At 71.2% G+C, this 44,434-nt stretch carries 37 protein-coding genes, 1 tRNA gene and 2 pseudogenes; 9 read left to right on the forward strand and 31 right to left on the reverse strand.

Annotation, left to right across the window (positions count from 1 at the left end):
- Positions 1–142: 142 nt before the first annotated feature.
- Positions 143–535 (forward strand): hypothetical protein, encoded by a 393-nt coding sequence (locus J4H91_RS13100; RefSeq protein ID WP_208046709.1) that lies wholly within the window; start codon positions 143–145, stop codon positions 533–535.
- A gap of 37 nt (positions 536–572) precedes the next feature.
- Here the strand turns inward: J4H91_RS13100 and J4H91_RS13105 are convergent, their stop codons facing one another.
- From J4H91_RS13105 to J4H91_RS13130, 6 genes are all read right to left on the reverse strand, one after another.
- Positions 573–986 carry a TetR family transcriptional regulator gene (locus J4H91_RS13105; protein ID WP_208046710.1) on the reverse strand — a complete coding sequence of 138 codons (414 nt, stop codon included), beginning with the start codon at positions 984–986 and terminating at the stop codon, positions 573–575.
- A gap of 4 nt (positions 987–990) precedes the next feature.
- The gene (locus J4H91_RS13110; RefSeq protein WP_208046711.1) at positions 991–1,434 is read right to left on the reverse strand and encodes a GNAT family N-acetyltransferase; all 444 of its coding nucleotides are present in this window, start codon (positions 1,432–1,434) and stop codon (positions 991–993) included.
- 11 nt (positions 1,435–1,445) lie between these two features.
- Positions 1,446–1,868 (reverse strand): cytochrome c oxidase subunit 4, encoded by a 423-nt coding sequence (locus J4H91_RS13115; protein ID WP_208046712.1) that lies wholly within the window; start codon positions 1,866–1,868, stop codon positions 1,446–1,448.
- Positions 1,869–1,888: 20 nt separating this feature from the next.
- Entirely contained in the window at positions 1,889–3,538 is a 1,650-nt protein-coding gene (ctaD, locus tag J4H91_RS13120; protein ID WP_208046713.1) for an aa3-type cytochrome oxidase subunit I, read from the reverse strand.
- Positions 3,538–4,410, reverse strand: a complete 873-nt coding sequence (ctaC, locus tag J4H91_RS13125; RefSeq protein ID WP_208046714.1) for an aa3-type cytochrome oxidase subunit II — start codon at positions 4,408–4,410, stop codon at positions 3,538–3,540. The genes ctaD and ctaC overlap by 1 nt, the downstream gene beginning before the upstream one ends.
- 153 nt (positions 4,411–4,563) lie before the next feature.
- Positions 4,564–4,947, reverse strand: a complete 384-nt coding sequence (locus tag J4H91_RS13130; protein ID WP_208046715.1) for a HesB/IscA family protein — start codon at positions 4,945–4,947, stop codon at positions 4,564–4,566.
- Between the two features lie 193 nt (positions 4,948–5,140).
- Between J4H91_RS13130 and J4H91_RS13135 the strand changes: the two genes are divergently transcribed.
- Positions 5,141–5,707: a DUF3043 domain-containing protein gene (locus tag J4H91_RS13135; protein ID WP_208046716.1), complete on the forward strand. Its 567-nt coding sequence runs from the start codon at positions 5,141–5,143 to the stop codon at positions 5,705–5,707.
- On the opposite strand, the gene J4H91_RS13140 is transcribed toward J4H91_RS13135, so the two are convergent.
- The 8 genes from J4H91_RS13140 to J4H91_RS13175 form a co-directional block, all read right to left on the reverse strand.
- Positions 5,704–6,747: a quinone-dependent dihydroorotate dehydrogenase gene (locus J4H91_RS13140; protein WP_208046717.1), complete on the reverse strand. Its 1,044-nt coding sequence runs from the start codon at positions 6,745–6,747 to the stop codon at positions 5,704–5,706. The genes J4H91_RS13135 and J4H91_RS13140 overlap by 4 nt on opposite strands.
- A 4-nt stretch (positions 6,748–6,751) precedes the next feature.
- On the reverse strand, positions 6,752–7,234 hold the full coding sequence (gene nrdR / locus J4H91_RS13145) for a transcriptional regulator NrdR (RefSeq protein WP_208046718.1): 483 nt from the start codon (positions 7,232–7,234) through the stop codon (positions 6,752–6,754).
- On the reverse strand, positions 7,234–8,565 hold the full coding sequence (gene hisD, locus J4H91_RS13150; protein ID WP_208046743.1) for a histidinol dehydrogenase: 1,332 nt from the start codon (positions 8,563–8,565) through the stop codon (positions 7,234–7,236). Before hisD ends, nrdR begins: the two co-directional genes overlap by 1 nt.
- Before the next feature lie 104 nt (positions 8,566–8,669).
- Positions 8,670–10,250 carry a DUF7059 domain-containing protein gene (locus J4H91_RS13155; RefSeq protein ID WP_208046719.1) on the reverse strand — a complete coding sequence of 527 codons (1,581 nt, stop codon included), beginning with the start codon at positions 10,248–10,250 and terminating at the stop codon, positions 8,670–8,672.
- A 75-nt stretch (positions 10,251–10,325) separates the two neighbouring features.
- Entirely contained in the window at positions 10,326–10,970 is a 645-nt protein-coding gene (locus J4H91_RS13160) for an NAD(P)-dependent oxidoreductase (protein ID WP_208046720.1), read from the reverse strand.
- A gap of 98 nt (positions 10,971–11,068) precedes the next feature.
- Positions 11,069–12,526 (reverse strand): glutamate synthase subunit beta, encoded by a 1,458-nt coding sequence (locus J4H91_RS13165; protein WP_208046721.1) that lies wholly within the window; start codon positions 12,524–12,526, stop codon positions 11,069–11,071.
- On the reverse strand, positions 12,519–17,159 hold the full coding sequence (gene gltB / locus J4H91_RS13170; RefSeq protein WP_208046722.1) for a glutamate synthase large subunit: 4,641 nt from the start codon (positions 17,157–17,159) through the stop codon (positions 12,519–12,521). The genes J4H91_RS13165 and gltB overlap by 8 nt, the downstream gene beginning before the upstream one ends.
- A 264-nt stretch (positions 17,160–17,423) precedes the next feature.
- Positions 17,424–18,188 (reverse strand): SDR family oxidoreductase, encoded by a 765-nt coding sequence (locus J4H91_RS13175; RefSeq protein ID WP_208046723.1) that lies wholly within the window; start codon positions 18,186–18,188, stop codon positions 17,424–17,426.
- 185 nt (positions 18,189–18,373) lie between these two features.
- On the opposite strand from J4H91_RS13175, the gene J4H91_RS13180 reads away from it, so the two are divergent.
- On the forward strand, positions 18,374–18,736 hold the full coding sequence (locus J4H91_RS13180) for an RNA polymerase-binding protein RbpA (RefSeq protein WP_208046724.1): 363 nt from the start codon (positions 18,374–18,376) through the stop codon (positions 18,734–18,736).
- A gap of 81 nt (positions 18,737–18,817) precedes the next feature.
- On the opposite strand, the gene J4H91_RS13185 is transcribed toward J4H91_RS13180, so the two are convergent.
- From J4H91_RS13185 to J4H91_RS15680, 9 genes and pseudogenes are all read right to left on the reverse strand, one after another.
- The gene (locus J4H91_RS13185; protein WP_208046725.1) at positions 18,818–20,335 is read right to left on the reverse strand and encodes an HNH endonuclease signature motif containing protein; all 1,518 of its coding nucleotides are present in this window, start codon (positions 20,333–20,335) and stop codon (positions 18,818–18,820) included.
- A 118-nt stretch (positions 20,336–20,453) separates the two neighbouring features.
- On the reverse strand, positions 20,454–22,118 hold the full coding sequence (lnt, locus tag J4H91_RS13190; RefSeq protein WP_208046726.1) for an apolipoprotein N-acyltransferase: 1,665 nt from the start codon (positions 22,116–22,118) through the stop codon (positions 20,454–20,456).
- A complete protein-coding gene (locus J4H91_RS13195) occupies positions 22,115–24,538 on the reverse strand; it encodes a DEAD/DEAH box helicase (RefSeq protein ID WP_208046727.1) in 2,424 nt (807 codons plus the stop codon). Before J4H91_RS13195 ends, lnt begins: the two co-directional genes overlap by 4 nt.
- Positions 24,535–25,350, reverse strand: a complete 816-nt coding sequence (gene tatC / locus J4H91_RS13200) for a twin-arginine translocase subunit TatC (protein ID WP_243752973.1) — start codon at positions 25,348–25,350, stop codon at positions 24,535–24,537. Before tatC ends, J4H91_RS13195 begins: the two co-directional genes overlap by 4 nt.
- Positions 25,351–25,382: 32 nt before the next feature.
- Positions 25,383–26,375 (reverse strand): WYL domain-containing protein, encoded by a 993-nt coding sequence (locus tag J4H91_RS13205; protein WP_208046728.1) that lies wholly within the window; start codon positions 26,373–26,375, stop codon positions 25,383–25,385.
- Positions 26,368–27,375 carry a helix-turn-helix transcriptional regulator gene (locus J4H91_RS13210; protein ID WP_341783550.1) on the reverse strand — a complete coding sequence of 336 codons (1,008 nt, stop codon included), beginning with the start codon at positions 27,373–27,375 and terminating at the stop codon, positions 26,368–26,370. Before J4H91_RS13210 ends, J4H91_RS13205 begins: the two co-directional genes overlap by 8 nt.
- 35 nt (positions 27,376–27,410) lie before the next feature.
- Positions 27,411–28,337: a peptidylprolyl isomerase gene (locus tag J4H91_RS13215; RefSeq protein WP_208046730.1), complete on the reverse strand. Its 927-nt coding sequence runs from the start codon at positions 28,335–28,337 to the stop codon at positions 27,411–27,413.
- 125 nt (positions 28,338–28,462) lie between these two features.
- Positions 28,463–29,605, reverse strand: a complete 1,143-nt coding sequence (locus J4H91_RS15675) for a tRNA (adenine-N1)-methyltransferase (protein WP_341783551.1) — start codon at positions 29,603–29,605, stop codon at positions 28,463–28,465.
- 87 nt (positions 29,606–29,692) lie between these two features.
- Positions 29,693–30,262, reverse strand: a pseudogene (locus J4H91_RS15680) (HAD family hydrolase); the annotation flags it as partial.
- A gap of 108 nt (positions 30,263–30,370) precedes the next feature.
- On the opposite strand from J4H91_RS15680, the gene J4H91_RS13225 reads away from it, so the two are divergent.
- The gene (locus J4H91_RS13225; protein ID WP_208046732.1) at positions 30,371–31,294 is read left to right on the forward strand and encodes a PAC2 family protein; all 924 of its coding nucleotides are present in this window, start codon (positions 30,371–30,373) and stop codon (positions 31,292–31,294) included.
- Positions 31,295–31,319: 25 nt separating this feature from the next.
- Here the strand turns inward: J4H91_RS13225 and mshC are convergent, their stop codons facing one another.
- From mshC to J4H91_RS13240, 3 genes are all read right to left on the reverse strand, one after another.
- Positions 31,320–32,588: a cysteine--1-D-myo-inosityl 2-amino-2-deoxy-alpha-D-glucopyranoside ligase gene (gene mshC, locus J4H91_RS13230; protein ID WP_208046733.1), complete on the reverse strand. Its 1,269-nt coding sequence runs from the start codon at positions 32,586–32,588 to the stop codon at positions 31,320–31,322.
- Positions 32,585–33,469, reverse strand: a complete 885-nt coding sequence (locus J4H91_RS13235; protein ID WP_208046734.1) for an undecaprenyl-diphosphate phosphatase — start codon at positions 33,467–33,469, stop codon at positions 32,585–32,587. The genes mshC and J4H91_RS13235 overlap by 4 nt, the downstream gene beginning before the upstream one ends.
- Before the next feature lie 96 nt (positions 33,470–33,565).
- Positions 33,566–34,879, reverse strand: a complete 1,314-nt coding sequence (locus J4H91_RS13240; protein WP_208046735.1) for a M20/M25/M40 family metallo-hydrolase — start codon at positions 34,877–34,879, stop codon at positions 33,566–33,568.
- 102 nt (positions 34,880–34,981) lie between these two features.
- Between J4H91_RS13240 and J4H91_RS13245 the strand changes: the two genes are divergently transcribed.
- Together J4H91_RS13245 and J4H91_RS13250 are read left to right on the forward strand one after the other, a co-directional pair.
- Entirely contained in the window at positions 34,982–35,956 is a 975-nt protein-coding gene (locus J4H91_RS13245; protein WP_208046736.1) for an EamA family transporter, read from the forward strand.
- On the forward strand, positions 35,953–36,732 hold the full coding sequence (locus tag J4H91_RS13250) for an SDR family NAD(P)-dependent oxidoreductase (RefSeq protein WP_208046737.1): 780 nt from the start codon (positions 35,953–35,955) through the stop codon (positions 36,730–36,732). Before J4H91_RS13245 ends, J4H91_RS13250 begins: the two co-directional genes overlap by 4 nt.
- 13 nt (positions 36,733–36,745) lie before the next feature.
- Here J4H91_RS13250 and J4H91_RS13255 read toward each other — a convergent pair whose 3' ends face one another.
- From J4H91_RS13255 to J4H91_RS13275, 5 genes are all read right to left on the reverse strand, one after another.
- Positions 36,746–37,108, reverse strand: a complete 363-nt coding sequence (locus tag J4H91_RS13255; RefSeq protein WP_208046738.1) for a GntR family transcriptional regulator — start codon at positions 37,106–37,108, stop codon at positions 36,746–36,748.
- A gap of 49 nt (positions 37,109–37,157) precedes the next feature.
- Entirely contained in the window at positions 37,158–40,529 is a 3,372-nt protein-coding gene (locus J4H91_RS13260; RefSeq protein ID WP_208046739.1) for an SbcC/MukB-like Walker B domain-containing protein, read from the reverse strand.
- Complete coding sequence (locus J4H91_RS13265) at positions 40,526–41,377, reverse strand: DUF4194 domain-containing protein (RefSeq protein WP_208046740.1); 852 nt, start codon at positions 41,375–41,377, stop codon at positions 40,526–40,528. Before J4H91_RS13265 ends, J4H91_RS13260 begins: the two co-directional genes overlap by 4 nt.
- Complete coding sequence (locus J4H91_RS13270) at positions 41,370–42,851, reverse strand: DUF3375 family protein (RefSeq protein WP_208046741.1); 1,482 nt, start codon at positions 42,849–42,851, stop codon at positions 41,370–41,372. The genes J4H91_RS13265 and J4H91_RS13270 overlap by 8 nt, the downstream gene beginning before the upstream one ends.
- Positions 42,852–42,923: 72 nt before the next feature.
- Positions 42,924–43,160, reverse strand: a complete 237-nt coding sequence (locus J4H91_RS13275; protein WP_208046745.1) for a hypothetical protein — start codon at positions 43,158–43,160, stop codon at positions 42,924–42,926.
- Positions 43,161–43,186: 26 nt separating this feature from the next.
- Between J4H91_RS13275 and J4H91_RS13280 the strand changes: the two genes are divergently transcribed.
- From J4H91_RS13280 to J4H91_RS15685, 3 genes and pseudogenes are all read left to right on the forward strand, one after another.
- A complete protein-coding gene (locus J4H91_RS13280) occupies positions 43,187–43,723 on the forward strand; it encodes a CGNR zinc finger domain-containing protein (protein WP_208046742.1) in 537 nt (178 codons plus the stop codon).
- A 199-nt stretch (positions 43,724–43,922) separates the two neighbouring features.
- A tRNA-Ala gene (locus J4H91_RS13285) sits at positions 43,923–43,995 on the forward strand.
- A 328-nt stretch (positions 43,996–44,323) separates the two neighbouring features.
- Positions 44,324–44,434: pseudogene (locus J4H91_RS15685) on the forward strand (leucine zipper domain-containing protein); the annotation flags it as partial.

The raw sequence follows: 44,434 nt of genomic DNA on the forward strand, positions 1-44,434 counted from the left end.
GGAGACGGAGCGCGAGCTGCTTCTGCTCACGACTGAGATGACCATGCTTGCCCTGCAACCGATGCCTCCTGAGATCAACGTCTGCTTCATCTCACAGCACCCATTGCGTTGACCGGTTGAATCCGCCTACCTCCCCGTCGCGATGGGCTATGCCAGACTCGTCGCGACGGCGGTCTGGGTGATCTACGGCGGCCCGCTCGCCTATCTGCTCGGCAGGCTGCTGCGGCGCCGGCCGAACCGGTGGTTGCACCGCTGCGTGTTCGCGACGCTCGGAGCCGCCGTCGGCGCGAGCAGTTCGGCGCTCTTCCTCGCTCCGCTCTTGGCAGAGGGAGCGCCGTGGCCGCTCGAGCTCATCGTGCCGGCGACCGTCTGCGCTGCGATCTGCGTCTGGGGCGGCTGGGAGTTCACCAGCTCGCGGGCCCACCGACGCGATCTCGATCCCGCCGTCCAGCGCTTCGGCGACGATGAGGCCGCGGAGGACGCGGCTGTGGACAGGATCAGCCGGGTCGAAGAGCCCCCGCCTCCGGAGAGCTGAGATCTCGGGGCTGCGCCTCAGTCCGAGACGAGGGATCCTAGCCGGCGGCTGATCCCTCGCTCAGCGAGCGCGCAGCCTCGAGCAACAGCGCTCCGAGACGACGTTCCCCCAGAGCCTCCCGCAAGGCCGCGAGATCGCCGCTCAAGGCCTCGCGGAGCTCAGGGTCGCCCGAGGCCGCATAGGCCTGAAGCATCAAGCGACAGCTCCGCTCTGGGAGACCCTCGTCGGGTGCCGCCGCGATCGCCGCTCGCGCGGCCGCGAAGCACGCGAGGAAGAGCTCCTGCTTCGTCCGGAAGCTCGCGTAGACGTGAGGCTGAGGAACGTCCGCGCGACGCGCCACAGCGGCTGTGGACGCGCCGTGATAGCCGAAGAGGCCGAACTCGATGAGTCCGGCCTCGATCAGGCGTTCGCGATTCTCACCGGGTCTTCTGCGCGCACGACGCTCGGACACCGGTTCAACCCAGTTCGAGAATCTTGCGATAGTGCTCGCCGACGGCCTCGAAGCCGCGGTGGTTGTAGAAGGAGCCGATGCGCGCGGTCGACGCGGACAGCTGGCGCACTCCGCGCCCCATGCAGTAGTGCTCGTTGGCCTGCATGAGACGGTCACCGACGCCGTGGCCGCGCGATCCCTCGTCGACGACGATCTCCTGCAGGTGAGCCGTCAGCCCCGGGGCGTGCAGCAGACGGGAGACGGTCATGAGAGAGTAGCCCACGACCTGCTCGTCGAGAACCGCGACGAAGAGCACGTTGGTCTCTTGGTCGCGGTGACGCAGCACGTTGTCGTAGGCGACGAGGAACTCGTCGCGGCCGATCGGCTCGCGCCCGGTGGAGAACTGGCGGGCCAGAGCGAAGACGGCATTCCCGTCCTCGCTCCGGCCGCGGCGGATGATGATGCTCAAGTGCTGATCCCTCAGCGGGCGAAGTGCCCGCGGTAGTACTCGTACACCCAGCCGACGATGCTGACCAGCACGACCGGCAGGGCCAGGAAGCTGAGCCAGAAGTCGAAGCCTACGCACAGACCGAGCACCACGAGCGAGCTGCCGAAGGCGAGCACCAGCGGCCACCAGCTCCACGGGCTGAACTCGCCCAGCTCGGGGTCTCCGTCGTCGATGTCGGCGTCCTCGAGGTCCTCGACGAGCACGCCGCCCTGCTTCCTCTGGACGAGTCCGAGGTAGAAGGCGATGAAGCCGGTCAGGCCGCCGGAGAGGAGGATTGCGACGCTGCCGACCCACTCGGGTCGCCCGTGCAGCATCACGTTCCACCCGGTGTAGACCGTGGCCAGGATGACCATGTAGGCCGTCAGGATCCAGAAGATGACGATGTTGGATTTCATGACTCAGTTCTCCTCGGACGTCACTTCTGCTCGGCGAGCTCGGCCTGGGAGGCCTCTGCACGAACGGGCTGCACGATACCACTGACCTCGGGGTGGTGGAGGTCGAACGCCGGAGACTCCGAACGGATGCGCGGAATCGAGGTGAAGTTGTGGCGCGGCGGGGGGCAGGAGGTCGCCCACTCGAGCGAGCGGCCGAAGCCCCAAGGATCGTCCACGGTGACCTTCGGGGCCCGGCGGGCCGTGATGTAGACGTTCAGGAGGAACGGAATCATCGATGCGCCGAGGATCATCGCACCCACCGTCGAGATCTGGTTGCCCCAGGTCACGCCGTCGGCGGGAAGGTAGGTGTAGTAGCGGCGCGGCATGGCCATGACGCCGAGCCAGTGCTGCACCAGGAAGGTCGTGTGGAAGCCGATGAACAGCAGCCAGAAGTGCACCTTGCCGAGGCGCTCGTTCAGCATCTTGCCGGTCCACTTGGGCCACCAGAAGTAGAAGCCCGCGAACATCGCGAAGACGACCGTTCCGAAGACCACGTAGTGGAAGTGCGCCACGACGAAGTAGGTGTCGGAGAGGTGGAAGTCGAGCGCCGGCGACGCGAGGATGACGCCGGTGAGGCCGCCGAACACGAAGGTCACCAGGAAGCCGAGCGACCAGAGCATGGGCGTCTCGAAGGTGATCGAACCGCGCCACATCGTGCCGATCCAGTTGAAGATCTTCACGCCGGTCGGCACCGCGATGAGCATGGTCATCAGCGCGAAGAACGGCAGCAGCACGGAACCGGTCACGTACATGTGGTGAGCCCAGACGGTCATCGAGAGCGCCGCGATGGCGATGGTCGCGTAAATCAGCGTCTTGTAGCCGAAGATCGGCTTGCGGCTGAACACGGGGAACACCTCGGAGACGATGCCGAAGAACGGCAGCGCGATGATGTACACCTCGGGGTGGCCGAAGAACCAGAAGAGGTGCTGCCAGAGGATGGCGCCGCCCTCACCGCTGTAGATCTGCGCGCCGAAGATGCGGTCGGCTGCGAGGCCGAACATGGCGGCGGCGAGCACGGGGAAGACGAGGAGCACGAGGATCGAGGTGATCAGCGTGTTCCAGGTGAACACCGACATGCGCCACATGGTCATGCCGGGCGCGCGCATCGTGATGATGGTGGTGATGAAGTTCACGCCGCCCATGATCGTGCCGAAGCCGCTGACGCCGAGGCCGAGCACCCAGAGGTTGCCGCCGACGCCCGGCGAGTAAGTCATGTCGGACAGCGGAGCGTAGGCGAACCAGCCGAACGATGCCGCACCCTGCGGCGTGAGGAAGCCGCCGACCGCCATGAGGGATCCGAAGGTGTAGAGCCAGAACGCGAAGGCGTTGAGTCGCGGGAAGGCGACGTCGGGAGCACCGATCTGCAGCGGCATGATCACGTTCGCGAAGCCCGCGAAGAGCGGGGTGGCGAACATCAGCAGCATGATCGTGCCGTGCATGGTGAACAGCTGGTTGTACTGCTCCTTGGTCGGGATGACCTCGAGGCCCGGCGCGAACAGCTGGGCGCGGATCAGGAGCGCCATGAGGCCGCCGATCAGGAACCACACGAAGGAGCTGATCAGGTACATGTACCCGATCACCTTGTGGTCCGTGGAGGTCACCCACGAGACGATGACATTGCCCTTCTTCATCAGTTCTTCTCGCTATTCGTCTGGTTTTCGTTTTCAGCGCGCGACTCGTCGCCGTGGAAGCGGTCCTGGTTCGGGTTGATATCCTCACCGACCTGACCGGAGTTGCCGGCCTCGCGGAGCGACTCGACGTAGTCGTCGTATTCGTCCTGTTCGACGACCTTGACCTCGAAGAGCATCATCGAGTGGTATTCACCGCAGAGCTCGGCGCACTTGCCGATGAAGGTGCCCGTCTTGGTCGGCGTGAAGCTCATGTAGTTGGTCTGCCCGGGAATCATGTCCTTCTTGTAGAGGAAGTCCACGACCCAGAAGGAGTGGATGACGTCGCGGGTCTCCAGGCGGATCTCCGTGGTCTTGTCCACCGGCAGGTACAGCACCGGCATCGTCGACTCCTGCGCGGAGCCGTCCGAGTTCGTCTGCACCTGGACGCCCTGGAAGAAGACGTCGTCGTTCACGTAGTTGAAGTCCCACGACCAGCGCTTGCCGTAGACCTCGACGATGTTCTCGGGGTTGTCGTAGCGCGCCTCGATCTTCGACTGCTCCTGGGCGGTGAAGGCGAAGAAGCCGATGACCAGGATGACCGGGACGATCGTGAAGAAGGTCTCGATCGGCATGTTGTAGCGGAGCTGGACCGGCAGCCCGGTCTGCCCCTTGCGGCGACGGTAGACGATCGTGGCCCAGATGACGAGGCCCCAGGTGATGACGCCGACGACGAGCAGCACGACCCACGAGGTCACCCACAGGCCGGTGATGCCGGAGGTGTGGTTGGTGGCCCCCTCGGAGCCCGCGGGCAGGAAGCCGCGCTGCTGTTCGGGCGTGCAGCCTGCGAACGCCAGGGCGGCCGCGAGTGCCACCGGGGCCGCGACCCATTTCATTCGACGATTGGAACGCACCGCATACCTTTCGAAACATTGTCGAACCTGCGAGGACGCAGGCGAAGCTGATGACTCACTGATTAGCTTAGCGCGAAGCTGAGCGTTTCCCGAACACGCCACGGGTGTCGCGGCGGCCGGAAAAAGATCTGATGATTAGCTGAAACTGTCGCCGCAAGCGCAGCTGCCCTGAGCATTGGGGTTGTCGATCGTGAACCCCTGCTTCTGAATGGTGTCCTCGAAGTCGATCGAGGCGCCGTCGAGGTACGGGATGCTCATCGCATCGACCACGACCTCGACCCCGTCGAAGTCGACGATCGCGTCGTTCTCGAGCTCGCGCTCGTCGAAGAACAGCTGGTAGATCAGCCCCGAGCACCCGCCCGGCTGCACCGCGATGCGGAGGCGAAGATCGTCGCGCCCCTCCTGGGCGAGCAGACTGCGCACCTTCTCGCGGGCCCCCTCGCTGAGCGTCACGCCGTGCGCGCGCTCCTCCGTGGCGATGCCCCCGGCGGTCTCGGAAGAGATCGTCTCCGTGCTCATGTGACCCACTCCTTCGGTCGCGTGTCGTATATCCCTTCGAGTCTACCGCCGACGGCGTCCGCGGGTACGCCGACGCGACGCACTCGCTCGGGGTAGGCTGGGTCGGTACGCACGCGGCCGACCCCCGGCCCTGCACATCGGAACATCTGAATTCGCACACACACGCGCGCGAGCGCATCTCGGAGGGACAGGCGTGGCACAGAAGGGCGCTGACAAGTCGGGCGGCACCGGCGACGAGTCGACCCCGGTCGGCAAGGGCCGACCCACCCCCAGCCGCAAGCAGGCTGAGGCGGCGAACGCGAGGCCGATCGTCGGCTCGCGCGACAAGGCGATGCTCAAGGAGCAGCGGCGCCAGCAGGCCGAGGCGCGCGAGCGCGCGCGGCTCGGCATGATGGCGGGCGAGGAGCGCTACCTGACCCCGCGCGACCGCGGCCCCCAGCGCCGCTACGTGCGCGACTACGTCGACGCCCGCTGGAGCGTCGGCGAGCTGCTGATCCCGGCGATGCTCGTGGTGCTCGTGATGACCTTCATCCCCGGCATCATGCAGGTGGTCAGCCTCATCGCGATCTGGGCCTTCGTCGGTCTCGCCATCATCGACGCGGTGCTGCTCGGCCTGCGGCTGCAGAAGAAGCTGGTCGCCAAGTTCGGCAAGGGCAACGTGCAGCCGGGATTCAAGTGGTACGCGGCGATGCGCGCCCTGCAGTTCCGCCCGCTCCGCGCTCCGAAGCCGCAGGTCAAGCGGGGGCAGTTCCCGAGCTAGCCCGCCTGCCGCCATCCGGCGCGGTGCAGACCGCGGTTGACGGCCCTCGCCCACAACGGTCCCTCGTAGATGAAGGCGGTGAAGCCCTGCACGAGCGTCGCGCCGGCGCGCAGACGGTCGAGCACGTCGTCGGCGGTGGCCACGCCGCCGACCGAGATCACGCAGAAGCCGGCTCCGGGCGCGGTCGCGCGGATGCGTCGCAGCACCTCGAGTGACCGCTCGCGCAGCGGCTCCCCCGAGAGACCGCCCGCCCCCATGGCCTCGACCTCAGCATCGGAGGCGGTGAGCCCGTCGCGGGAGATCGTCGTGTTGGTGGCGATGATGCCGTCGAGCCCGAGCCGCACGGCGAGCGCGACGATGCCGTCGATCTGCTCGTCTCCCATGTCGGGTGCGATCTTCACGAGCAGCGGAGTGGCGCCCGCCGCCTCCTTGACCGCGGCGAGCAGCGGCTCGAGGTTCTCGAGTTCCTGCAGACCGCGCAGGCCGGGCGTGTTGGGCGAGCTGACGTTGACGGCGAGGTAGTCGGCGACGGGGGCGAGGCGCTGCGCGCTCCAGACGTAGTCGTCGGTCGCGTTCTCGACCTCGGTGACGCGGCTCTTGCCGATGTTCACGCCGATCACGGGGCGGTGCCTGCGCAGGCGCGCGCGCTCGATGCGCGGAACCGCCGCTACCGATCCGCCGTTGTTGAAGCCCATGCGGTTGATGAGGCCGCGGTCTCCCACGAGCCGGAACATGCGCGGTTTCGGGTTGCCCGGCTGCGCGTGCCTCGTGAGAGTGCCGACCTCGACATGGCCGAAGCCGAGGTCGCCGAGGCCGATGATGCCCTCGGCGTTCTTGTCGAAGCCGGCCGCGAGGCCGAAGGGGCTCGGGAAGTCGACGCCGAGGGCGCGCACCTTCAGCGAGGGATCGGGCGCGCACACGCGTCGCGCGATCGCCCCCGCGAGGGGCACGGCCTGGATCACGCGGAAGGCGAGGTGGTGGGCCCGCTCGGGATCCATGCGGCGCAGTGCCGCGGAGAAGAGCAGGGGGTAGAGCCGCATGGGGTCAGGCCTCCGTGGGGGTCGTGGCGGATCCCTCGCCCGCCGGATGGGCACGCAGCTCGGCGATCGCCGAGTCGAAGTCGTCGAGCGATTCGAACGCCTGGTACACGCTCGCGAAGCGCAGGTAGGCGACCTCGTCGAGCTCGCGCAGGTGCGGCAGGACGGCGAGGCCGATCTCGTTGGCGTCGAACTGGGCGATGCCGCTCGAGCGCACGGACTCCTCGACCTGCTGGGCGAGCACGGCGAGATCGGCGTCGGTGACGGGACGGCCTTGGCACGCCTTGCGCACGCCGCTCATCACCTTCTCGCGGCTGAACGGCTCGACGACGCCCGAGCGCTTGATGACGGTGAGGCTCGCGGTCTCGGTCGTGGTGAAGCGACGCCCGCACTCGGGGCACTGACGGCGCCTGCGGATCGAGAGGCCGTCGTCGGCGGTGCGGGAGTCGATGACGCGGGAATCCGGGTGGCGGCAGAACGGGCAGTGCATCAGGCGTCCTCCCCCGTGCCTGCGTCCGAGCCATCGAAGCGCGCGCTCACCGCCTCGCCGTGCGCGGGCAGCCCCTCGGCTGCGGCGAGGGCGAGCAGCGGGGCCTCGACCTCGGCGAGGGCCGGGCGGTCGTAGGAGATGATCTGCTGCGGGCGCAGGAAGGTGTGTGCACCGAGCCCGGCGGAGAAGCGCGCGGTTCCGCCCGTCGGCAGCACGTGGTTCGAACCCGCGAGGTAGTCGCCGAGGCTCACCGGGGTGTAGCCGCCGACGAAGATCGCGCCGGCGTCGGTGATCCCGCCCAGCACTCGCTCGTCGTCGCGCGTCTGGATCTCGAGGTGCTCGGGCCCGTAGGCGTTGCTCACCCGGGCCGCAGTCGCGAGGTCGTCGACGAGGATCACGGCCGACTGCGGACCGCCCAGCGCCGTGGCCACGCGTTCGGCGTGGCGGGTGCGCGAGGCCCGCAGCTCGACCTCCGCGAGCACGCGCTCCGCGAACTCGGCCGAATCGGTGACGAGCACGGATGCCGCGGCCTCGTCGTGCTCGGCCTGGCTGATGAGGTCGGCCGCGACGAAGCCCGGCTCCGCCGACGCGTCGGCGATGACCAGGATCTCCGTCGTGCCCGCCTCCGAGTCGATGCCGACGAGCCCGCCGACCACGCGCTTGGCGGCGGCGACGAAGACGTTGCCGGGACCCGTCACCACGTCGACGGGGTCGAGGCCGATCTCGGTCACCCCGTGGGCGAAGGCGGCGATCGCACCGGCTCCGCCGATCGCGTAGACCTCCTCGACACCGCAGAGCGCGGCGGCCCAGAGCACGGCGGGGTGCGGCAGGCCGGCGTTGTCGCGCTGCGCGGGCGAGGCGAGCGCGAGGCTCGGCACGCCGGCGACCTGGGCGGAGACGGCGTTCATGATGACCGAGGACGGGTACGCGGCCTTGCCCCCGGGCGCGTAGAGGCCCACCCGCGACACCGGCTGCCAGCGCTGAGTGATCGTGGCGCCGCCGGCGAAGCGGGTCACGCGCTCGGCCGGTACTTGCGCGGCCGACCCGAGACGCAGGCGCGCGATCAGCTCCTCGAGCGCGCCGCGCACCTCGGGCGGGCAGTCGACGAGCGACGCGGCGATCGCCTCGGCTGGCACGCGAAGGGCGTGGCCCTCGACGCCGTCGAAGTCGCGCGCCTGCTCCCGGAGCGCGGCCTCGCCCCGCTCCGCGACGTCGGCGACGAGCGGCCGCACGCGCTCGACGGCGACCTCCGCGCCGAGCGCGGCGCGCGGCACGAGTTTCAGCAGGTCGGCCCGGGTGAGCTCGCGCCCCCGCAGATCAATGGTTCGCATCACCCGACCAGTCTACCGAGGCGCGGCTGCGCTCCCGGTGCGGCGGCCGCTGCGGCAGCGGCTGCGGGGAGGGATCCCGACCCGGCGCAGGGACCCCTCGCCGCTCAGCGCCGGAGCATCCCGAGCCAGGCGAGCTCGCGGACTCCCGCGACCAGCGCTTCGGAGGCCGCGTCTGCGTCGACCTCGAGGATGGTCGCGAGCGCGTCGGCGATCTGCCCGAGCGCGAGCTCGCCGTCGCAGGCGCCGATCGCGGCGGCGAGCAGCGTGTCGGCCGCGACGCGGCGGGCGATCGGCCGGTCGGTGACGAGCGCGATCCCCGTCGGGTCCTCCTCCCCCGGCCGGTGCGTCCGCTCCTCGACCACCGCGGCGTCGCGCACCCACCGCTCGGCGAGCACCTCGGCGTCGCTCATGCGCTCCGCGGCGATGCCGCAGGCGAAGGCGCGGTCAATGAGGGATCCGACGAGGGCCCCGTCGACGAAGGCGCCCATCGCCTGCTCGGCGTGCACCAGCGTCTCCGCCGCGCCGTCGGGCTCCCGCCGCACCCGCACCGATCCGAGCCCGATCGCGACGACCCGGCGCTCGGCGAAGTCGCGCAGCCAGGCCTCCAGCATCGCCTCGAATGCGGGATCGCCCGGGCGTGCTCCTCCGTCGCGCGCCCAGGTCTCCGCGTACTGCTCGGGGCTCACGCGATCGCGCTCGATCACCCAGCCGGAGAGCGGGCCGGCCTCGCCCGCCTCGGCTGCTTCCGCCACCCAGCCGCGCACGCGCTCGAGCCCGTTGCCGCCCCACGGCGTCTCCCAGTTCGCGAGGCACAGCAGGGTGCCACCCGGTACGAGGTGCGCCGACGCCTCGCGGATCACGCGGGCGGCGAGCTCGTCGCCTGCGAGGCCGCCGTCGCGGTACTCGTAGACGGGCGCTCCCTCCTCGCGCGGCGTGATCACGAACGGCGGGTTCGAGAGGATCAGCTCGAAGCGCTCCCCCGCGACGGGAGCGAAGAGGTCGCCCCGCCTGAACTCGATCCCCTCGACACCGTTGAGCCGGGCGTTGGCCCGCGCGAGCGCGAGGGCGCGCTCGGAGATGTCGGTCGCGACGACGGGGCCGCGCAGCGCGAGGTGCATCGCGACGATGCCGCAGCCCGTACCGAGGTCGAGGCAGCGCGCGGTCTCTCCGGGCGGGGCCTGTGCGATCCCGGGCGGCGCCTGTGCGATGAGGGATCGCGTCGCGCCGCCGACGCCCATCACGTGGTCGGGCCGGGCGGGACCGCGGCGCAACTGGTCGTCGAGGTCCGAGATCACGCGCCACTCCACCTCGCGCCCGGCGCACGCGTCGGCGATCCGCACCGGGTTCAGCGAGAGCGCGGCGCGCAGGCCGCCTTCCGGGCCCGTTGCGGGATCCTGCGCAGCGTCCTCGGAGACGAGGCCGAGCTCGATCGCTCCCGCCGCGCCGAGCGCGGGCAGGGCCTCCCCGAGCGTCGCGGCGTCCACCCGCTCGCCGATCAGGAACACGCGCACGAGCGTCGCGAGGGGCGAGGGATCGCGCTCCGCGAGCACGCGCCGTGCCGGGGCGAACACCCCGCGCGCACGGGCCGTGTCCGCGGCCTGCCCGAGCAGGGCCTCCACCGCGTCCGTCCGGTATTCGGCTGCGTCGAGGTCGGCGCGGAGCAGGTCGATCAGTCGTTCTTCCACGGCACCCAGGCTACCGGCGCGGCGAGGGATCCCGCTCACCGGAGATCCCTCGCCCGCGTCCGCTGCCCGGCTCGCTCAGTAGGCGACGGTGAAGCGCTCGCGACGGTGCGCAGGCTCCTCGATCTCGTCCACCACGGCGACGCCGAAGTCGGCTCCCGAGATCGCCGATTCGCCCGACTCGTCGACGAGCAGCACGTCGCCGCCCACCCGGTACTCCCCGCGGTACTCCCCCGCGACCCAGGGACCGAACGAGCCCGCCGGGCTGACGAAGAACCAGTCGAGAGCCTCGGGAGCCGCCCGCAGGTCGTCGAGCACCTCGCCCATCTCGCGCGCCTCGGCCTTGAACTCCTCGGGGAAGTCGGGGCCGTTCATGACGAGGTCGCCGCCCGGCTCCTGCAGCAGCGATCCCGCGCCGCCGATCACGCCGAGTCGCACGCCGGCCTCGGCCGCGTCCGCGGCGAGCGCGGCGATCGCCGGGCGCACCCGGCCCGCCATGTCACCGCGCGGCGATACGGCCGCGATCACGACGTCTGCTCCGTCGAGCGCCCGTGCCCGGTCGGCCGCGTCGAGCAGGGATCCCCTGAGGTATCGCACGCCGGCGACCTGCTCGGCGGTCTCTCCCCGGCTGAGGCTCGTGACCTCGAGGCCGCGCACGGCGGCCGCCTCCACGATGTGCGCTCCAGCGTAGCCGCTTCCGCCGATCACCGTCACCGCAGTCATATCCGTCTCCGTTCTCGTAGCGGACGCCCATCGGTCGGCGCCCCGCTCCTTCGAGAACGATATCCCGGCGCCGCCCATTCCCGTGCCGGTCGCCCGCCCTACGCGAAGGCGCGGTCGAACGCGGTGACCGGGCTCGGCAGCACGCTCTCCCCCGTGAGGTAGCGGTCGACGGAGGCCGCGACGGCGCGCCCCTCGGCGATGGCCCACACGATGAGCGACTGGCCGCGACCGGCGTCGCCCGCGACGAAGACGCCGGGCAGCTCGGTCGAGTAGTCCTTCTCCCTCGTGAAGGAGCCCCGGGTATCGCGCGGCAGGCGCTGAGCGGGGTCTTCGATCTCCTCGGGGCCGGTGAAACCCATGGCGATGAGCACGAGGTCGGCGTCGATGAGGTGCTCGGTGCCCGGGATCGGCACGCGGCCCTCCTCGGTGAAGCCGGTCTCGGCGACGCGCAGGCCGCGCACCGCACCGTCCTCCCCCACGAACTCGACGGTCGAGGCGAGGTAGCGCCGTTCGCCGCCCTCCTCGTGCGAGCTCGACACCTCGAAGAGCGTCGGATGCACCGGCCACGGCTGCGCATCGGTGCGCGTCTCGGAGGGGCGGCGGCCGATGGCGAGGTTCGTGACCGACTTGGCGCCCTGGCGGTGCGCGGTGCCGATGCAGTCGGCGCCCGTGTCGCCTCCGCCGATCACGACGACGTGCTTGCCCGCGGCGTCGAGCTCGCCGGGCAGCGGGAACTCCTCGGGCGAGTTCAGGCGCCGGTTGGCGGCCGTCAGATACTCCATGGCGTAGCGCACGCCGGTGAGCTCTCGGCCGGGCAGGGGCAGCTCGCGCGGCACGGTCGCGCCCGTGGCGACGACCACCGCATCGAAACGGCGGCGCAGCTCGGTCCACGACATGTCGCGGCCGATCTCGATGCCGCAGCGGAAGCGCGTGCCCTCGGCCTTCAGCTGCTCGATGCGACGCGTCACGAGCATCTTCTCGAGCTTGAAGTCGGGGATGCCGAAGCGCAGCAGGCCGCCGGGCTCCTCGTCGCGCTCGTAGACCGCGACGGTGTGCCCGGCCCTCGTGAGCTGCTGGGCCGCGGCGAGGCCGGCGGGGCCCGAGCCCACCACGGCGACCGTCTTCCCGGTGAGCCGCGACGGCGGCTGCGGCACGACCCAGCCGTTCATGAACGCCTGGTCGATGATGCTGTTCTCGATCTGCTTGATCGTGACGGCCGGCTGGTTGATGCCGAGCACGCAGGCCGATTCGCAGGGCGCGGGGCAGGCGCGGCCGGTGAACTCCGGGAAGTTGTTGGTCTCGTGCAGTCTGTCGATCGCCTCGCGCTCGCGCCCGCGGAACATGAGGTCGTTCCACTCCGGGATGAGATTGCCGAGCGGGCAGCCCTGATGGCAGAAGGCGACGCCGCAGTCCATGCAGCGCGACGCCTGCCGCACGACGAGCTTCGGGTCGGCGGGGTCGACGACCTCGCGCCAGTCCTTGAGCCGCAGCGCGACCGGCCGTTTGGGAGCGAGCTCGCGCTCGCGCACCTTCAGAAAGCCTTGGGGATCAGCCATGGGTCGCCTCCAGGATCTCGGACCAGACCCGTTCGTCATCGGGGTCGATGCCCTGTTCGTTCGCGCGGACTCGGATCTCGAGGACCCGCGAGTAGCCGCGAGGGATCAGCCGGGTGAAGCGGGCGAAGGCGCGCTCCGGGTCGGCTTCGATGTCGTCGAGCAGCGTCCGCGCGAGCTCGGATCCGGTCTGCTCCAGGTGCCGCCCCAGCAGCGCTCCGATCTTCTCGCGCAGCACCTGGTCGACGGGCTGCAGCATGAGTGCGCCGCTCGCGAGCTCGGCCGAGTTCACGTCGGACGCGTCGAGATCGAGGATCACGGCCTCGCCTCCCGACATGCCCGCGCCGATGTTGCGCCCCGTCTGCCCGAGGATCAGGGCGAAGCCGCCCGTGAAGTATTCGAGCGCGTGGTCGCCGGTTCCCTCGACGACGGCGGTCGCACCCGAGCCGCGCACCAGGAATCGCTCGCCCACCGTGCCGGCGATCCAGAGGCTGCCGCTCGTGGCGCCGTAGCCGATCGTGTTGCCCGCGATGACGTTGCCCGATGCCGCATGGGCGGCCTCCGGGTGGGGGCGGATCACGATCTCGCCGCCCGAGAGGCCCTTGCCGACATAGTCGTTGGCGTCTCCGATGAGCCGCAGCGTGATGCCCGCGGGGATGAAGGCGCCGAGCGATTGCCCGGCCGATCCCGTGAGCGTGATGTCGATCGTTTCGGGCGCGAGGCCCTGCGCGCCGTGGCGGCGCGTCACCTCGTGTCCGAGCATCGTGCCGACTGCGCGGTCGATGTTGCGGATGGGCAGGTCGATCACGACGGGTTCGCGTCGCTCGAGCGCATCGGCGGCCATCTCGATGAGACCGCTGTCGAAGTGCGCGCCGAGCTCGTGATCCTGCTCGCGTCCGTGCGACCGCGGCTCGTCGTCGGCGAAGACGGGGCCGCGCAGCACCGGGGTGAGGTCGAGGCCTTCGGCCTTCCAGTGGCGGATAGCGTCGTCGACGTCGAGGGCCGCGGTGTCGCCGACGGCCTCGGCGAGGGATCGGTAGCCGAGCGATGCGAGGATCTCGCGCACCTCCTCGGCGATGAAGCGGAAGAAGTTGACGACGTGCTCGGCCCGGCCCGTGAAGCGCTCGCGCAGCTCGGGGTTCTGCGTGGCGACGCCCACGGGGCAGGTGTCGAGGTGGCAGACGCGCATCATGATGCAGCCGGAGACGACGAGCGGGGCGGTCGCGAAGCCGAACTCCTCCGCGCCGAGCAGGGCGGCCACGACCACGTCGCGGCCGGTCTTGAGCTGGCCGTCGGCCTGCAGCACGACCCGCTCTCGCAGTCCGTTGAGCATGAGGGTCTGCTGCGCCTCGGCGAGGCCGAGCTCCCACGGCGATCCAGCGTGCTTGAGCGAGTTCATGGGGCTCGCGCCGGTGCCGCCGTCGTGCCCGGAGACGAGGATCACGTCGGACAGCGCCTTCGCGACGCCCGCCGCGACCGGGCCGATGCCCGATTGCGCGACGAGCTTGGTGGAGATGCGCGCAGAGGGGTTCGCCCGCTTGAGGTCGAAGATGAGCTGCTTCAGATCCTCGATCGAGTAGATGTCGTGGTGGGGAGGCGGCGAGATGAGGCCGACGCCCGGCGTCGCGTGGCGGGTGCGCGCGATCCACGGGTACATCTTCTGCGGGGGCAGCTGCCCGCCCTCGCCGGGCTTGGCGCCCTGGGCGAGCTTGATCTGGATCTCGTCGGCGTTCGTCAGGTACATGGAGGTGACGCCGAAGCGCCCCGAGGCCACCTGCTTGATGGCGCTGCGGCGCTCGGGGTCGAGGAGGCGGTCCTCCGCCTCGCCGCCCTCGCCGGTGTTCGACTTGCCGCCGAGCTTGTTCATCGCGATCGCGAGGGTCTCGTGCGCCTCGGGCGAGATGGATCCGTAGCTCATGGCCCCGGTCGCGAAGCGCTTCACGATCTCGCTCACCGGCTCGACCTCGGAGAGCGGCACCGGGGGCCGCTGCGGCGAGAACTTGAACAGCCCGCGCAGCGTCATGAGGCGCTCCTGCTGCTCGTTCACGCGCGCCGTGTACTCGGCGAAGATCTCGCGGCGGCCCGTGCGGGTGGCGTGCTGCAGCTTGTAGATGGTCTGCGGGTCGAAGAGGTGCGGCTCCTCCCCACGGCGCCAGCGGTACTCGCCGCCGGTCTCGAGCCGCTTGTGGGCGAGGGCGGCGGGGTCGTCGGGGTAGGCCGCGCGATGCCTGGCCGCGACCTCGGCGGCGATGACGTCGAGACCGACGCCCCCGAGTTTGGAGGCCGTGCCCGTGAAGTAGCGGTCGACGAGCTGCTGCGAGAGTCCGATGGCCTCGAAGGTCTGGGCGCCGCAGTATGACGCGACGGTCGAGATGCCCATCTTGCTCATGACCTTGAGCATGCCCTTGCCGAGGGCTTTGATGAGCCTGGCGACCGCCTCCTCCTCGGTGATTCCCGGGAGGGATCCCTCGCGCACGAGCAGCCCGACCGTCTCCATGGCGAGATACGGGTTGACCGCGCCCGCTCCATAGCCGATGAGCGCTGCGACATGGTGCACCTCGCGGACGTCCCCGGCCTCGACGATGAGGGAGACGCGCATGCGCTGGCCCTCGCGGATGAGGTGGTGGTGCACGGCGGACACTGCGAGCAGCGAGGGCACGGGGGCGAGGTCCTTGTTGGAGTCTCGGTCGGAGAGGATGATGAACTCGGCGCCCGCCTCGATCGCCGCGCTCGCCTCCCAGCACATGGCCTCGAGCCGATCGGCGAGGCCCTTGGCGTCGTAGTCGACGGCGTAGAGCCCGCGGATGGTGACGGCGCGCTCGCGCTCGGGGTCGTCTGCGAAGTGCTGGATGCGCGCGAGCGCCGCGTTGTCGATGACCGGGAAGTCGAGGATCACCTGGCGCGCGTGCTCGACCGACTGCGCGAGCAGGTTCTCCTGCGGGCCGATGCTGGTGACGAGGCTCGTGACGAGTTCCTCCCGCAGCGCGTCGAGCGGCGGGTTCGTGACCTGCGCGAACTGCTGCACGAAGTAGTCGAAGACGAGCCTGGGGCGCTCCGACAGCGCCGCGATGGGCGTGTCGGTTCCCATGGCGGCGATCGGCTCGATGCCGTCGCGCGCCATCGGGGTGAGCAGCAGGCGCAGCTCCTCCTCGGTGTAGCCGAAGGTGCGCTGGCGGCGGCTGATCGAGGCGGGCGGGTGCACGAGGTGCTCGCGCTCAGGCTGGTCGGAGAGGCGGATGCGGCCCTCCTCGAGCCACTCCCCCCAGGGCGCCAGCGCGGCGAGCTCGGCCTTCACCGCCTCGTCGTCGCGGATCTCGCCGCTCGCGAGGTCGACGGCGAGCATGCGGCCCGGCTGGAGGCGGCCGCGGCGCACGACCCGGTCGGGGGCGATGTCGAGCACACCCGTCTCGCTCGCGATCACCATCATGCCGTCTGCGGTGACGAGGTAGCGTCCGGGGCGCAGGCCGTTGCGGTCGAGCGTGGCGACGAGCTGCTTGCCGTCGGTCGCGATCATGGCGGCGGGGCCGTCCCACGGCTCCATGACGAGGGAGTGGTACTCGAGGAAGCTCACGAGGTCTGGGTGCAGCCCCGTCTCCGATTCCCAGGCCTCGGGCACCATCATGGCGAGGGCGTGGGGCAGGGATCGCCCGGCCCGCACCAGCAGTTCGAGCACTTCGTCGAAGCTCGCCGAGTCGCTGCCGCCCTCCGAGCAGATCGGGGTGAGCGGACGCAGGTCGCCGAGCACGTCGGAGGCGAGCTGCGCCTCGCGTGCCCGCATCCAGTTGCGGTTGCCCCGCACCGTGTTGATCTCGCCGTTGTGGGCCACCAGCCGCAGTGGCTGGGCGAGATGCCACGACGGGAAGGTGTTGGTGGAGTAGCGCGAGTGCACGATGGCGAAGCGGCTCGTGAAGCGCTCGTCCGAGAGCTCGGCGTAGAAGCCGGGCAGCTGCAGGGTCGTGACCATGCCCTTGTAGACGATCGTGCGCGAGGAGAGCGACGGCAGGTAGCAGCCCGTCTCGTGCTGGATGCGCTTGCGGGCTCGGTAGGCCCGGCGCTCGAGCTCGTCGGCGTCGATCGACCGAGACGCGGGCACGGCGCCGTAGCCGCTGAGGCCGGCGGGGTCGTCGGATCCCTGCCTGGGCACGAGGATCAGCTGCTCGATCGCCGGGCTCGCGAGGCGCGCGCTCTCGCCGAGCACCTCGGGACGCACGGGCACGCCGCGCCAGGCGAGCACCGACAGCCCCTCCTCCGAGGCGATGGCGCCGATGCGGTAGCGCGCCGCCTGGCGCTCCGTGGAGGCCGTCGGCAGGAAGACGAGGCCGGCTGCGTAGTCTCCCGGAGCCGGCAGCCGGAGCGAGGGATCCTGCTCGGCGAGCTCCTCCCTGATGAGCAGATCGGGGATGTCGCTGAGGATGCCTGCGCCGTCGCCCGTACCCGCGTCGGAGCCGACGGCGCCGCGGTGCTCGAGGTTCTCGAGCGCTTCCAGGGCGAGTGCGATGATCCGGTGGCTCGCCTCGCCGGTCAGCGAGACCACCGATGCGAGGCCGCAGGCGTCGCGCTCGTCTGCCGGGTCGTACAGCCCGACGGGCCCCGCGGGGGCGAGGCGGGGGCTCCGGTTGCTGGGTCGGTGAATCATGCGGCAAATTTACCACTCGGTAATTCGGCCGAAATGCGCCCTGAACGCACATTATTAACGCATATCCGATCGTTAGCCGCCATTACCGAATATTCTGCGCCACTGACTCCTTCGAGCCGCACGGAAGAAGACCGCGAAACACGACCGAAACACAGATGTCTTCGCACCGAAACGAGGGACGGAAAAACCGCCGTCCGATAGTCGGAAACACGCCGCGAAGCGTGTTCGATTATCGAACGACGGTTGGATCCCTGATAGCGCTCGCTACTCGCCGTTGAAGCTCGAGGTGTCGCCCACCAGGCGCGTGTGGTCGGCCGGAACCGGGTCGACGGCGGCCCGCGCGACCTCGGCTGCGAACTCCGCGACGTTGTAGAGCTTGCCCGCCTGCTCGCGGCGCTCCTCGATCGCGCCGGGGTTCAGCCGGTTGAGCAGCGTGGCCGTGACCGTGCCCTCGATCATGTCGCCCGATACGACGACGAAGCCGATCCCTCGCTCCTCGAGCTCCGGGATGCGCTCGCGCAGCGCGTCCTCGCCCGCACGCTTCGACTCAGCGACCGGCACGTACTCCGGCATGGTCGGCGTCGTGCGGATGAAGTGCGCCTGGTGACTCGTGACAAACACGACACGGGATCCCTCGCCCATGAGCGGCAGCGCGGCGTCGAGCACGGCGAGCTGCGCGTCGCGATTGAGCTTCAGGGCATAGTCCTCTGCCATTCCGCTCTCCATGCCGCCCGAGGCGTTGAGCACGAGAATGTCGAGCCCGCCGAACTCCTCGCGCACCGCCGCCATCATCGCGCCGACCGACTCGGGATCGGTGAGATCGGCTCCCTGCACGAGCGCGCGAACGCCGAGCTCGCGGAGCTGAGAGGCGAGCTTCTCCGCTCGCGGCGCCTTGTTGCGGAAGTTCACGACCACGTCGGCGCCGGCCTCCGCGAAGTAGCGCACGGTGTCTGCGCCGACGCCGCGGGAGGATCCCGTCACGAGTGCGCGGCGGCCCGCGAGACTGCCCGGTTCAAGAATCTGAGTCACGAATGCTCCTCGTCGTTTGGAATGGTGCCTCCAGCGTAATGGAACCGTCGCGCGAATCCGGCGATAGGGGTGTCGGCGCCCGGATGAACCCGCTACGCTGCCAAGTACGGCAGGGTCGTCCCGAACCGCGGGGCTTCCCGCACCGAACGTCACCGAAGATGGTGCCACCTACGAGGAGGTCCAGCATGGCCGATCGGACGTTACGAGGGACGCGCATCGGATCGACGAGTCTGCAGGGTGAGGCCGGGGTGGAGCTCTCGGCGCGGCGCACGGTCGAGTATCTGACGGATCGCGGCAACCGCTTCACGGTCACCTTCGATGCCGACGCCGAGCCGCCGGCCGAGTGGGTCGATCAGCGCAGCGGCGAGGTCGGCTTCCTCGACGACGAGGCAGGGCGCACCGCCCGCGCCGAGTTCGAGGAGAAGGAGTCGTCGCAGCGCACGCCGTGGGACATGCTGATCGAGCGGCGCACGCGCGAGGAGCTCGAGGAGTTGCTCGAGGAGCGTTTGCAGCTGCTGCGCTCGCGGCGCGGCGGGACGAATTCGTAGGCGGGCGTTCTCGAACACGCCGCCGCCGACCACGCCGCCGGTCGGGTCTGCGTCGTTCACGCGGCCTCAGGCCCTCGTCGTTCACGCGGCCTCAGGTCTGAAGCGAACCTCGCCCGGCGGGTAGTCTTGATACACCCGACCCGTCGGGGAACGCCACACGAGCACCCCGCGTGATTCTTGCCGCACGGACCATCCGGTGTTGTGCTTCAGGGTGTGGTGTCCGCGACACAGGTGGGAGAGGTTCGCCGTCGAGGTCGGGCCGCCCCACTGCGCGTCTCGGGTGTGGTCGATATCGCAGCGACTCGCGGGAGTGGTGCAGCCCGGGAAGCGGCAGCGCTGATCCCTCGCCCTCAGGAATCGCTTGATCGCCTCGCTCGGCCGATACCTGTCGACCGCGAGCACCGCGCCGGAGTCGGCTTCGACGCGCACGACCTCCCACGCGTCGGCGCGGCCGGCCATGCCGCACGCGGTAGCAGAGTCGACGGGCCCGTAGCCGACGAGCTCGGCGGCCTCGGGCTGCCGGACGACGAGCGTGGGACCGCTCGAGGGTTCGACGTCGTGAGAGTCGGGGGCCAGGAATCGCGGGAGCTGCTGCGGGGGCTGATCCGGAGGTGGCCGCAGAAGCAGCTCCGAGGGAGTGCCCGGAGGCTGCTCCGTGGGCCGATCGGGAGACTGACCGGGGGCCTCATGCGACGCCGCGTCCGCGAGCCGATCCGCGATGGCCCGCACCGGAACGATGACCTGCACGCTCGCCCGCGCATGGTCGAGAGGCTCGGAATCGACGCCCGGCAGGAAGGTGCCGAGCAGCGCCGCGCTGAGGAGGTCCGCCCGGATCTCGTCGCGCGAGCGTCGGGAGCCCGCACCGGCGGCGACCTCGAAACCCGAACGTTCCTGCTCCCCGCGCCGTTCCTGCTCCTGCGCTCGCTCACGCTCCGCGCGCCGTGCCGCGGCCGTGAGACGCCGATGGATCGCGTGCGCTTCGACGGCCGGGAGGTGCGCCACCAGGTCGCTCATCCCGTCATCGGCGTCGACGACGTAGACTCTGCGACGCCTGCGCGCCTCGGCGTGCCGCTCATCGAGCGAGACCTCCGCGAACTGCTCGGCGATCCTCTTCGCGATCGGCCGCAATCTGGCGGGAGTCTCGGCTTCCGCATAGGGCAGCACCGCCTCCTCGTAAGCGGCGCGGCGCGCGACCGCGTCGGCGTTGTCGCCTCCGCCGATCACCGTGCCCGCCTCCACGACCACCGAGGCGTGGGCCGCCGAGATCGCGCCCTCGCCGTGCGCGTCGCCCGTGCGGGGGTAGGAGACCGTCAGCTGCTGCGCGAGGTCGAGCCGACGCTCCACCGCGTACTCCGACAGGTGCAGCGCGGCGGCGATCTCGGCACGGACCGCGCGCAGCGCCAACTCCCCCGCCGCATCGACCGGCACGGAGCGCTCACCCTGCCGGGCGTTCTGCGCGGCCGCGATGTCGAACGCCTTCGCCAGCACCCGCAGTCGCTCGGCCTCGGTGGCGCGCAAGCGCCGCTCCACCTCTTCCAGCTCGCCGAGCACCGCCGAGAGCGCTGCAGCCTCGGGGGCGAGATAGGTCGGGGTGTTCATGCGCCTATTGCATCAGGCGCCTCAGACATTCACGGCGGCGGGGATCCCTCTCTCGATCCAAGGATTCATCGTTTTCTTTGGTGAGGCCGGGCCATTGACAGCGCGGCCGGATAGGTACCTACCGGCCGCTCCGCTCGCGCCGCGCCGCGCGCACGCCAACCGCGGCGAGCAGCCCGGCCCCGCCCAGCGCCATCCAGGCGCCGGCCACCGCGGCGCCGACCGCGAGCGCGGGTGTGCGCCCCTCGACGAGCGGGATCTCCGCGACCATCGACCCGGCCGTGTGCGGCTCGATCGCCGCGAGATCGCGCCCGCCCGGCGCGACGATCGCACTCGTGCCGACGGTGGAGATGTTCACGAGCGCGCGCCCGGTCTCCACGGCGCGGAGGCGCGCGATCGCGAGCTGCTGCGCGCTCTCGTCCGTGCGGCCGAAATCCGCGTTGTTGGTCTGCCCGAGGATCACCTGCGCGCCCCCGTCGACCATGGCGACGGCATGCTCGTCGAAGATGATGTCGAAGCAGATCGCGATACCCGAGCGCACGACGCCGGCGGGGGTGTCGATGTCGGTGGCGGCCGGCAGCCTGCCCTTCGAGTACTCGAGCTGCACCAGGTCGACGAGGTCGGGGGCGAGCGCATGGAAGAAGTCGCGGTTGGGCATGTACTCGGCGAACGGCACCGGGTAGCGCTTGTCGTAGCGCAGTTCGGTCAGCCCGTCGCCGTCGAAGACGAGCGAGCTGTTCGTGTAGCTGCCGTCCGGGTTCTCGAGGACCGTGCCGACGGCGATCGGGGCGCCCGCGCGCCTCGCGAGATTCTCGATGCGGCGCTCGGCGAGCCGGTTGCTGCGCACCTCGAACTCGGCGCTGTTCTCGGGCCAGACGATCAGGTCGACCCGCTCCCCCCGCGCCTCGAGCCCGTCGAGCAGGTCGAGGGTCGCGTCGACGTGGTCGTCGAGCACCTCGCCCGACTCGCGGTCGTCGAAGATCGCCGATTTCGAGTTGCCCTGCACGGCGGCCACACGCAGCGTACCCGTCTCAGGCAGCCGGAAGGCGGGCACGAGCGCCAGGATCACGATGAGGGCGAGGGATCCACCGAGCACGAGTCCGGTCTGCGGGGGGCGGGTAGGGGACGCCGACTCCATCCGGCTCGCTTCGCTCGCTGCCAGACCCGACCAGTCGCGTCGTCCCCTACCCGCCCCCCGCAGACCTCTGCCCCTGGATATGAAGGCGAACGCGACGGGCAGGGCGCAGGCGAAGACGACGAGGCCGGAGAGACCGGCGAAGCCCACCCAGGAGACGCTCTGCGCGAGCGGCGAGTCGGCGAGGACGTGGGCTACGCGCCCCCACGGGAAACCGTCGTAGGGCCACCATCCCTGCAACTGCTCGCGCAGCACCCAGAGCCCCGCCACCACAAGGGCCTGTGCGACGGTGCGGCCCTGACGACCCCGCCCGCCCCCGGCCCCGAGCGCGCGGGTCACGAACGCGGCCCCGGCGCCGAAGAGCACGTACCAGACGAGCATCATCCCGCAGAGCCCGAGCCAGGGCACGGGGCCGAGATAGAGCGTCAGCCATGAGATGTGCGGCATCCAGAAGGCGGCGCCCGCCACGAGGCCCGCGAGTGCCCCGAAGCGCGCGCGCTGATTCCACACGGACGCGCAGATCAGCGCGACGGCGGGGAACACGGCCGGCCACCAGGCGAGCCCGGGCGATGCGACGTCGAGCAGGAAGCCTCCTGCGGCCGCGGCGGGCAGCGCCGCCCACCAGGGCAGCGCTCGTCGGAATGCGGTCATGACGTGCTCGACGCCTCGACGATGCCCCGCCGCACGCCCCGCTTCGCCTCGCGCGCGAGCTTCGCGAGTACGCCCAAACGGTCCTCATCGAGCTCGGTCGCGACCGCGGCCTCGCAGGCCTGCGCGATCTGGTCGAGCAGATCGATCGTCTGCTTCGACCAGCGCACGAAATCGCCCGCTCCGATGCCGGCGGTCTCCAGCACGCGCTCGATGGGTGCGCCGTCGGCCCACGCGTGCATCGTCGCGGCAAGGCCCGCGTGCGGCATCTCCGTCCGCGGGAGCCGGTGGGCCTCGGCTAGGTCGTCGAGCTCCACCCAGGCGTCGACCACCCGGTCGAGGGCGGCCGCGAACGCGGCGCCGCCGGGCAGCCTCGGCTCGCCCTCGTCGTCGCGGCGGGGCTCGTAGCTCAGCACGCAGCACATCGCGGCGAGACCGGCGGCGTCGAGACCGCGGAAGAGATCGTGGCGGAGGCACTCGGCGACGAGCAGATCCCTCTCTCCGTAGATGCGGCGCAGCAGCTCGCCCCACGGGGTCACGGAGATCTCCGCGCCGCCCTCCAGATAGTCCAGTGCGAGCAGTTCCTCGACTACCCGGTCGAAGGTGCGCGCGATCGTGCCGGTGCGCGAGGCGATCTGCCTGCGGCCGCGCTCGATGCGGCGGCGCAGCTTCCGGGCGCGATCCTCCCAGCGCTTGCGGTCGGCTCCCTGCGAGCGCGCGGCCGCGGCGTCGTAGCCCGCGAGCGACTCCTGCTCGGCGCGGAGCTCGCGGGCCTGATCGACAACGGCGCGATCGGCCTGGAACTGCGCGAAGGAGAGCTCGAGCGTGTCGCGCGCGCGGTCTCTGTCCATGCGCTGCAGCAGGTTGACCGCCATGTTGGCGGTGGGTCGGAAGCTCGAGCGCACGGGGAACGAGCGGGCGCCGGCGAGATGGGCGAGCGCCTCGAGGTCGATGCCGTCGTGCCACACGACGACCGCGTGACCCTCGACGTCGATCCCTCGCCGCCCCGCGCGGCCCGTCAGCTGGGTGTACTCCCCCGAGGTCAGCGGCACGCGCTGCTCGCCGTTGAACTTGTCGAGCCTCTCGATGACCACGGCCCTCGCAGGCATGTTGATGCCGAGGGCGAGGGTCTCGGTGGCGAAGACCAGTTTCACGAGGCGACGCTGGAAGAGCCGTTCGACGACGGCCTTGAATGCGGGCAGCAGGCCGGCGTGGTGGGCGGCGATGCCGCGCTCGAGCCCGGCGATCCACTCGCGCACGCCCAGCACGCGGCGCTCCTCCTCGCTCATCCCACGGGTCTCGGCGAGCGCGACGCGCCTGATCTCCTCGCGCTCCTCCCGGTTCGTGAGCGAGATGCCCTCGAACAGGCACTGACGCACGGCCTGGTCGCAGCCGTTCCGGCTGAAGATGAAGACGATGGCGGGCAGCAGCCGCGTCTCGTCGAGGGCGCGGGCGATGTCACCCCGCGACACGCGCTTCGACCTGCGCACCGGAGCGCGGCCGCGAGACCGCTCGCGGGTCCCGCTCGTGTAGCCGTGGCTGCGGTCGGAGCGGCCCGACCGACCGCGACCGCCCCGGCCGGAGTGCCCGCCCCGTCCGGATCCCTCACGGTCGCGCCCGGATCCCTCGCCGTCATGATCGCCCCGCCGGCGCCCCCCGCCGGCGAGCATGCGCAGCTCGGGGTTCAGGCGCCCGCCGGAGGCGGCGGCGTCGCCGTCGCGGCCGACGTACAGCGGCAGGAGCTCGCGCGAGGTGAGCACGTGCTGGTAGAGCGGCACCGGGCGGTGCTCGGAGAGGATCACGTCGGTGTCGCCGCGCACGGCGTGCATCCAGTCGCCGAACTCCTCGGCGTTCGACACGGTCGCCGACAGCGAGACGAGGCGCACGGACGGCGGCAGGTGCAGGATGATCTCCTCCCACACCGCGCCCCGCCACCGGTCGCCGAGGTAGTGCACCTCGTCGAGCACCACGAAGGCCAGGCCGTCGAGCGCCGACGACTCGGCGTAGATCATGTTGCGCAGCACCTCGGTGGTCATCACCACGATCGGGGCGTCGCCGCGCACGTTCACGTCGCCCGTGAGCAGGCCGACCTCGTCCTCGCCGTACTCCTCGCAGAGCTCGCGGAACTTCTGATTGGAGAGCGCCTTGATCGGCGCCGTGTAGAAGATCCGCGCGTCGCGCTCGCGGCGGGCGAGGTAGACCGCGAACTCGGCGACGGTGGTCTTGCCCGAGCCCGTCGGGGCGGCGACGAGCACGCTCCGGCCCTCCTCGAGGCGCTCGCAGGCGGTGCGCTGGAACCCGTCGAGCGGGTAGTCGAGGCGGGCCTCGAAGGCCTCGAGCGCGCCCCGCGCAGGCGCCTGCGGCGGCGAGGGCTCCGGTGCGGCCCCCGAGGGATCGGGCGAGGAACCTGCTCCGGCGGTCATACGGCCTCCTCGGGGGTCTGGTCGAGGCCGTACTCGGAGAACTCCGCCGCGCGCCGCTTGTCGACCCGCCGGTCGTGCAGCAGCGCGATCGCCACGGCGATGAAGTAGAGCACGACCATCGGCACGGCCAGGATGAACATGCTCCACACGTCGGCTGCCGGGGTGGCGATCGCCGCGAACAGGATGATGACGAGGATCGCGACCCGCCACGCCTTCAGGATCGAGGCGCCTCGCAGCACCCCGATGAAGTTCAGCAGCACGAGCAGGACGGGCATGACGAAGCCGACGCCGACCGCGAGCAGCAGCCTGATGGTGAAATCGAGGTAGGTGCGCGGGTTCAGGTAGAAGGCGTCGTTCTCCGGCTGGAAGCTCGCGAGGAGCCGCACGATGTTCGGCAGCACGAGCCAGCCGGCGTAAGCGCCGCCGAGGAACAGCGGCACGGCGGCCGCCAGGAAGCCGACGCCGTAGAGCTTCTCGCGCCGCGTGAGCCCCGGCGCGAGGAACGCCCACAGCTGATAGAGCCACACCGGCGAGGCGATCAGCACCGCGATGAACAACGCGATCTGCATCCGCGTGTCGAAGCCGCTCGAGATATCGTTGTAGGCGAGGATCGCGTCGCGGCCGGTGTCGCCGATCTCGTCGATCGGCCGCCGCAGCATCGTCCACACCCACGGGGAGAGCACCCAGCCCGCGATCATCCCCAGGACGATCGCGATGGCCGAGATCATGAGGCGCTTCCGGAGTTCGACGAGGTGCTCTCCGAGACTCATCCGCCCCTCGGGATTGCGCCTCCTCCGACCCTGCGTCGCCATTCGGCCAGTGTATCCCAGCGCGGCTGGGCGGCTCACGCGTCGTAGGCCGCGAGCGCGCGCTCGGCCCACTCGCGCACGGCCTCGCGCGCCGCGGGAGGCGCTTCGATCTCGACCTCTCCGGGCGCCTGCTGCACGAGCCTGATCGCGGTACCGGGGTGCCAGGCCTCGATACGAACCCGCACGCGCCCCCGCCCGTCGTCGCCGATCGCCTCCGGCTCGAAGCCCTCGAAGCGGGCCAGCAGACGCTCGGGCAGCACGGCCACGAGTTCGAAGGCGCCGGGAGCGGAAGCGGCCTCCGGCCGGGGAGCCGGCTCCGCGATGGCCTCCGCCCCTCGCTCCCCCGCCCGCGGCGCGCAACTCAGCTCGAGCGGGCGGATCCCTCGCATCTGCTCGACGCGGAAGGTACGCTCGGCCTCTCGGTCCCGGCAGTGCGCGCGGAGGTACCAGGAGCCTGCCTCCTGCGCGAGCGACACCGGGTCGACCGTGCGGCGGCTCGTTCGCCCCGCCGCGTCCCGGTAGTCGAAGGCCAGCGCCCGGCCCTCCTCGATCGCGGCGATGAGCACGGGCAGCGAGGGATCGGCGGCGTCCGCCGTCACCGAGAGCGCGGGCGCCGCGCTCTCCTCGTTCAGGGCGGCGCCGAGCCGCGCCGCGGTCTGCCGCGCCAGCGCGGCGTCGTCCTCGGGCAGCACCGCGGTGAGCGCCTGCAACCCGGCGATGAGCGCCGCCGTCTCCGCCGGCGCGAAGCGGGGCGTGTCGTCGACCGCGACCGTGCGCGTGAGGCTCACGATGTCGTGCAGTTCGAGCGCGTCCCAGTCGATGTCGAAGAGGTCCTCGTGCTGATAGCTCATGGTCTCGCCCGGCACTCCCGCGGTGCCGAGAAAGCGGACGAGCCTGCGCAGCAGGGCGGGCTGCACGTCGAAGACCTCGGCGAGCTCGGACACCGGCGTGGGGCCGTTCTCGGTGAGGTAGGGCACGAGCGCGAGCAGCAGCGTCACGCGGTCGGCGCCCAGGAGCGTCCTATGCACGGCGGCCCCCGTGCTCCTCGGCGATGCCGTGCAGCCGTTCGATCACGAGCTCGCGCAGCGCGAGGGGCTCGCGCACCACGGCCTCCGCCCCGTATCCCGCGAGTTCCTCGGCGAGCGCATGCGGGTCGAGCGTGCGCACTGCGAGCAGGCGTGCGCCGTCTGCGGCGGCGGGCCCGTCCGCGCTCGCGGCGCCGGGCTCGGCGCGTGCGGCCAGCCGCGACTCGGCCACCGAGCCGAGCCGCACCTCGACGACAGCGCGGTGCCGCTCCCGCTGCGCGAGCAGTTCGGCGACGATGCCGTCGACCCGATCCCTCAGCGAGGGGTCGAAAGGCTCGGCCTGCACCGACACCGACGACCGGATGCGGGAGAGCAGGAACACACGGCTCGCATCGCGCTCGAGATCCCAGGCGATGAGGTGCCAGCGGCCGTCTGCGCGGTGCAGGCGCAGCGGCGCGACCCTGCGGCCGAGGGGCTCATCGCGCCCCGGAAGCGCGTAGTCGAAGCGCACGGTGCGGCCGTCGTCGATCGCGGACTGCAGGGCGGCGGCTGCCGGCTCGGGAATGCCGAGCATGGGCGCGACGCCGAGGTGCCGCACGTCGAGACCGGCCCCCAGCGACTCGAGCTTCATCGCGGCGCGCCGCGACTCGGCCGTGAGGCTCCCCTCGCTCCAGGCGAGCGCGGCGAGCCGCAGGAGCATCAACTCGCGACTCGAGAAGCGCAGATCGCCCGGGAACTGCAGGCGGTCCTTGGAGATCCGGTAGCGCGTGAGCTGGTTGTTGCCCGGCTCGAGCGGCGAATCGATCGTGTCGACCCTGATCCCGAGGGATCGCAGCTGCTCCTTGTCGCGCTCGAACTGGCGGTCGAGCGCCGCACTCGCCTCGCCGTGGCGGAAGCGGTCTGCGTAGCCGTAGACCGAGGAGAGCAGCTCGCGCTTCGTCGCGCCCTCGGGGCTCGCGACGAGCGCGAGCACCAGGCTGAAGATGCGCTGCTCGCTCGGCACCCTCGAGCGCGCCCCGGCCTCCGCCAAGGCGGGCCTCAGAAGGCGGCGAGGATGTCGACCACCAGCACGCGAGGCTCGGCGTCGCCCGCGTTCTCGATGATGACCACCTGCGATCCGACGGTCTGGCCGGTGAGCTCGGGACGGTAGGTGTTGCCGCTCTGCTGGATCTGGTCCTCGTTGCCCAGCAAGCTCGGTCCCTGCTCCCAGGAGTTGCTGATCTGCCTGCCGTCCCAGCCGACCTCGAGCACCTGGGCGACGATGTTGGAGTCGGACGAGACCTCGTCGCCGTCGCCCTCGATGCGCACCGCGGTCGAGGTGCCGGAGGGCGCCGAATTCGGCGGCAGCACGATGCCGGGGCGGCCCTCGTCGTTGGTGACGACTGCGGGGAAGCCCGCGGGAAGGCCGCGCGCGGCGCCCTTCGCAGAGAGCGGCGACACCGAGTCCACGTCGAAGATGCCGACGAGCGGAGCGTTCTCCGTGCCGCCCAGCTGCATGCTGATCGGTGCCGCGTCCTGCGGCGCGAAGCCGACCACGATGCGCTCGCCGGGAACCGCGCAGCGCACGGACTCCGTGAGCGGGTTCGCCTGCTCGTCGTCGATGATCATGAACTCCGATGCTCCGCTCTGGAAGCCGCCGCTCGCGTAGAGCTGCTTGCCGCTCGCCGCGTCGAAGAACGCCATCTTCACTCCGACGAGGGTGCCGTCCTCGGCGCGGCGCTCCGAGTCGTCGCCGTCGGCCTCGCTCACGACGGTGCGCTGCGAGCTCACGATGTCGACGTCGGAGGGCACCTTCACCTGCGGCAGCTCGCCGAACCCGCCGAGCACCGTGACGCTGTCGCTGAGCGCGCCGGGCTGCATGCCGGTCGCGCAGTCGCCGGCGGAGGCCTGCTGCGCGCCGCATGCGGTGAGTCCGGTGAGGAGCAGAGCTGCGGCCGCGGTGGCCGGAACGATGCGACGGAGCATGGAGGACCTCTCGGAAGTGCCGGTGCCGGCGTCGCCGGTGATGGCGGCGCCCGCGTTCGAAACGGAGTCGGAGCGAACCCGGCTATCCTATCGAACCCGGGCTGGGGATGAGACGGGTGGGCCGATCACCCATCCGCGGAGCCGCCTCGCTCCCGCTGCTCCGCGATGCGCCGCGCCTCGCGCGCCTTCTTGCGCAGCACCTTCTCGCTCTTGCCGCGCTCGCCGACCGCCTCGGGCTTCCACACCTCCGAGGCGTCGGCCCCACCGAGGTCGGGCAGCCAGCTGGCGAGGTCCGCGTCGGTGAAGTCGCTCTTGGAGGCGCGGCGCTTGAGGTCGGGCAGCACGGCGCCAGGGGCGAGCCTGCGCGCGGTCAGCAGGAAGCCCGTGTGCGCGACCATGCGGTGGTCGGGTCGCACCGCGAGCCCCTCGACGTGCCAGCCGCGCACCATCGTCTCAGAGGACTGCGGGTGGGTGTACGCGCCGCTGCGACGGATCTGCTCCGCGGTGCGCGAGAGCTGGGTGACGGTCGCGACGTAGCAGATGAGCACGCCCCCGGGCTTCAGCGCCTCGGCTGCAGCGTCGACGCACTCCCAGGGGGCGAGCATGTCGAGCACGACCCGGTCGACGCTGCCCGGCTCGCAGGCTGCGGGCAGCGTCTCCTGCAGGTCGCCGACCGTGACCGTCCAGTTGTCGGGAGTACTGCCCGAGAAGGCCGCGGCGTTCGCCCTGGCGATCTCGGCGAACTCCTCGCGGCGCTCGAACGAGAACAGCTCGCCCGCGGGGCCGATGGCGCGCAGCAGATGCAGCGACAGCGCGCCCGAGCCGACGCCGGCCTCCACCACGCGGGCCCCGGGGAAGATGTCGGCGAGCGAGACGATCTGCGCCGCGTCCTTCGGGTAGACGATGGCGGCGCCCCTCGGCATCGACATCACGAAGTCGGAGAGCAGCGGCCGCAGCGCGAGATACTCCTCGCCGCTGCTGTTCGCGACGACCGAGCCGTCGGGCAGCCCGACGATCTCGGCGTGGCGGATCATCCCGCGGTGGCTGTGGAACTCTCCGCCCTCGACGAGGGTGATCGTGTTGAGGCGGCCCTTGGGGCCGGTGAGCTGCACGCGGTCGCCGTATCCGAGGGGCCCGCTGAGGGCGGGAGCGGGCTCGGGGGCGTTCCGGGAAGCGGGCTCCGGGGCGTTCTCCGGCCCGGCTGCCGTCTCGGGCGAGGGATCCGCGGCGCGCGAGGGATCGGCGTGACGCGCGAACGCCTCGGCGATCTGCGCCGCGTCGACGCCTGCGAGCGTCGGCCAGAGCTCGTGCTTGGGTGCGTCCGAGAGATCCAGAAGGTTCGGCACGCCGACGGTCACCGCACCCGAGGCGAATGCGGAGTTCAGGCCGGTCACCGAATCCTCGATCGCCAGGCAGGCCTCGATGGGCACGCCGGCGAGCGCCGCACCGCGCAGGTAGGGATCGGGGTGGGGCTTCTCGTGCGCCACCTCGTCGCCCGCGATGACACCGGAGAACATCCCTTCGGGCAGCAGCCGCACGACGGTGTCGGCGATGCCGCGCACCGACATCGTGACGAGCACGCAGGGAACGCCCGCGTCGCGCAGCGACTGCAGCAGCTCCACAGCTCCCGGGCGCCAGTCGGGCCTCGTCGCGAGCAGGCCGGCGATCACGCTCGTCGCCCACTCGTCGATGATCTCGTCGACCGTCAGCCGCACGCCGAGGTCGCGGAAGAGCTGCGCCGAGGTGCGCAGGCCGGATCCCACGATCCGATCCCGCAGCTCCGTCGTCATCTCGATGCCGTAGCGGGCCAGCATCGCGACCTCGGCTTCCAGCCACAACGGTTCGGAATCGATCAGGGTGCCGTCCATGTCCCACAGCACGGCGGCGGGGGTGCGCTCAGTCGGGAGTGTGTTCACCATTCCCATACTACCGCCGCTCGATCCCTCGCCCGGCCTGCGGCCGCCCGTCCGAGGGCTAGTCTTGAGGCTGAACCCGAAAAGCCCCGGCACCCCGACCAGAAGGAGCACCGCCCAGTGAGCGACACCCCCGCCCGTTCGAGCCGCCCCCGCGTGCTCATCATGGCCTTCCAGGGCTGGAGCGACGCCGGTGACGCGACGACCGAGGTGCTGCAGCACCTCGCGGGGCTCACGGACGCCGAGGTGCTGCACGTGATCGCGGCCGAGGGCTACGTCGACTTCCAGGTGCACCGCCCCAAGCTGCTCTTCGACGCGGAGGGCAAGCGCGTGCTCGAGTGGCCCGACACGCGCCTCTACGGCATCGTGCAGCGCCCGGGCGAGGAGCCCGACCCCGACGCCGAGACGGTGCGCCTGCTCGACGGCTCCCCCGTCACCGACCTGTTCCTGCTCGCGGGCGTCGAGCCCGCCCGCGACTGGCAGACCTTCGCCGACGAGATCGTCGAGGTGATCGACGCCTGGAGCATCGACAGCGTCATCATCCTGGGGTCCATGTTCTCCGACGCGCCGCACTCGAGGCCGATCGTCACCTCGGTGTCGACCGAGAGCGCCGCGCTGCGCGCCGAAACGGGAGCCGTGCGCAGCAGCTACGAGGGGCCGGTGGGCATCGCGACGGTCATCGACCTGGCCCTCGCCGACGCGGGCATCGAGACGATCTCGCTGTGGGCCCAGGTGCCGCACTACGTGCACAGCACCCCGTCGCCGAAGGCGACCCTCGCGCTCCTCGACAAGCTGGAGGAGCTGCTCGACATCGTGATCCCCCGCGGCGAGCTGCTCGCGCAGGCGAACGAGTGGGAGGCGAACATCAACCGCATCGCGGCGGCCGACGAGGATATGTCGCGCTACATCCGCAGCCTCGAGGAGTCGCGCGACGAGGCGCTGGCCGCGGAGACGACGGGCGACGCGATCGCACTGGAGTTCGAAAAGTTCCTCGAGGGCGGCCGCGCGGAGAACGCCGAGCCCCCCTCCGACGAGGAGGAGTAGGCGGCGCGAATCCTCCGCGTTCTCCCTAGAGCTTGACGCCGAGCAGCGCGTCGACCGCGGCGGACAGCAGCTCCGCATCGTCCACGCCGCGATCGAGCGCGGCATCGAGCGTCGCGAGCATCACGGGGGTGTCGAGGTCGTTGGCGATCGCGGCGCGCAGCTGCTGCAGCACGCCGACCGAGGAGACGGGATCCGCGCTCTCGCGGGCGAGGCCGTCGCGCCAGGCCTCCAGCCGGCGCTCGGCGACGCCGAGGTCCTCGTCGCGCCACTCCCACTCCGAGCGGTAGTGGTGCGCCAGCAGGCCGAGGCGGATGGCCGAGGGATCGGCCGGGCGCCCGCACTGGCCCGGGTGCTCCCCGTCGAGCAGCTTCGACACGAAGACGAGGTTGCCGCGCGACTTCGACATCTTGTGCCCCTGGTACGAGATGAGACCGGCGTGGCAGTACGCGTGCGCGAGCGGAGTGCCGGAGAGCGCGGTCGCGTGCGCCGCGGTGAACTCGTGGTGCGGGAAGACGAGGTCGGATCCGCCGCCCTGCACCGTGAAGGCGCCGCCGAGGGCGCCCGTCGCGATGACCGAGCACTCCACATGCCAGCCGGGGCGCCCCTCGCCCACGGAGCTCTCCCAGCTCGGCTCGCCCGGGCGGGCGGAGCGCCACAGCAGCGGGTCGAGGGGGTCGCGCTTGCCCGGGCGCTCGGGATCGCCGCCGCGCTCGGCGCTCAGCCGCAGCATGAGCTCGCGATCGTAGGGCGCGACGTCGCCGAGCCGCCACTGGGATTCGCGCTCCGCGGCCCGGGTGTCGAAGTAGATGTCGTCGCCCGCGGCTCCCTCGGTGGGCACGGCGTAGGCGAAGCCGAGGTCCTGCAGCCCGCGCACCGCGGCGGCGATCTCGTCGATCTGCTCGGTGACCGCGATGTAGTGCTCGGGAGGGATCATGCCCATCCGGAACATGTCCGAGCGGAAGAGGCCGATCTGCTCGTCGGCGAGGGTGCGCCAGTCGACGCCCGTGGCGTCGGCGCGCTCGAGCAGCGGGTCGTCGACGTCCGTGATGTTCTGCGCGTAGACCGTCTCGATCCCGGCGTCGCGCCACGCGCGCTGCATGATGTCGAAGGCGAGGTAGGTGAAGGCGTGCCCGAGGTGGGTCGCGTCGTAGGGCGTGATGCCGCAGACGTAGAGCAGCGCACGGCCCTCGGGGATCGCGGGGTGCTCCATGCGACCCGTGGCCGTGTTGAAGAGCCGCGGCAGGGATCCCTCGCCCGGAAGCTCGGGCAGCTCGGGGGGCGTCCAGGTTCTCACAGCGCACCTCCGACGGACGCATCCGCGGCGCCGGCCGCGACGGCCGCCCCGCCCTCGGGAGACAGCACGCCCGTGACGAGCAGCACGATGATCGCGATGCCGAGCAGCAGCCGGTAGACGACGAAGGGCATGAAGCTGCGCTTCGAGATGTAGCCCATGAAGAACTTGATGACGAAGATCGCGATGACGAACGCGATGACCGTCGCGACGAGGGTCATCGACATCGGCGCGCCGCCGCTCGGATCCTTGATCTCCTTGAAGAGCTGGAAGAAGCCCGAGCCGAGCACCGCGGGGATCGCGAGCAGGAACGAGTAGCGGGCCGCGGCCTCGCGGCGGTATCCCATGAAGAGGCCCGCGGTGATCGTGCCGCCCGAGCGGGACACGCCGGGGATCAGCGCGAGCGCCTGGGCGAAGCCGTAGATGAGGCCGTGCTTCCAGGTGAGCTGCTCGAGGGGGCGCACCTTCGTGCCCACCCGGTCGGCGAGACCGAGCAGCAGGCCGAATGCGATGAGCATGGTCGCGGTGAACCACAGCGAGCGCAGCGTCGTCTCGATCGCGTCCTGGAAGACGAGGCCGAGCACCACGATGGGCACCGAGCCGAGGATGATCCACCAGCCCATGAGCGCGTCCGGGTCGTTGCGCGGCACGATGGCTCCCGACAGGGATCGGAACCAGCGGCCGATGATGCGCACGATGTCGCGCCAGAAGAAGACGATGACCGCTGCCTCGGTGCCGATCTGAGTGATCGCGGTGAAGGCGGCCCCCGCGTCGCCGATGCCCATGAGCTCGCTCGCGATGCGCAGGTGCGCGCTCGACGAGATCGGCAGGAACTCGGTGAGCCCCTGGAGGATGCCGAGGATGATCGCCTCGAAGATGTTCATCGTGTCCTTTCCTGGCGGCGCCGTGCAGCGCCGCCTCCGCCCGCGCTGCGGAGCGGGCGGCCGCGGGCCGCCGTCCAGAATAGCCCAGGGCGGGCGTCAGTAGCTGCGGAGCAGATCGACGAGCACGCGGTGGCCGAAGTCGAGCGCGTCGAGGGGCACGCGCTCGTCGACGCCGTGGAACATGCCGGGGAAGTCGAGATCGGCCGGGAGGCGCAGCGGCGCGAAACCGTAGCCCGCGATGCCGAGCCGCGCGAGCGACTTGTTGTCGGTGCCCCCGGAGAGCAGGTAGGGCAGCACGCGGGCCTCGGGGTCGTGGCGCCTGAGGCTCGCGACCATCGCGTCGACGAGCTCGCCGCCGAACGGCACCTCGAGCCCGATGTCGGAGTGCACGGACTCGATCTCGATGTCGTCGCCGACGGTCGCCCGGATCTCGGCGAGCACGTCGGCCTGGTCCACGGGCAGCGCGCGCACGTCGACGAGCGCCTCGGCGGTGTCGGGGATGACGTTGTGCTTGTAGCCCGCGGCGAGTCCGGTCGGGTTGCTCGTCGTGCGCAGGCTCGCCTGGATGAAGCCGCCGCCCTTGCCGAGGCGCAGCACGATCTCCTCGGGGTCGACCTGCTGCGGGTCCTCGTCGAGGATGCGCGCGAGCTCGGCGACGAGCTCGCGCGTCGTCTCGCACAGCCGCAACGGCCACTCGTGGCGCCCGAGCGCCGCGATGGCCTCGGCGAGGCGGGTCACGGCGTTGTCGTGCCACACGCGCGAGCCGTGCGCCGCGGTGCCGCGGGCGCGCAGGCGGATCCAGTCGAGCGACTTCTCACCGGTCTGGATCAGGTAGGCGCGCGTGCCTGCGACGTCGATGGAGTAGCCGCCGACCTCGCTGATGGCCGTCGCCGCCCCCGCGAACAGCTCGGGGTGGTGGTCGACCAGGTAGCTCGCGCCGTACACGCCGCCCGCCTCCTCGTCGGCGAAGAACGCCACGATCACGTCGCGGCGAGGCCGCTCGCCGGCTCGCAGCAGCTCCGCGACGGAGGTCAGGATCATCGCGTCCATGTCCTTCATGTCCACGGCGCCGCGCCCCCACAGCATCCCGTCCTTCACGACTCCCGCGAAGGGATCGACGCTCCAGTTCGCAGGGTCGGCGGGCACGACGTCGAGGTGGCCGTGCAGCACGAGCGCGGGCAGCTCCGGGTCGAGGCCCGCCACGCGCGCGACGACGCTCGCGCGACCGGGAGCCGACTCGATGATCCGCGGCTCGAGCCCGATCCCTCGCAGGTAGTCGGCCACGTAGTCGGCGGCCGGGCGCTCGGGGTTCGCGTCGCCGCCGCCGCGGTTCGAGGTGTCGATGCGGATGAGGTCGCGCGCGATCCTGGCGGTATCCGAGAGCGCCTGCTCGTTCGTCTCGATGGTCATGGTTCCAGGGTAGCCCGTGCCGCCGACACGCCAGCCCGGATCCGTAGCAGGCCCGTAACACGGTACGCTCGCTGGGGGCGACGGCGGAGGAGAGGAATCAGCGTGCGCACGACGGCTACGTCACGGCGGCTTCCGGTCGCCGGCTTCCTGCTCGCAGTCGCCTCGGCGGCGAGCTTCGCGCTCTCCGGCATCTTCGCGAGCGCGCTCATGGAGGCCGGTTGGTCTCCGGGCGCCACCACCACCGCTCGCCTCGTGCTGGCGGCGCTCGTACTGCTCGTGCCCACGCTCGTGTCGCTGCGCGGCCGGTGGATCCTCGTGCTGCGCGGGTGGCGACCCGTGCTGCTCTTCGGGCTGCTCGCGGTCGCGGGCTGCCAGCTCGCCTTCTTCATCTCGGTGCGGTTCATCCCGCCGAGCCTCGCGCTGCTGATCGAGTTCATGGGGCCCGTGCTGCTCGTGTTCTGGATGTGGGCGCGCACGCGCGTCGCCCCCTCGCCGCTGACGCTGCTCGGGGCGGCGCTCGCCGTGGGCGGCCTCGCCGCCATATCCGGCATCGGCGCGGGCGCGGCGCTGCATCCGCTCGGCATCCTCTTCGGGCTCGTCGCCGCGATCGGCAACGCCGTCTACTACGCGGCCGGATCGTCGAGCTCGCACGGGATCCCTCCCCTGCCCTTCGTCGGCCTCGGGCTCGGCGTCGCGGCGATCGTCATGAGCGCGGTCTCGCTGACCGGCCTGCTGCCGTTCACCGCCACGGCGGAGCCCGTCGTCATCGCGGGCACGAGTCTCTCCCCCGCCCTCGCCATCGCCGGCATGGTGCTCATCTCGACCGTCACCTCCTACGTGCTGGGCGTCGCGGCGTCCCGGCGGCTGGGCGCGACGCTCGCGAGCTTCACCGGGTACTCCGAGTCGCTCTTCGGCATCTTCTGGACGATCGTGCTGCTCGCGATCCTCCCGACCGGTCTGCAGTGGCTGGGCGCCGCGCTCATCATCGCGGGCGTCGTGACCGTGCGCATCGGCGAGCTCGTCGGCTCGCGGCGCGCGCGGGCGACGCGGGAGCCGGCACCGCAGGAGCCGTCGTGAGACGCTGCACGGCGCTCGTCACGGGCGCATCGACGGGGCTCGGCGCCGAGCTGGCCGCGCAGCTCGCGGCGGAGGGCGTCGATCTCGTGCTGGTCGCGCGCGACGGAGCGCGCCTCGAACGGCTCGCCGAGCGGCTGCGCGCGGAGCACGACTCGCGCATCGAGGTGCTCGTGGCCGACCTCACCGATCGCGACGGCCTGGAGCGGGTCGCCGCGCGCCTCGTCGAGCGCGGCTCCCCCGTCGACATCCTCGTGAACAACGCGGGCTTCGGCGTCTACGAGGGCTTCGAGTCGAGCGATATCGCCGACGAGCGCCGAATGCACGAGCTGCTCTCGTGGGTGCCGCTCCGCCTCGCCCACGCCGCCGTTCCCGGCATGCTCGAGCGCGGGGGCGGTTGGATCCTCAACGTCGCGAGCGTCGCTGCGTTCACCCCGAGCGGAACCTACGGCGCGGCGAAGGCGGCCGCGGTATCGCTGTCGCGATCCCTGGGCGCCCGCTACCGCCGCTCCGGAGTGCGCGTCACGGCGCTCTGCCCGGGGCTGCTCGACACCGAGTTCCACGCTCGCATGGGCGAGGACCACCTGCCGCGACTGCCGCGCATCGCGTGGGCCGACACCTCGCGCGTCGCCTCCGAGGGGCTGCGCGCGCTCCGCCGCGGGCGCGCGGTCGTCGTCTCGGACCGGCGCTACCGACTGCTGCGCCCCCTCATCGCGCTGCTCCCCGACCGGCTGCTCGAGCGCGCCACCACCACGGGCGAACCGCGTCGCGATCGCTGAGGGATCCCTCGTCTCACGCGCGGCGCAGGTAGTCGGCGAGCCGATCCCCCTCGATGCCGAGCGCCGCCATCGCGGCGACGTACTCTCGGGTCAGCGCGAGCGCCCGCTCGTGGGTCTCGGCCTCGCCGAGGTCGGGCGCGACGATCGTGCCGTTGCGCCCGCGGGTCTGCACGAAGCCGGAGGACTCGAGCTCGCGGTACGCCCGCGCCACGGTGTTGGCGGCGAGGCCGAGCTCCGCGGCGAGCGAGCGCACGGGCGGCAACTTCGCACCGGGAGCGAGTTCGCCGCTCACGATGAGGGCGACGACGCGATCCCTCAGCTGCTCGTACGGGGCGAGGGATACCGCCGGATCGATCTGCAGCTCGAACTGCGGCATGGTTCACGCTCCTCGGGTCGTCCGCCTCCCACTGTATCGCCGCGCGGGCTCACGAGCCCGGGGCCGGGAGCGCGACCTTGGGCTTCGCCCAGGACCGGCCCGCGGTGTCTTTGAGGATGTCGTACTCGACGTCGACGTGCGGCTCGATCGCACTGTACTTGTCGTTGGGCGCGCCGATGATCAGCTGGAAGCCGAGCCCGCGCCAGGCTCCGATCGCGCGCTTGGTGAAGTGGGCGTCGGCCTTGATGAGCGCCTCGTCGAGGAAGACGGGCGCGTAGCGCGGCCGCTCGGAGTCGGCGTCGCCGAGCTGGTAGCGCAGCGCGGCCCCGACGATGAACGCGATGAGCTCCTGCGATTCGCCGCCCGACTTCTCGCCGATGTGGTCGTACAGCGCGACGTGCTGTCCGCTTCCCGCGTGGATCTTCTCGGCGCTCACGCGCACGTGGTTGCGCACGTCGACGAGATCGGCGAAGTCGGGCGCGGTGCGGCGGATGCGGCCGATGAGCCGCGCCATGCGCTCGTACGCCTGCGCGCGGTCGGCGTCGGTCTCGGCCGCCCCGATGAGCGCGCGCACGTCGCGGAGCTCCTTGCGGAAGCGGCGGCGCGGCTCCGACTGGTTCTCGCGCGGGGTGATCTGCAGGCGGTGCTCGTCGTCGTAGAACGGCAGGTCCTGCATGATGCGGTTGATCGGCTCGATCCGCTCCCGGATTTCGCGCAACGAGCGGCTGAGCGTGGAGTCGAGGTTGGTGAGATCGTTGCCCGAGAGCTTCAGCAGGCTGTTGCGCCACTCGGCCTCGAGTTCGTGCAGCCCGCTGGTCTCGAGCTCCTCCAGGATGCGCTCGAAGTCGCGGAGCGAGGTGTCGGGATCGGCGCGCAGGGTCGGGTTGGGCCAGCTGTCGAGGAAACCCTCGAGCGTGCGTCGCAGGTGCTCCCGCTGCTCCTCGAGCGCCGCCTGCGCCGCGGCCTGGTCCTCGAGCAGCCGCTTCGAGGCCGTGCCGAGCGCGGCGTCGAAGCGCGCGAGCGCGTCCTCGCGGCTGCGCTCGCCACCGCTCGGCTCCCCGGCATCCGAGGGGTCGAAACGCTCGTCGAGGTAGGCCTGCTGCGCCTCCTCCAGTCGGAGCCCCGCATCCTCGGCCTCGTCGACCGCGAGCTGCGCGGCGTCGACCTCGTCGGTGATCCGCGCCCACCGCTCGGCGATCCGCTCCTGCTCGCTCTCCGCCCGGGCCGACTTCCTGCCGAGCTCGGCGATCCGCCCCTTCAACTCCACGATCTTCCGCTGCAGCTCCGCGATCCTCGGGTCGCCCTCGGTGAGCTCGGAGATCACCCGCTCCCAATTGCCGTGCTCCCGCTCGACCGACTCGACGTCGAGCCGGTCCCAGCTCAGATCCACGATCTTCGCGTAGGCGGTGTGCCGCTCGTCCATCGCGTCGAGCTCCTCGGACGCGCGCCGCTCCGCGGTCTCCGCCGCCTCAGCCTCCGCCTGCGCCGCGGCGAGCGCGGTCTCGAGCTCGGTCAGCCTGCGCCGACTCGAGAAGCCGAGCGCGTTCCCGCCCCCGTGACCGCCGTGCGCTCCGCGGTCGCCCTGCGACACCTGGCCCGTGATGGTCAGCGCCATCCGGTGCTCGGCGAGCGCGTCGGCGGAGTCGACGCAGACGAAGCCGAAGCGCCGCTCCAGGCGCTCCTGCAGCCAGCCCGTGAACGCGGTGTCGCGGTACTCGAGTCGGCCGGGCAGGCGGCTCGGGTCGAGGCGCTCGCTCGGGGCGAGGCCCGTGTGCACGCCCTCGTAGCGCATCCGCACCGGCGTGTGCACCGAGTCGATCGCCGCGCGGAAGCGCGGGAGGTGCGCGGCGTCGATGAGCAGGGTCGTCGCGAAGCCGCCGAGGGCGAGGTTGAAGGCCTCGCGCCAGGGCTCGAACTCGGTGCGCACCTCGATCAGCTCGCCGACGAAGGGCAGCTCGTCGCTCGAGAGCCCCGCGGCCCGGGCGAGCAGCTCCCGGGAGTCGTGCAGGCGTGACGAGATGTTGTGCGCGCGCCCCTCGGTGCGCGCCCGCTCCTCCTCGAGCTCCGCCAGCCGCCGCCGCGCCTCGGTCTTCGCGCTCCGCGCCTCCGCGTAGGCGGCGCGCGCGGTGGCCTTCGCGTCGGGGTCGTCGAGGATCGCCCTCGCCCGCGCCGACAGCTCGGCGAACGCCCGCTCGGTGGCGGCGTCCTCGCCCAGCCGCGCGGCGACGGCGTCGAAACGCTCACGGTGCTCCCGCACCTCTGCGAGGCGCCGATCGGTCCTCGCGAGCTCGCGCTCGGCGCGCTCGAGACGGTCGCCGCCGGAGTTCCGCAGCACCTCGACGAGCCCCTCGCGCTCGGACTCGGCCGCGGCGACGAGCGCCTGCTGCGCCCGCACCTCGGCGTCGGCCGCGCGCTTGCCGCGCTGCAGCTCGGACTCCACCTCGCGCAGCAGCTCCAGCCGGCGCGAGGCGCCCCAGAGCGCCGCGAGGGATCCGGGATCCGAGAAGCGCCCGATCTCGTCGATGAGGCGCAGGCGCTCGGCGGATCCCTCGATCCTCGCGCGCAGGTCCCTGATCGGGCGCAGCGCGCGCACCTGCCGCTGCGCGGTCACCATGCGCCCGCGCGTACTCTCCAGCTCGTCGAAGTGGGCGACCACCGCGTCGGCGGTCGCCAGTGTCTCGGGCTCCTCGAGCACCATGCGCTTGTAGAGCTCGTCCACGGTGGTGATCTGCTGCCCGGCCTGGATCCGGGCGAGCAGGCTCATGGCCTTCGCCCCGGCTCCCGCCGCGCCGATGCCCAGCACCGAGTGGATCCTGGCCGAGAACTCGCGGTCTGTCGCCAGCGTGTCGAGGCCGGCGGACCGCAACGACGCGTCGGAGAGTCGCTGAGCGGCCGCTTCCGCGAGGGATCCCAGGTCGAACGCACCCTCCGCGGTCGCGCGCACCCGCACGGTGTCGTCGAGCACGCGCGCGGCGGCGGGGATGTACCAGGCACGCACGGCGGTGAAACGCGAACCGTCGTGGTCGAGCCAGGTCATCGAGATGGCCGTCCAGGTGTCCTCGCCATCGCCGCGCAGCACGCGCAGCCTGGTGCCGTCCTCGGTGCGCGACTCGTCGAGCTTGCCGCGGCCGTAGGAGATGATGTTGCGCTGCTCCTCACCGCGGGGGCGCCCCGTCACACCTCCGTTGGAGGCGCCGTTGAACGGCGTCGTGTGCGGCATCATGAGCGCGATGTAGGCGTCCATGAGCGTCGACTTGCCCGAACCGGAGCCGCCGCACAGCAGCGTCGCCTCGGGCGAGAACCGCACGCGGTGCGCTCCGTCGTAGCCGCCCCAGTTGACGAGCTGCAGTTCCTCGGCGACCCACTGCTGGCCACGGGAGGCGGCGGGGATCAGGCCGAACAGGGTGTCGAGCATGGTCACGGTGCGATGTCTCCTCGCTGGTCGTTCTCGGCCGGTTCGGCCGGCGCCTCGCCGCCGGCGGGCTCGGCGTCGGGTGCGGATCCCTCGCCGTCCGCGACTTCGGATCCCTCGCCGCCCGCGGTCTCGGATCCCTCACCGCCCGACGCGCGGCTCGCGCGCGCCTGCTCGCGCAGCCAGTCGTCGAGCTCGCGCAGGCGCTCGGCGCTCAGCACGATCTCGACGAGCGGGCTGATGCGGTAGCGCCCTTCCGATTCCTCCTCGACGATGCCCTCCTGGCGCAGCCTGGCGAGTGCGGTGCCGATGGCCTTCTGCCTGCGAGCCGTGTTGCCATCGCCGTCGGCGAAGTAGCTGAGCACGGTCTGCTCGATCTCCTCGACGTCGACGCGCACCGACGGCTCCCCCGCGGTCGACTCGCGCTGATACACCGTGCGCAGGTAGACGAGGACGAGCGTCTCGGGGCGGGTGTAGGCGTCGTCGCGCAGCAGCACGGGCACCTCGAGCTCGTCCGACCTGATCTGCTGCTTGTAGGCGACCCCGCGGCCCTGATCCACCACGAGCCTGACGAAGAGGTCGTGCAGGCGCGACTCGACGATCTGCTGGTTCTCCAGCAGCACCGACCAATCCTCGGGATTGCGCTCGGCGAGCAGGAAGCGACGCTGCAGCAGGCGCACGAGCACGCGCCGCACCTCGGGATCGAGCACGCCGCGGTCGCCCGGGAAGCACTCCTCGGGGTCGTTCTCCATCGCGACGGTCTCGATGAACGCGGTGTCCCGGGGGTCGTCGGGCGCATGAGCCGTCGCCTGTTCCGTCGTCTGCTCCGTCGCTCCATCCTCGATCCGGTCAGTCATCGGTCACCTCTTCTTTCACGGTTCGCGCGGTCACCGCGCCGAAGGCGAAGCTGCGGACGGTGCCGTCCGGGCGCACGGCCTCCACGACGGAGACGGACTCCTCCTCGACCATGCCGTTGCGGTGGGCGATCTCGAGGAGCCCCAGCAGGTCGACCGGGCGGCGGGCGCCACCGGTTTCGATGGCCTCGAATGCCGCACCCAGGTCGAAGCGCTCGGTATCGAGACCCGAGACGTGCTCCTCGAGCTCGCGGTACAGGGGGCCGCCCCAGGCCCGCGTGTCGGCGTCCACGAACTCTGCCTGATCGGCCGCCTCGTGCAGCGGCGCGGGCGCGCTCGGCGGGCGGGGGTCGCTGACCGACTGCCGCAGGTGGCCGATGCCCGCGGTGGGGAACCTGCGCAGCGGCTCGACGCGATCCCTCGCCGATGACTCGGGCACCCAGCTCTGCAGCCCTGACATCACGCTGCGCAGCAGCTCGTCCACCTCGCGGTCGCGGGCCGGGTCGTGGGTGCGCACCTGCGTCGTGATCACGTGCGAGGCGCGACGCTGCGCGACGAGCACCTCCTGCACCCCCTGCTCCACGCGCTTCGCGATCGCACGCAGCTCGCCGCGCTCGTCTGTCGGCATGAGGCGCGCGAACGGCCGCGCGAGCAGGGCGCCGAGCTGCTCGGTGAGGCGGTCGATGTGCTCGGGATCCCCGATCAGATTGAGCGCGCCTGCGAAGGCGCGGCCCTCGGGAGTCGCCTCCATCACGTGCTCGCCGCGGTGCAGATACTCGCGGAGCACCTCGCCCGCCGGGCGCACGTCCCGCCGCAGCTCGGCGATGACGTCGCGCTGCATCGCGTTGATCGACTCCGCCACGCGGGTGAAATCGGCGGGCAGCTCCCGCGACAGGTGCAGCACGTTCTCGGCCTCCTCGAGCAGCTGGTCGTCGTCGACCGGCTCGAAGGGATCGTTCTCCAGGCTCGCGAGCTTCGCGTCGATGGCCGCGCGCTCGGCGAGCAGCCTGGCGCGGCGCTCGGCCGGATCGGTCTCGGCGCTCCGGGTCAGCTGGTCCACAGATTCGAGCAGGGTGCGCACCCGGGAGCGGGAGACCCGCGCGCGGCGGCCGCCTGCCCGGCCCGCGATCTCGAGAGCCCCGACCGCCTGGGCCGACAGCCGATACACCTCGGTGCCGTCATCGATCTGCAGCACCAGCCACCCGACGCGCACCCAGTACCGGCAGATGTCGCGCCCCGTGCCGGCCGGAAGCGCGCGCTCCCCCTCGTCGTAGCCCGCGGCCCTGAGCTCGTCGACCATCTCGGAAACCTCGACGTGGGCGTCGGAGACCGCGACCGACGGCCGATCCGCCGTGAAGATGATCGAGAGGGCCGCGACGACGAACGGCGCGTATCTGCCATGCAGCAGGTCGAGCGTCGGGTTGCGGAACGCCGCCGCTGCACGCAGATAGGCGGCTTCAGCACGCGAGTTCGTCACCGATCCAGGGTAGCGGCATCCGCGGTGCGAGGTCGCCGGCCGGAGGGATCGTGCCGCAGCGGCGCTCGCCGGTCACCGCGTCGCGCGTACCGCATCGTCGATGCGGCGCCCCGTCTCGACGCTGAGCGGTACGGGAGGCAGGTCGCCGCGCTCCTGCAGGTCGACGCGCCTCGTCCCGCACGCGCCGCAGCGCACGTAGAGCAGGGTTCCTGCGGATGTGGCGTGGCGGGATTCCACCTCCCACCCGTGTTCGTGGGCGTATTCCGTGGAAGCCCTCCGCCGCAGCGAATCATGTGCCGTCTCGGTCATGCCTCCCACTGTGCTGTAATGGTCTTATGCATCTCAACCCTTACGGTGAGTACGCGATCCTGCTCGCCGCGTCTCTCGCCAATGACTGGCCGAGGGATCGCGAAGGAATCATCGCGAGAACCCGCGAGTTCGGCATGACGGTCGCGTTTCCGGAGCAGCCGCACGATCACGCCCGCGTCCGCGGCGTCATCGACGAGTGGCTGACCGTCGTCGACGCGCGGGATCCGCACGAGCGTGCGCGCCTGCTCAACGCGCAGATGGCGGCGGCGACCGCCTACCCCCGCCTCACCGACCACGACGGCGAGGGCTGGCACCTGCACTACCGCGACGACGGTGCCGTCTCGCTCCCCCACGTCCTCTCGGCCGTCATCAGCGTCGGTACCGCGCTGCACCTCACCACCCGCGGCATGCATCGGCTCGGGCGCTGCGAGGCGGGCGCGACGCCCGGCGACCCCTGCTCGGCGGTGATCGTCGACGTGACCCGCAACGGTCGGCAGCGCTACTGCTCCGTGCGGTGCGCGAACCGCGCCGCCGTTCGCCGCCACCGGGCCCGGGGCGCCTAGGGGCAGGGGTAGCTCCCCCGGGACAGGTACCTGGCCGGGTAGCTCCATGCGCGGGCAGAATCCCCCGGGCAGGCACCCGTGGCCTGGAACGAGATGCGACACGCGCGGGATCGCCTTCGAGGCAGCTGGATTTGCGTTTCACCCGGCCTGGTGATGTAAAGTAGAAGAGTTGTCGGGGGAGCATTTCTCCGACTTCAACGGGTCCTTGGCGCAGCTGGTAGCGCACCTGCATGGCATGCAGGGGGTCACGGGTTCGAGTCCCGTAGGATCCACTCCGGTTTCAACATCCAAACCCTTGGCAGCTTGTTTGCTGTCGAGGGTTTCTTGTTGCTCCGAATCCCCCTACCGCTGGCACGGCAAGCGGCGCCCCCGACCGCTGGTTGAGCGAGCGGAGCGAGTAGAAACCAAGGTGCTGACTCGCACCGACACCGGCTGACTCGCGAGGCTCGATCCAGGGGCGAAACAATCGGGATCGTCGGATGCACTGCGGGCTAGATGTACCCGGTCAGGACGTTGGTAGCAGCGACGGGCTTGTGAAACAGGAGAACCTCCGGGCTTAGTGGAGATGTCTAACGTCTTCACCCATTCCCGGAGGTTCTCGTGACCCACCGTAACGCCCGTCTGACTCCTGCTGGTAGGCGATTGATCATTCAACGTCATCAGCAGGGCTGGAAACAATCCCATATCGCTGCCGCGATGGGTATCTCGCGC

The sequence above is a fragment of the Leucobacter ruminantium genome, assembly GCF_017565705.1.
GTDB classification, from domain to species: domain Bacteria; phylum Actinomycetota; class Actinomycetes; order Actinomycetales; family Microbacteriaceae; genus Leucobacter; species Leucobacter ruminantium.

Excerpts from the sequence above, each read along its gene's own strand:
- J4H91_RS13130 (WP_208046715.1), bottom strand. The coding sequence starts at position 4,947 with ATGAGCACGGAGACGATCTCTTCCGAGACCGCCGGGGGCATCGCCACG.
- ctaD (WP_208046713.1), bottom strand. The coding sequence starts at position 3,538 with ATGAAGAAGGGCAATGTCATCGTCTCGTGGGTGACCTCCACGGACCAC.
- J4H91_RS13140 (WP_208046717.1), bottom strand. The coding sequence starts at position 6,747 with ATGCGGCTCTACCCCCTGCTCTTCTCCGCGGCACTGCGCCGCATGGAT.
- lnt (WP_208046726.1), bottom strand. The coding sequence starts at position 22,118 with ATGACCGCATTCCGACGAGCGCTGCCCTGGTGGGCGGCGCTGCCCGCC.
- J4H91_RS13185 (WP_208046725.1), bottom strand. The coding sequence starts at position 20,335 with ATGAACACCCCGACCTATCTCGCCCCCGAGGCTGCAGCGCTCTCGGCG.
- J4H91_RS13160 (WP_208046720.1), bottom strand. The coding sequence starts at position 10,970 with ATGACTGCGGTGACGGTGATCGGCGGAAGCGGCTACGCTGGAGCGCAC.
- J4H91_RS13180 (WP_208046724.1), top strand. The coding sequence starts at position 18,374 with ATGGCCGATCGGACGTTACGAGGGACGCGCATCGGATCGACGAGTCTG.
- gltB (WP_208046722.1), bottom strand. The coding sequence starts at position 17,159 with ATGATTCACCGACCCAGCAACCGGAGCCCCCGCCTCGCCCCCGCGGGG.
- J4H91_RS13275 (WP_208046745.1), bottom strand. The coding sequence starts at position 43,160 with ATGACCGAGACGGCACATGATTCGCTGCGGCGGAGGGCTTCCACGGAA.
- ctaC (WP_208046714.1), bottom strand. The coding sequence starts at position 4,410 with ATGAAATGGGTCGCGGCCCCGGTGGCACTCGCGGCCGCCCTGGCGTTC.
- J4H91_RS13115 (WP_208046712.1), bottom strand. The coding sequence starts at position 1,868 with ATGAAATCCAACATCGTCATCTTCTGGATCCTGACGGCCTACATGGTC.
- hisD (WP_208046743.1), bottom strand. The coding sequence starts at position 8,565 with ATGCGAACCATTGATCTGCGGGGGCGCGAGCTCACCCGGGCCGACCTG.
- J4H91_RS13280 (WP_208046742.1), top strand. The coding sequence starts at position 43,187 with ATGCATCTCAACCCTTACGGTGAGTACGCGATCCTGCTCGCCGCGTCT.
- J4H91_RS13255 (WP_208046738.1), bottom strand. The coding sequence starts at position 37,108 with ATGCCGCAGTTCGAGCTGCAGATCGATCCGGCGGTATCCCTCGCCCCG.
- J4H91_RS13165 (WP_208046721.1), bottom strand. The coding sequence starts at position 12,526 with ATGGCTGATCCCCAAGGCTTTCTGAAGGTGCGCGAGCGCGAGCTCGCT.
- tatC (WP_243752973.1), bottom strand. The coding sequence starts at position 25,350 with ATGGCGACGCAGGGTCGGAGGAGGCGCAATCCCGAGGGGCGGATGAGT.
- nrdR (WP_208046718.1), bottom strand. The coding sequence starts at position 7,234 with ATGCACTGCCCGTTCTGCCGCCACCCGGATTCCCGCGTCATCGACTCC.
- J4H91_RS13240 (WP_208046735.1), bottom strand. The coding sequence starts at position 34,879 with ATGACCATCGAGACGAACGAGCAGGCGCTCTCGGATACCGCCAGGATC.
- J4H91_RS13265 (WP_208046740.1), bottom strand. The coding sequence starts at position 41,377 with ATGACTGACCGGATCGAGGATGGAGCGACGGAGCAGACGACGGAACAG.
- J4H91_RS13235 (WP_208046734.1), bottom strand. The coding sequence starts at position 33,469 with ATGAACATCTTCGAGGCGATCATCCTCGGCATCCTCCAGGGGCTCACC.
- J4H91_RS13215 (WP_208046730.1), bottom strand. The coding sequence starts at position 28,337 with ATGCTCCGTCGCATCGTTCCGGCCACCGCGGCCGCAGCTCTGCTCCTC.
- J4H91_RS13195 (WP_208046727.1), bottom strand. The coding sequence starts at position 24,538 with ATGACCGCCGGAGCAGGTTCCTCGCCCGATCCCTCGGGGGCCGCACCG.
- J4H91_RS13100 (WP_208046709.1), top strand. The coding sequence starts at position 143 with ATGGGCTATGCCAGACTCGTCGCGACGGCGGTCTGGGTGATCTACGGC.